The 57,671-nt window shown below is 48.7% G+C and carries 54 protein-coding genes, 1 riboswitch and 1 other annotated feature (1 of these 56 running past the window's edge); of the genes, 14 read left to right on the forward strand and 40 right to left on the reverse strand.

The genetic code is table 11. The annotated features are described in order from the left end of the window. The 5 genes from MH144_RS27695 to MH144_RS27715 form a co-directional block, all read left to right on the forward strand. On the forward strand, nucleotides 1–418 hold a 418-nt coding region (locus MH144_RS27695), incomplete at its 5' end, for a DMT family transporter (protein ID WP_239305453.1). 27 nt (nucleotides 419–445) lie between these two features. Continuing rightward, nucleotides 446–771, forward strand: a binding site (T-box leader). A 156-nt stretch (nucleotides 772–927) separates the two neighbouring features. Then, nucleotides 928–1,923: a tryptophan--tRNA ligase gene (gene trpS, locus MH144_RS27700; protein ID WP_239305454.1), complete on the forward strand. Its 996-nt coding sequence runs from the start codon at nucleotides 928–930 to the stop codon at nucleotides 1,921–1,923. A gap of 126 nt (nucleotides 1,924–2,049) precedes the next feature. Continuing rightward, nucleotides 2,050–3,156, forward strand: coding sequence for a GerAB/ArcD/ProY family transporter (locus tag MH144_RS27705; protein ID WP_239305455.1), 1,107 nt, complete (start codon nucleotides 2,050–2,052; stop codon nucleotides 3,154–3,156). Then, the gene (locus tag MH144_RS27710) at nucleotides 3,137–4,606 is read left to right on the forward strand and encodes a spore germination protein (RefSeq protein WP_239305456.1); all 1,470 of its coding nucleotides are present in this window, start codon (nucleotides 3,137–3,139) and stop codon (nucleotides 4,604–4,606) included. The genes MH144_RS27705 and MH144_RS27710 overlap by 20 nt, the downstream gene beginning before the upstream one ends. Then, complete coding sequence (locus MH144_RS27715) at nucleotides 4,603–5,760, forward strand: Ger(x)C family spore germination protein (protein ID WP_239305458.1); 1,158 nt, start codon at nucleotides 4,603–4,605, stop codon at nucleotides 5,758–5,760. The genes MH144_RS27710 and MH144_RS27715 overlap by 4 nt, the downstream gene beginning before the upstream one ends. 65 nt (nucleotides 5,761–5,825) lie before the next feature. Here the strand turns inward: MH144_RS27715 and MH144_RS27720 are convergent, their stop codons facing one another. The 14 genes from MH144_RS27720 to MH144_RS27785 all read right to left on the reverse strand — a co-directional run bounded on the left by MH144_RS27720 (nucleotide 5,826) and on the right by MH144_RS27785 (nucleotide 21,268). Then, nucleotides 5,826–6,242, reverse strand: a complete 417-nt coding sequence (locus tag MH144_RS27720; RefSeq protein ID WP_239305460.1) for a sensory rhodopsin transducer — start codon at nucleotides 6,240–6,242, stop codon at nucleotides 5,826–5,828. 39 nt (nucleotides 6,243–6,281) lie between these two features. Further along, the gene (locus tag MH144_RS27725; RefSeq protein ID WP_239305523.1) at nucleotides 6,282–7,475 is read right to left on the reverse strand and encodes a rhamnogalacturonan acetylesterase; all 1,194 of its coding nucleotides are present in this window, start codon (nucleotides 7,473–7,475) and stop codon (nucleotides 6,282–6,284) included. A gap of 92 nt (nucleotides 7,476–7,567) precedes the next feature. Beyond that, the gene (locus MH144_RS27730; RefSeq protein ID WP_095362134.1) at nucleotides 7,568–8,407 is read right to left on the reverse strand and encodes a carbohydrate ABC transporter permease; all 840 of its coding nucleotides are present in this window, start codon (nucleotides 8,405–8,407) and stop codon (nucleotides 7,568–7,570) included. 2 nt (nucleotides 8,408–8,409) lie between these two features. Continuing rightward, on the reverse strand, nucleotides 8,410–9,312 hold the full coding sequence (locus tag MH144_RS27735) for a carbohydrate ABC transporter permease (RefSeq protein WP_221192845.1): 903 nt from the start codon (nucleotides 9,310–9,312) through the stop codon (nucleotides 8,410–8,412). A 139-nt stretch (nucleotides 9,313–9,451) separates the two neighbouring features. Then, nucleotides 9,452–10,735 (reverse strand): ABC transporter substrate-binding protein, encoded by a 1,284-nt coding sequence (locus MH144_RS27740; RefSeq protein WP_239305461.1) that lies wholly within the window; start codon nucleotides 10,733–10,735, stop codon nucleotides 9,452–9,454. Nucleotides 10,736–10,957: 222 nt separating this feature from the next. Then, nucleotides 10,958–12,511, reverse strand: a complete 1,554-nt coding sequence (locus MH144_RS27745; protein ID WP_239305463.1) for a response regulator transcription factor — start codon at nucleotides 12,509–12,511, stop codon at nucleotides 10,958–10,960. Next, nucleotides 12,486–14,273: a sensor histidine kinase gene (locus MH144_RS27750; protein ID WP_239305464.1), complete on the reverse strand. Its 1,788-nt coding sequence runs from the start codon at nucleotides 14,271–14,273 to the stop codon at nucleotides 12,486–12,488. The genes MH144_RS27745 and MH144_RS27750 overlap by 26 nt, the downstream gene beginning before the upstream one ends. 211 nt (nucleotides 14,274–14,484) lie before the next feature. Continuing rightward, nucleotides 14,485–15,807 (reverse strand): SGNH/GDSL hydrolase family protein, encoded by a 1,323-nt coding sequence (locus tag MH144_RS27755; protein WP_239305466.1) that lies wholly within the window; start codon nucleotides 15,805–15,807, stop codon nucleotides 14,485–14,487. 220 nt (nucleotides 15,808–16,027) lie between these two features. Next, complete coding sequence (locus MH144_RS27760; RefSeq protein WP_239305468.1) at nucleotides 16,028–16,294, reverse strand: hypothetical protein; 267 nt, start codon at nucleotides 16,292–16,294, stop codon at nucleotides 16,028–16,030. A 229-nt stretch (nucleotides 16,295–16,523) separates the two neighbouring features. Further along, nucleotides 16,524–17,387 carry an inositol monophosphatase family protein gene (locus tag MH144_RS27765; protein ID WP_275440344.1) on the reverse strand — a complete coding sequence of 288 codons (864 nt, stop codon included), beginning with the start codon at nucleotides 17,385–17,387 and terminating at the stop codon, nucleotides 16,524–16,526. 107 nt (nucleotides 17,388–17,494) lie between these two features. Continuing rightward, nucleotides 17,495–18,496, reverse strand: coding sequence for a UV DNA damage repair endonuclease UvsE (gene uvsE, locus MH144_RS27770; RefSeq protein ID WP_239305470.1), 1,002 nt, complete (start codon nucleotides 18,494–18,496; stop codon nucleotides 17,495–17,497). Between the two features lie 156 nt (nucleotides 18,497–18,652). Then, nucleotides 18,653–18,976 carry a hypothetical protein gene (locus MH144_RS27775; protein ID WP_175395419.1) on the reverse strand — a complete coding sequence of 108 codons (324 nt, stop codon included), beginning with the start codon at nucleotides 18,974–18,976 and terminating at the stop codon, nucleotides 18,653–18,655. 60 nt (nucleotides 18,977–19,036) lie between these two features. Further along, nucleotides 19,037–20,137 carry a D-alanine--D-alanine ligase gene (locus MH144_RS27780; protein ID WP_154896862.1) on the reverse strand — a complete coding sequence of 367 codons (1,101 nt, stop codon included), beginning with the start codon at nucleotides 20,135–20,137 and terminating at the stop codon, nucleotides 19,037–19,039. A gap of 132 nt (nucleotides 20,138–20,269) precedes the next feature. Then, on the reverse strand, nucleotides 20,270–21,268 hold the full coding sequence (locus tag MH144_RS27785; protein ID WP_239305471.1) for an amidase domain-containing protein: 999 nt from the start codon (nucleotides 21,266–21,268) through the stop codon (nucleotides 20,270–20,272). 383 nt (nucleotides 21,269–21,651) lie between these two features. On the opposite strand from MH144_RS27785, the gene acnA reads away from it, so the two are divergent. Next, complete coding sequence (acnA, locus tag MH144_RS27790) at nucleotides 21,652–24,366, forward strand: aconitate hydratase AcnA (RefSeq protein WP_239305472.1); 2,715 nt, start codon at nucleotides 21,652–21,654, stop codon at nucleotides 24,364–24,366. A 102-nt stretch (nucleotides 24,367–24,468) separates the two neighbouring features. On the opposite strand, the gene MH144_RS27795 is transcribed toward acnA, so the two are convergent. The 7 genes from MH144_RS27795 to MH144_RS27825 all read right to left on the reverse strand — a co-directional run bounded on the left by MH144_RS27795 (nucleotide 24,469) and on the right by MH144_RS27825 (nucleotide 28,974). Continuing rightward, on the reverse strand, nucleotides 24,469–24,783 hold the full coding sequence (locus MH144_RS27795; protein ID WP_239305473.1) for a hypothetical protein: 315 nt from the start codon (nucleotides 24,781–24,783) through the stop codon (nucleotides 24,469–24,471). 25 nt (nucleotides 24,784–24,808) lie between these two features. Further along, nucleotides 24,809–25,246 (reverse strand): hypothetical protein, encoded by a 438-nt coding sequence (locus MH144_RS27800; RefSeq protein ID WP_239305474.1) that lies wholly within the window; start codon nucleotides 25,244–25,246, stop codon nucleotides 24,809–24,811. Between the two features lie 187 nt (nucleotides 25,247–25,433). Beyond that, complete coding sequence (locus MH144_RS27805; protein ID WP_239305475.1) at nucleotides 25,434–25,643, reverse strand: hypothetical protein; 210 nt, start codon at nucleotides 25,641–25,643, stop codon at nucleotides 25,434–25,436. 11 nt (nucleotides 25,644–25,654) lie between these two features. After that, nucleotides 25,655–26,206, reverse strand: a complete 552-nt coding sequence (locus tag MH144_RS27810; protein WP_239305476.1) for a VanZ family protein — start codon at nucleotides 26,204–26,206, stop codon at nucleotides 25,655–25,657. 28 nt (nucleotides 26,207–26,234) lie between these two features. Further along, the gene (locus MH144_RS27815; protein ID WP_239305477.1) at nucleotides 26,235–27,098 is read right to left on the reverse strand and encodes a M15 family metallopeptidase; all 864 of its coding nucleotides are present in this window, start codon (nucleotides 27,096–27,098) and stop codon (nucleotides 26,235–26,237) included. Nucleotides 27,099–27,197: 99 nt separating this feature from the next. Next, nucleotides 27,198–28,286, reverse strand: coding sequence for a HAMP domain-containing sensor histidine kinase (locus MH144_RS27820; protein ID WP_239305478.1), 1,089 nt, complete (start codon nucleotides 28,284–28,286; stop codon nucleotides 27,198–27,200). Then, nucleotides 28,279–28,974, reverse strand: a complete 696-nt coding sequence (locus tag MH144_RS27825) for a response regulator transcription factor (RefSeq protein ID WP_095293200.1) — start codon at nucleotides 28,972–28,974, stop codon at nucleotides 28,279–28,281. Before MH144_RS27825 ends, MH144_RS27820 begins: the two co-directional genes overlap by 8 nt. Nucleotides 28,975–29,058: 84 nt before the next feature. Here MH144_RS27825 and MH144_RS27830 point away from each other — a divergent pair, with 84 nt between their 5' ends. The 4 genes from MH144_RS27830 to MH144_RS27845 all read left to right on the forward strand — a co-directional run bounded on the left by MH144_RS27830 (nucleotide 29,059) and on the right by MH144_RS27845 (nucleotide 32,395). Continuing rightward, the gene (locus MH144_RS27830; protein WP_239305479.1) at nucleotides 29,059–30,009 is read left to right on the forward strand and encodes a helix-turn-helix transcriptional regulator; all 951 of its coding nucleotides are present in this window, start codon (nucleotides 29,059–29,061) and stop codon (nucleotides 30,007–30,009) included. Between the two features lie 73 nt (nucleotides 30,010–30,082). Then, complete coding sequence (locus MH144_RS27835; protein ID WP_239305480.1) at nucleotides 30,083–30,856, forward strand: zinc ribbon domain-containing protein; 774 nt, start codon at nucleotides 30,083–30,085, stop codon at nucleotides 30,854–30,856. Nucleotides 30,857–31,358: 502 nt separating this feature from the next. Then, the gene (locus MH144_RS27840; protein ID WP_176476234.1) at nucleotides 31,359–31,526 is read left to right on the forward strand and encodes a hypothetical protein; all 168 of its coding nucleotides are present in this window, start codon (nucleotides 31,359–31,361) and stop codon (nucleotides 31,524–31,526) included. 179 nt (nucleotides 31,527–31,705) lie between these two features. Then, nucleotides 31,706–32,395, forward strand: a complete 690-nt coding sequence (locus MH144_RS27845; protein WP_239305481.1) for a PH domain-containing protein — start codon at nucleotides 31,706–31,708, stop codon at nucleotides 32,393–32,395. Between the two features lie 83 nt (nucleotides 32,396–32,478). Here the strand turns inward: MH144_RS27845 and thiC are convergent, their stop codons facing one another. Continuing rightward, on the reverse strand, nucleotides 32,479–34,284 hold the full coding sequence (thiC, locus tag MH144_RS27850; protein ID WP_239305483.1) for a phosphomethylpyrimidine synthase ThiC: 1,806 nt from the start codon (nucleotides 34,282–34,284) through the stop codon (nucleotides 32,479–32,481). 352 nt (nucleotides 34,285–34,636) lie between these two features. After that, nucleotides 34,637–34,750, reverse strand: a riboswitch (TPP riboswitch). Between the two features lie 122 nt (nucleotides 34,751–34,872). Then, entirely contained in the window at nucleotides 34,873–35,616 is a 744-nt protein-coding gene (locus MH144_RS27855) for an IclR family transcriptional regulator (protein WP_110755407.1), read from the reverse strand. Between the two features lie 361 nt (nucleotides 35,617–35,977). Here MH144_RS27855 and MH144_RS27860 point away from each other — a divergent pair, with 361 nt between their 5' ends. Further along, nucleotides 35,978–37,003, forward strand: coding sequence for an alpha/beta hydrolase (locus MH144_RS27860; protein WP_095293205.1), 1,026 nt, complete (start codon nucleotides 35,978–35,980; stop codon nucleotides 37,001–37,003). Nucleotides 37,004–37,161: 158 nt separating this feature from the next. Beyond that, complete coding sequence (locus MH144_RS27865) at nucleotides 37,162–38,451, forward strand: Fe-Mn family superoxide dismutase (protein ID WP_239305485.1); 1,290 nt, start codon at nucleotides 37,162–37,164, stop codon at nucleotides 38,449–38,451. A 145-nt stretch (nucleotides 38,452–38,596) separates the two neighbouring features. Here MH144_RS27865 and MH144_RS27870 read toward each other — a convergent pair whose 3' ends face one another. From MH144_RS27870 to MH144_RS27905, 8 genes are all read right to left on the reverse strand, one after another. Then, nucleotides 38,597–38,821 (reverse strand): hypothetical protein, encoded by a 225-nt coding sequence (locus tag MH144_RS27870; protein WP_095293207.1) that lies wholly within the window; start codon nucleotides 38,819–38,821, stop codon nucleotides 38,597–38,599. Nucleotides 38,822–38,891: 70 nt separating this feature from the next. Further along, entirely contained in the window at nucleotides 38,892–39,755 is an 864-nt protein-coding gene (locus MH144_RS27875) for a lipoate--protein ligase family protein (protein ID WP_239305486.1), read from the reverse strand. 177 nt (nucleotides 39,756–39,932) lie between these two features. Continuing rightward, nucleotides 39,933–40,526, reverse strand: coding sequence for a GTP cyclohydrolase I FolE (gene folE / locus MH144_RS27880; protein WP_239305487.1), 594 nt, complete (start codon nucleotides 40,524–40,526; stop codon nucleotides 39,933–39,935). 93 nt (nucleotides 40,527–40,619) lie between these two features. Next, the gene (locus tag MH144_RS27885) at nucleotides 40,620–40,883 is read right to left on the reverse strand and encodes a YneF family protein (RefSeq protein WP_062326240.1); all 264 of its coding nucleotides are present in this window, start codon (nucleotides 40,881–40,883) and stop codon (nucleotides 40,620–40,622) included. Between the two features lie 225 nt (nucleotides 40,884–41,108). After that, a complete protein-coding gene (locus MH144_RS27890; protein ID WP_239305488.1) occupies nucleotides 41,109–42,140 on the reverse strand; it encodes an HD-GYP domain-containing protein in 1,032 nt (343 codons plus the stop codon). 15 nt (nucleotides 42,141–42,155) lie between these two features. Further along, on the reverse strand, nucleotides 42,156–43,991 hold the full coding sequence (queG, locus tag MH144_RS27895) for a tRNA epoxyqueuosine(34) reductase QueG (protein WP_239305489.1): 1,836 nt from the start codon (nucleotides 43,989–43,991) through the stop codon (nucleotides 42,156–42,158). A 171-nt stretch (nucleotides 43,992–44,162) separates the two neighbouring features. Then, nucleotides 44,163–44,768 (reverse strand): signal peptidase I, encoded by a 606-nt coding sequence (gene lepB, locus MH144_RS27900; RefSeq protein WP_239305490.1) that lies wholly within the window; start codon nucleotides 44,766–44,768, stop codon nucleotides 44,163–44,165. Nucleotides 44,769–44,997: 229 nt separating this feature from the next. Next, the gene (locus MH144_RS27905; protein WP_095293213.1) at nucleotides 44,998–45,423 is read right to left on the reverse strand and encodes a GNAT family N-acetyltransferase; all 426 of its coding nucleotides are present in this window, start codon (nucleotides 45,421–45,423) and stop codon (nucleotides 44,998–45,000) included. Between the two features lie 531 nt (nucleotides 45,424–45,954). Here MH144_RS27905 and MH144_RS27910 point away from each other — a divergent pair. After that, on the forward strand, nucleotides 45,955–46,566 hold the full coding sequence (locus tag MH144_RS27910) for a superoxide dismutase (RefSeq protein WP_239305491.1): 612 nt from the start codon (nucleotides 45,955–45,957) through the stop codon (nucleotides 46,564–46,566). Between the two features lie 71 nt (nucleotides 46,567–46,637). On the opposite strand, the gene mutY is transcribed toward MH144_RS27910, so the two are convergent. From mutY to MH144_RS27935, 5 genes are all read right to left on the reverse strand, one after another. Next, nucleotides 46,638–47,954: an A/G-specific adenine glycosylase gene (gene mutY / locus MH144_RS27915; protein WP_239305492.1), complete on the reverse strand. Its 1,317-nt coding sequence runs from the start codon at nucleotides 47,952–47,954 to the stop codon at nucleotides 46,638–46,640. A gap of 52 nt (nucleotides 47,955–48,006) precedes the next feature. Continuing rightward, nucleotides 48,007–48,405: a holo-ACP synthase gene (gene acpS / locus MH144_RS27920; RefSeq protein WP_239305493.1), complete on the reverse strand. Its 399-nt coding sequence runs from the start codon at nucleotides 48,403–48,405 to the stop codon at nucleotides 48,007–48,009. A 323-nt stretch (nucleotides 48,406–48,728) separates the two neighbouring features. Then, nucleotides 48,729–49,538, reverse strand: a complete 810-nt coding sequence (gene nadE, locus MH144_RS27925; RefSeq protein ID WP_239305494.1) for an ammonia-dependent NAD(+) synthetase — start codon at nucleotides 49,536–49,538, stop codon at nucleotides 48,729–48,731. Nucleotides 49,539–49,676: 138 nt separating this feature from the next. Continuing rightward, nucleotides 49,677–50,111, reverse strand: coding sequence for a BrxA/BrxB family bacilliredoxin (locus tag MH144_RS27930; protein WP_239305495.1), 435 nt, complete (start codon nucleotides 50,109–50,111; stop codon nucleotides 49,677–49,679). A 222-nt stretch (nucleotides 50,112–50,333) separates the two neighbouring features. Then, a complete protein-coding gene (locus MH144_RS27935; RefSeq protein WP_239305496.1) occupies nucleotides 50,334–52,031 on the reverse strand; it encodes a two-component system sensor histidine kinase NtrB in 1,698 nt (565 codons plus the stop codon). A 299-nt stretch (nucleotides 52,032–52,330) separates the two neighbouring features. On the opposite strand from MH144_RS27935, the gene MH144_RS27940 reads away from it, so the two are divergent. Beyond that, complete coding sequence (locus MH144_RS27940; RefSeq protein WP_239305497.1) at nucleotides 52,331–53,605, forward strand: BaiN/RdsA family NAD(P)/FAD-dependent oxidoreductase; 1,275 nt, start codon at nucleotides 52,331–52,333, stop codon at nucleotides 53,603–53,605. Between the two features lie 78 nt (nucleotides 53,606–53,683). Here MH144_RS27940 and MH144_RS27945 read toward each other — a convergent pair whose 3' ends face one another. The 4 genes from MH144_RS27945 to MH144_RS27960 all read right to left on the reverse strand — a co-directional run. Continuing rightward, on the reverse strand, nucleotides 53,684–54,067 hold the full coding sequence (locus MH144_RS27945) for a hypothetical protein (RefSeq protein WP_239305498.1): 384 nt from the start codon (nucleotides 54,065–54,067) through the stop codon (nucleotides 53,684–53,686). Between the two features lie 91 nt (nucleotides 54,068–54,158). Continuing rightward, nucleotides 54,159–55,409, reverse strand: a complete 1,251-nt coding sequence (locus MH144_RS27950; RefSeq protein ID WP_239305499.1) for an ABC transporter permease — start codon at nucleotides 55,407–55,409, stop codon at nucleotides 54,159–54,161. 19 nt (nucleotides 55,410–55,428) lie between these two features. Continuing rightward, nucleotides 55,429–56,160, reverse strand: a complete 732-nt coding sequence (locus MH144_RS27955; RefSeq protein WP_239305500.1) for an ABC transporter ATP-binding protein — start codon at nucleotides 56,158–56,160, stop codon at nucleotides 55,429–55,431. A gap of 193 nt (nucleotides 56,161–56,353) precedes the next feature. Then, nucleotides 56,354–57,671: the 3' portion of a hypothetical protein gene (locus tag MH144_RS27960; protein WP_239305501.1), read on the reverse strand. The gene runs 89 nt beyond the window's last position; 1,318 of the gene's 1,407 nt are visible here — the last part of the coding sequence; the start codon falls outside the window, past its right edge; its stop codon occupies nucleotides 56,354–56,356.

Consider the following 57,671-nt stretch of genomic DNA (forward strand, 5'->3'; position numbering starts at 1 on the left):
TGCCAGACCGCTCACCCAGAAGTATAAGCCGATGGAATTAACCTGGGTCACCCTGATGGTCGGTTGTATTGTTTTTAACGTATCCGCAGTCATCCGTCATTTACTCAGCGGTACGATAAGCGATTATGTAAAACCTCTCGGGGATGCATCTTATCTAGGGGCGCTGGCCTATCTGGCCATCCTCTCCACCATGATTTCGACTCTGCTGTCCAGCTACGCATTAACTCATCTGGAAGCTTCGAAGATGAGCGTGTTCAGCAACTTCTCCACCTTAATTTCCATCGCGGGTGGCGCCTGGATTTTGCATGAACCCGTCAGCGGTTACCATTTTGTCGGGGCGATTCTGATTATTGCAGGTGTACTCGGAACCAATATGAGTGGCAGAAAACAGAGGCTGGTCAGTGAAGTCAAAGCATGATACAATGTAAAAAATTGTAAACGGACGTTATCAACGATGATGAAGAGAAGTACATACGACAGCGTGCTCCAGAGAGCCGGCGGATGGTGGAAGCCGGTGCACAGATCGTATGGAAATGGGCTTCGGAGTTCCGAGCTGAACACAGTCTGAAGCCTGCAATCGGGGTACGGAAGGTAAGTAGGCAAGGCGGCATGTTCAGTCGTTACCCACGGACAGGATATCGATCAGGATATCGGCTGGTTCCCGTCTGGTTTCTCAGACAGTTGTCCATCCATCTTGATCCGTATCTCCAAGCGGGCCGCAACCAGCGGCCAATTAAGGTGGCACCGCGAAGTAAAAGCTTCGTCCTTCTATTCTGTTCCCTCACGGGAATCAGGAGGAAGGACGAGGCTTTTTTTGATACCTACATACTGTAACAGGCTGAAAGGGGGTGATGGTCGTGGAAGATGGCTGGTGGCGTCAGCAGATTAGAAGGTTCGAACCATTACAAAATCAAAGGAGAATGAACCATGAATATGAACAAGGATGTTATTTTGACTGGAGACCGGACCACAGGGCAGCTTCATCTCGGCCATTACGTGGGCAGCCTGCGCAGCCGGGTGCAATTGCAGAATGAATACAAAACGTATATTTTACTGGCAGATGTGCAGGCGCTGACCACCCACTATGATCAGCCAGGTTTGATTGCAGATAGTGTCCATCAAGTGACTCTCGATTATCTCGCTGTAGGTATCGATCCCAACCAAGCCACGTTGTTCATCCAATCCATGATTCCGGAGATTGCGGAATTAACGGTGATCTTCTCCATGTTTGTCACCGTGAACACGCTTCGGCACAACCCCACCATCAAATCCGAAGCGCGTGATCGCGGATATACGGATCTATACTACGGTTTCTTGGGTTATCCGGTCAGTCAGGCCGCTGATATTGCATTCTGCAAAGCAACGCTCGTTCCAGCAGGCGAAGACCAGATTCCACATGTAGAGACTGCACGCAAACTGGTCCGAAGATTTAATGAGCTCTACGCTCCGGTTCTGCCTGAACCACGCATTTTGACTGGAGAACGGCTTGGCGGGCTCGATGGGATCGGCAAAATGAGCAAGAGCATGGGTAACGCTATCTCCTTAAATGCGAGTCCTGATGATGTACACGCCAAACTGACCAAGGCCAAGACCGATCCTGCACGTGTTCATCGTACCGACCCAGGCCATCCTGACATCTGCCCGGTATTTGCATACCATCAGTTATTCCGGAAGGAGCATGCTGAAGAAATCCATGCCAGCTGCAGTCAGGGCACCATCGGCTGCAGAGATTGCAAAGGTTTTGCTGGCAGTGCGATTAACGATTTGATTGCGCCCTTTCGTGAACGGCGAAATGATTATGAGCAGCGGAAAAATGAAGTGAAAGAAATTCTTGTCGAGGGTACCCGCCAAGCACGCAAAGTCGCGCGTGAAACGATGCTGGAAGTACGAGAAGCAATGGGGATTCGTTATTTCGATCTTTAAGATTAAAGGAAAAGGCTGAATTCAGGATAGGATTCATCAACTTAACTACTCGCTTTTCTGTATGAAGACCACAAATCACGTTAACACTGCTGAGGATAGTCTATCGCGAAAAGGGGACCCCTCAGCATGAAACCTAGACAACCTTCTTTTTTGCAAGCCATGATGTTAATTATGTTATCTGTCGGCCTAATCAGCCACGTCCTGATCATTCCTGCCTTATTAAGTGCAGCCAAAAGGGACTCCTGGATTTCTGTCCTGTTATCGGCAGGACCCTATCTGGTATTTGCGCTCATGCTTGCCTATGTCTCTCGTTTTCTTCAGCATCAAACTTTACATGAATGGCTGACTTCCCATCTAGGCAAGCCCCTTGGCTTGCTCTTCCGGATCGGAAACAGCCTCTTTTTCTTGTCCGTCATCTATTTCACCCTGCATGATACGACTACCTGGGCTAAAACCAGTTACCTGACGGAGACGCCGATATTGGCAACAAGCATTGCCCTTATGTCTCTCTGTGCCTATGCGGCCTACAAAGGAATTCGTTCGCTCGCATTTACAGCTGGACTCGTTCTGCCTCTCGTTGTACTGCTTGGCTTCTATGTCGCGATCGTAAATACCCAATACAAGGATTACAGCCGCCTGCTTCCCGTTCTTGAACAGGGCTGGCATCCCGTTTTTCACGGCATGGTGTACAGTCTCGCAGGCATGTTTGAGCTGCTGTTTATCTGGTACATCCAGCCCCATTTGGCTAAACGAATCCGTATATGGCAGTATCTTATGCTCGCATTTATCATTCTTGGACTGACACTTGGCCCACTTATTGGTGCAATCGTAGAATTTAATCCTTTTGAAGCGGCCAAGATGCGTTATCCCGCTTTTGAGGAATGGCGAATTGCCTCCTTGGGCAAATATATCGCACAGACCGATTTCTTCTCGATCTATCAGTGGCTCGCCGGTTCATTTACCCGAATAAGCCTTGCCATGTATATTGTGGTAGAAATTTGGAATATTAAGAGCGCCTCCAGAAGGTTAATCAGCTTGGTTACGATAGCTGTTTTGTTTATTCTTTCCATGCTGTACCGACTGGACGATATGACATTCGAGAAAATGCTTGTTGACTATATCTTCCCATTCAATCTCATCTATCTAAGCGGATTAGCCATTATTGCAACCACCGTTGCATTCATCACTTCACGCCATCAGAGGAGGAAACATCATGGAGCACCAAGCGATTGACATCACGTCCCATGAAACGCTGCTTGCCTCTTTGAAAAAACAATTCGATCCCTGTGCGGATGTCGTTATTCAGACTTTCCCTGCCAAAGATGAGACCGATAAGTCGGTCATTATGCTATATTGTGACGGTTTGACCGATGGCAAGCAAATTAACCAGTTCATTATTCCCCGGCTGGAACAGCATTCTCTGCTTATCGAAGAAGCACATCCCAAAGAATTGGGATTAACACTGAATCCGATCGAAGATCTTACAGATGCAGAGAATATTAACCTTCTGATTTTCAGTGGACAATTGCTGCTCATCTTCGGAGACGGTGAACAATCCTGCAGTCTGAATATTGCGAGTATACCAGGCAGAAATCCTGAGGAATCAGCTATTGAGTCATCGGTCAAAGGGCCACGTGATGGATTCACCGAAGAATTAAGCGTAAATATTGCACTCATTCGTAAACGAATGAAAACCTCTTCCATGTGTTATGAGAAATATGTAAAAGGTGGCCGTACTCAGACCTCTATCGCCCTTCTGTATGTAAAGGACATTATTAATCCGGAGATTCTAGAAGAAGCTCGCAAGAACCTGGACGTGATTGAAATTGATGGCATTCTCGGTACATCTATTATGGAACGTTCAATTATGGGAGGCATCCGCAGTATCTTCCCTCTCACGGATAATACAGAAAGACCTGATTATGTCGTGAGTTCACTCTTAAATGGGCGTTTTGCTGTTTTAATCGAGGGCTCCCCCGTAGCCGTCATCGCACCAACTACGCTGTTCAATCAGTTGAAATCACCGGAAGATGAGAGTACGCCTTTTTTTATTGTGACATTTGAACGAATCTTGAGGATTTCAGGCTTGCTTATTGCCTGCTTTTTTCCAGCCTTTTATATCGGTCTGACCAGTTTTAACGTGGAGCAGATCCCTCTACCTCTTCTGGCAACCATTGCTGGAACACGTATGGGCCTTCCCTTGCCAGTAACACTCGAAGCATTTTTGATGATCTTTATGTTTGAATTATTCAATGAGGCTGGCCGCAGACTGCCGCGTGCACTGGGCCAGACTGTCAGTGTGGTCGGTGGACTCATCATCGGAGATGCGGCTATTCGTGCCGGAATTACTTCCCCCACCATCATTGTTTCCGTGGCCATCTCGGTCATTTCCAGCTACATTTTGGTGAATACGGTACTAAGCGGAGCTACAGCCCAAGTTCGAATCGGGATGCTTGTCATGTCTTCCCTCCTTGGACTGTTCGGTTTCATGCTTGGGCTATTCGCCCTACTGGTACACCTCGTTTCCTTGGAGTGTTATGGCGTATCCTATCTGTCCCCCGTATCTCCCTATATTCCCGGTGACTTCACCCAATCCGTATCCATGCGTCCCTCCTTGAAGAGGACCAAACGTCCGGCCGCACTCCATACTCAGGACTCTACCCGTCGGAGGAAACCTTCGTGAACAGATGGCTTTCCCTGGGCCTTATGCTTATGAGTTGTCTGATCTTACTGACGGGGTGCTGGGATTCCAAAGAAGTTCAGAGTATTAACTTTATTACGGGTATAGGGATCGATTATGAGGACGATAAATATATCGCTTACGCCCAACTGATCGATTTCTCCAGTATTGCCAAGCAGGACGGGCCAACTTCAAGGCAGGCAAGCGACATCTGGATTGGGCGAGGCGAAGGCACAACGCTTAGTATGGCGATTAACGACCTCTATCAGACTTCGCAGCAGCAAACCCTTTGGACACATGTTAAAGCAATCGTTTTATCCAAAAACGCCCTTAATGGTCGGCTCGATGATATTTTTAATACACTGCTCCATTCCGGTGAGCTGAGATATACACCTTGGATTTACGGTACGGAACAAAGCATACCCGATGTTCTTGCTCCGGCTGCCTTGTTAAACCAATCTACGCAAACCATTGAGCTATTCGAACCAATCAAACTATATAAGCAATTTTCCGCCTTTGAACCCATCCGCCTCCATCAACTTCTGGACGGTTTTCGCGAGCCTTCTTCGGTCATCCTGTTGCCATCAATTACTAACAGAAACCAAACCTGGTTCAACGGGGATAAAAATCCCCCTCTAGTTAAAACCGATGGATTTTTCGTCATTACAAACGGCAAAAACCAGGGGAAAGTGTCCGGCGAAGACGCAGATGGTACTCGATTCGTAAATTACGATCATGTCTACCAGTATCCGTTGTACGTATACAAGAGTGGGAGGAAATTGCCTGATCTGACTCTTAGGCTCCATGATCCGCATACCAAGGTTTCAGCAAGGATGGAAGGAAGCGGGGTCACCTTCGACCTATCTACTTCGGTAAAAGGCGTTATCATTGAGGAACACGTCTCTCACCAGTCTCCCCAAATGATGGAAGAAGCAGCTGGGAAACAGATCGAGTCCGAAATCCGTGATACGTTCGAAAAAACCAAATCACGCCAGATCGATTCCTATGGTCTAGTGGAACATCTGTATCGTCATGACCTCGCTCTGTGGAAAGAGTACGTCCAGAACCGGGCAGATCCAATTCAACGATTCAAACTTGGAAAAGTGAATGTTCATGTAAAAATCCTCAATGCCAGCACGTACAAGTACACGGAGTAATATGTACAAAAACGACCAGCCACCTGCAGTAGTTGCGAGGTGGCTGGTCGTTTTTGCATGAAGATTTAAGTCAGCGGAAAAGCCATGACACTCATCAGTGCCAGTTCGGGCTGTGTGGTATCCAAACGACTGTATTGAATGATGACTGGTACATTACTGGAAACGGTGATGGCATACGGCACACCTGAGGGAATAGACTGATCTCCGGAATGAAGTGAAGCCGTACGGATATGTTTGGTCCTTCTTCCTCGCACGCTCGCTTCTATATTCTCAATTGGTTCTCTGTCTTCAAAGAAGATGGTTATATCAAGTTCTGCCTGCTCCTGACCGGTATTGAGAACACAAATGCTCTCATGACTCTCCAGAGAGCCCTGACTATCTGGCGGTATGTAACCGTCTGGAATAACCCAATAAGTGTGACCTGTCGCCACGACTGCCTCACTATTTGCCAGGCGGCCTGCTTCAGTATGCTCTCTTGCCATTAGGACTCCTCCTCTATGAATGATGTTTATCCGTCCTATCTACCGTAGATACATTTGCAGCGGCTGCAGCCTAAGCTCACGGATCGCTTCCGCTACTTGTGCCGCGAGGCGCCGTCCGCCGCGTTCCTGAAAGTGCGTATTATCCTCCACGCCTGCCGGGAAGTTCAAATATTCACCCGGAAGCACCCACATGAAATCTTCCTTGGTTCCTTCAATCCCCGCCTGCTCAAACAAAATACGGCTCCGTTCAGCAAGGTCGATCAGTGGAACATCTTCCTCTTGCGCCAGCTCTCTTACGGCCACAATGTAATCACCATGTGTATCGGTTAGCGTACCATCGTCCGTAAAATAACGCCGGTGAACGGGCGTCACTAGCACCGGGCGAGCACCGGCCCCGCGGGCTGCATCGATATACTTCTTCAAATATTCCTTATATGTTGTGAATGGTTCCGTTCCCCGTTCCGGGTCCGGTTTCTCATCATTATGTCCGAATTGAATGAACAAAAAATCCTCAGGCTTAATACGCTTCATGATCGCATCCAATCGGCCTTCATTGATGAAACTGCGAGAGCTTCGTCCCGACTGTGCGTGATTATCAACGGCAACATCATGCTTGAATTGAGCCGGCAGCAGCTGTCCCCAGCCACAGTATGGGTACCCGCTCTCCGGCTGATCCGTTACCGTGGAATCTCCCGCCAGAAATACGGTCATCGTCTGATTGGCAAGTGTAATCTCCAAGGCGTTAATTCGCGGAGCTGGGCCGGAGAAGGACAGACGAAGCCTTCCGCTTCTTACCACAACTGAAAATCTAACCTCGGCACATTGTCCCGGCAGAGTACGAATCGTTGGCAGCATCAATCTGCCTTCACCAGCCTTGACTCTGGTGACCGTCTCAGCCAGCTCATCTCCAGCAATGAGAAGCACCTGATAAGTGCCGTCTGGCACATCAACGATAAACGATGCCTTGAGTGGAATGCAGAAGCTTGAACGCAATCGGGCAGACACATTGGCCTGCCCCGAATACTCCTGATTTTGCTGTACGATATCTGAATCTTCTGTCTCACCAGACCGCTGTTTCTCATAAACTCGGGAATCCGGCTCAAATCCGTAACCGATTGTATCCCTGTAGATACTATTGGCTGACACTTTCCGGTACCCTTCAATGTCCGCACCTGGACCGAAGTCAAATTTCCAGTGCGTAATCTTCTCTTCATTGCGGGCCTCTGCCTCGATGGCAACGGCTTGACTACCCAGAGCTTTATCCAATAGGAACAACCTCCCTGTTTAAGCTTTTGGATGAAGTGATAATCGACAGTGAATAAAGTTTATCCTTTCAGTCCGCTGGTGCTCATGCCCTGTACAATCTGTTTCTGGAAAATGAAGAATACGGCTACAACCGGAATCAGACTGACGATGGACATGGCGAACATCGCACCCCAGTTGGAGGCAGACTCGCTATCCAGGAACATTTTGAGCGCCATTGATACCGTATATTTATCCGGTGAGTTCAGATACAGTACCGGCCCCAGAAGATCCTCCCATCTCCAGTAGAAGGAGAAGATTGCGGCAGTTGCCAGCGAGGACTTAATCAATGGCATGATAATCTGAATGTACAATCTGAATTTGTTACATCCATCAATCGTTGCTGCTTCATCCAGCTCTTTTGGAATCGTACGAATGAACTGCACCATCAGGAAGATGAAGAACGGCATTCCGAAGAATGTAGGTACTACAATGGGGAGAATCGTATTCAACCAGCCCAGCTTCGTAAAGATAATGTATTGCGGAACCAATACCACGTCATGCGGCAGCATCAGAGTCAACATCATCAGGGAGAACCAGAAGCTGCGGCCTCTGAAGTTAAGTCTGGCGAAACCGAAGGCAATCAGCGACGAGGATAAGACTGCACCAATAGTGGAGATGACTACGATAACGAGTGAATTGGTGATGTAGTCCATAAACGGTCTTCCGCCCGCACCTTTCCAGCCATCCACATAGTTGCTCCAGATCCACTCTGCAGGGAAAAGGGACTCCGCGGTAACGAAGATGGTACGGCTCTCCTTGAATGAACTGAACAACATCCAAAGTACCGGATACAGCATCAGGAGGGCTAAAGCCGCAACGAACAGATGATAAATCGGCCACTTTACATTTCTCCAAACCATCGTTACTTCCCTCCTTCAGATTCATAGAATACCCAAAACTTGGATGTCAGGAACACGGCTACGGTGAGGATACCGATCATGATGAGCATGATCCAGGCCATTGCCGAAGCGTAACCCATATTGTTAAACATAAAGGCCTGACGGAACAAGTACAGTGAATACAGCATCGTACCATCCATTGGACCACCTTCTCCTTTGGAGATGATGTATGCAGGCACGAAGGTCATGAATGCACCGATGGTTTGCATAATCAGATTGAACAGGATGATTGGGCTAAGCAGTGGCAATGTGATGCTAAAGAATTTGCGTACCGGGTTAGCACCATCCACACCTGCCGCCTCATACATCTCGGGGGAGATATTTTTAAGGCCTGCCAGGAAGATCAACATGGAGGATCCGAACTGCCAGACCGATAGGGAGATCAGCATCACAAGGGATGCATTGGGATCACCGAACCAGCTGATAGGCCCGATTCCGATTGCGGTTAGCGCACTGTTAATTACACCTTCATTACTGAAAAGGTTACGCCACATGATCGACACCGCTACGCTACCACCAATAATGGATGGGAGATAATACAAGGTACGGTAAGTCCCGACCATACGGGAACCAGTATTCAGGATCATGGCGACGAAGAGTGCGAAAACCAGTCTCAGTGGAACACCAATGAATACATACAGGAAGGTTACCTTAACCGAGTTCCAATACTTGGGATCTTCAAAAAACATTTTGGTATAGTTGTCCATCCCAATCCACCGGGGGGAAGTGAATAGGTTATAACTCGTGAACGACATGTATAAGGACACAAACATCGGGATTAGCGTAAAGCCCAAAAATCCGATAATAAACGGACTAATAAATGCGTACCCGGTCAGGTTTCTGCGCAACGACGAATACTGCCTCAACGGAATGAACCTCCTTTATTGATCTGCCTGCTTCCGACAAACGGGGTATTAACAATTGGACGGGGAAAGGCCCCCGCGGTTAGCGAGCAGCCCCAGTCCCCGTCATCCCGGGTGGGATGAGCAAGCAATCATTCAACTGTTATTTATTGTTGGCCAGAACCGCTTCGGCGTTTTTACGGAATGTCTCCGCTGCCTGTTCCGGTGTAATTCTGCCAAAATTCAGTTCTTCAACAGCATCCGCCAGAGACGCAATGACTTCAGGGGAACCCACTGGCGGTGGTGGACTCATTGGGGAAGCTTTTGGCTCCATGGCCGCTACAAAGTCAAATACCTGCTTCGTTGGCTCACTCAGTTCAGGTGCAATGGCATCCTTGATTGCGCCAGAGATCGGCACACCGCGCTCACCCTTGATCAGTTTGTTGGCTTCCACGTCGTTCACCCAGAAATCGATGAATTTGGCCGCTTCTTCCTTCACTTTGGAGTTCGAAGTGACTGCCCAGTACATACTTGGTTGCATGTAGAGACCCTTCTCCATGTCCGGTCCAGGCATAGGAGCAAACTCCAGTGGACGGTCAGCAACTTGCTGTACGGCTACGAACTGGTTGGACCATTGCCAGATTCCGATTCCTTTGCCTTTGACCAGATCGGATTCCTCGATAATCCCCTTCGTTTGGTTAGCTATGTCCGGCGAAGGTGCCGCTCCTTGTTCGATCATGCGACGCATCAAACCGAAGAACTCGACAAACAGTTTATCATCGTCATACCCAAGTCCCGTACCTTCAGCATTGTATAGAGACAAACCTTTGGTCCGCAGGAAGTAGTGGAAGAAAATATCAGGGGCTACCCCGCCATCCAAATACAGTCCTTTTTCTGCGGTTTGTTTACCCAGCGCTTCGTATGACTCCCAAGTCAGATTTTCCGGGAATGTATCTACTCCTGCCTTTTTGAGCAGTGCCGGGTCATAGTGGAAGCCCAGTACGTTAACCCCGGCAGGTACACCATACTGCTTGCCGTTGATTACGCCAGTACTGATGACGTTTTCGGAAACATCATCCACCTTGATCTGATTACCAAGGTATGGCGCCAGATCTTCCAGCTGACCATTTTGTGCATATTGGCTGATGTAGGAAATATCCATCTGAACAATGTCTGGCAACTGATTCGCTGCAGCTTGTGGAGCGAGCTTCTTCCAGTAGTCATCAAACGAGGCATACTCGACATCAATTTTGACGTTCGGATTTTTCTCTTTGTACAAGTCAATGACCTTCTGTGTGTATTCATGACGTGCATCTGAGCCCCACCACGCGATACGCAGCGTCACCGAGCCATCTGCTGATGTTCCTCCCGACCCTCCATCTGAGCTGCACGCCGCCGTAAATACCAGCAGCATAGCCATCATCAGGAATATTGCCTTTTTCACCATGCCAATCTCCCCTTTTTGTGTGGATATGGTTATGTGAACGGGTTATCCTTGTCTTTCTGATAACGCTTTCACAAACTTGATAATGTCATTTTCGCAAATGTACGACCAGAGTTGAATACACAAATCCGTCTTGTTGGTTCAAAAAACAGAGGAGGACAACATTCACCCTTCACGGTGTTGTTTGTCCTCCTCATATAACGACCAAGGAGCGGCAGCTAATTGTTATATGCCGGATCTTCGGTATTCGGTTGGTGTCATGCCGGTCCACTTTTTGAACACCTGACTGAAATATTGCGAATTGCCCCCGAAGCCGAACAGTTCCGCAAGCTCGAATACTTTGACATCCCCGCCCCGGCGAATGTGCTCACATGCTCGCTCAATGCGCAGGCGATTCACGTAGTTGGAGAAATTTTCTCCTGTCACTTTTTTGAAAATTTTGCCCAGGTAATCCGGATTCATATACAGCATCTGATGGGCAACACCATTCAGTGAAAGATCAGCCTCACCGTAGTGTTTATCTACAATATCCATCATCTTCTCCACGGCGGAAGACTGACGGCTTATATGATTTTTATAATATCCGGAAGTCAGATTGGCTGTGCTGTTGGCGATAAAAGACTTCAGTCCGGACAAAGTATCCATGTGAGGAAGCTCTGCCATCCGCTGAGTAAACTCCGTTGCCTCTTCAGGCGGACAGACATGAATCATGGCCGAATAGAGCTGAACAACATAAGATCGGGTTAACTCAATATCAAGCTGCTGTCCGGATAAACGCTCAAACAGGCGATCAACTTCGACACTGGCTTCCTCGCTATTACCCGACTTAATCAGTTGGCACAATTGTTCGGCATCCTGCTCGGCATGAACGCCTTCACATTCCCCGGCAATGGCTACATCATTCTTCGTGATCAATTTGCCTTCTCCGATGAAAAAGCGATGGTTTAGACATTGCAGCGCCTCACGATACAGACGCCGTGACTGGACCATGTGGTCCGCTTCGCTAAGTGCAGCAGTCACTTGTAATTTATAGAGCCTGGTAAAAGCAGCTCTCACTTCCTCAATTCTCTCCCTTAAGTCAGTGGAATCAGCCGAATCTTCCAGCAGAATCAGCAGCTTGCCTTCAATGGTTGTGCTCAATAAAACATACGGCAGCAGATCGCTGGCAATGTTCTTGATGGCAAACAAATGACTGTAGTCATGTTCGTCCGAGATGTGGAACAATAACAAGCGAACTTGACTTGCTTCGAGTTTCAGATCAAACAGTTCCTGATAATACTCCAGATCGACCGGACCATATGTCCGATTGGTCATGAACTCGAGCAAAAATTGTTCTTTTACATGGGGAAGTACTCTTTGCAGCCGCTGCTTCATTTCCCCTGCCACATGCTCTTTTACCTGTGCATCCTGATGCTCTTGAAGCAGTTCCGACAGGGCATCATGAATCTGATTTTCATTGCAGGGCTTCAGCAAGTAATGCTTCACGCCATATTGCATGGCCCGGCGGGCATATTCGAACTCTTTGTAACCGGATAGCATGATAAACCGGAGTCCAGGATAGGCTTCAGAAGCCTTTTCTATAAGTCCCAGTCCATCCAAACCCGGCATGGATATATCGGTAATAATAATATCAGGTCTGGAAAGCCCGATTTTGTCCAATGCCTCAATCCCGTTCCTGGCGGTGTCCACCAATTCAGTACCGGCTGCTGCCCAATCCACCACTTGGGAGATCCCCTCCAAAATCACACGTTCGTCATCTACGAGCATCACTTTGTACATCGTCATCGTCCTCTCTGATCCAAGGTATTCTGATCGATACTACGGTCCCGGCACCGGGATTGCTGCTCATGACCATGCTGCCCTCCTCACCGAAGGTCAGCCTGATCCGTTCCTGGATGTTGGATAAACCTATGCCTTGCCCTCTCGTCTGAATGCGTCCTTCCTGCAATTGCTTCAAGAATTCCGGGGTCATGCCCGGTCCGTCATCCTCTACTTCAATGATAATCTTGTCATCTTCTGCTCGGGCTCGAATCCGAATTTTGCACGGATGTATACTTGGTTCAAGCGCATAGTGAATGGCGTTCTCCACCAGAGGCTGTAACGTTAGCTTCGGAAGACGTGCACTCCCCACCTCAGGAGCAATATCCATATCAAAATCAAGCCTTTCCTCAAATCGCGTGCGCTGAATGGTCACATAACTTCGGACGATATCCAGCTCTCTTTCCAGCGTGATCCACTTCTCGGACATATTCACTGAACTTCGCAGCAAGAAGCCGAGCGCCTCGACCATCTCGGAAATTTGCCGCTGCTTCTGCACTTTGGCCAGCCAGTTAATGGACTCCAGCGTGTTATAGAGGAAATGCGGATTGATCTGTGCCTGAAGCGCTTTCAACTCTGTTTCCCGAATGACCAGCTGCTTCGCATAATTCTCTTCAATCAGTTCCCTGATGCGCTGCAGCATCATTTTAAATGTACGATGGAGCAGCCCAACTTCATTTTGGGACGATACCGGAACATTGCCCAGAGCAGCCTCCTCCAGCTTATCCAGATCCCCTTTTTCAATATTGCGCATCTTCTTGATCAACTGAGCGATGGGCTGTGTAATACTGCGGGACAGCTTAGCTCCAAATACAAGTGCCACCAGCAAAATCATAAAGAAAATGACAGTAACCAACTGTTTGACAAACTGTATCTGCTTAAACATCTGGTCAAATGGCGTCATATAAAGGTACACCCAATCCGTATAGGATGAATGCGCACGGGCGACGAAATTCCTTCCCTGTTCAAACATGGAAATCCCGTAAGGTTGGGTGCGCTTCAATTCGGATTCCAACTCGGAATCGGTCACTGAGGATTGCGTGGGATAGATGACCTCTCGTCCATCCGTAATTAACAGCTGCGAGTCCTCAGCGGGGTGCTGCATCTGGTCCTGAACAATACGATCCAGTCGTACACGGATAATCAATGTTCCGAGCTTCTCCAAAGTGAAGGCTCCACCTGTGAAAGACTTGACCTGTCTTACGGATAAAAGTCTCGCCTGCTGATCTCCGCTCGTATACCATGCATTGGATCCTGAATATTGCTGTCCAAGCGCAACCAGTTCCGCCTGCATGGACTCCGATATTCCCTCCCGGTTCCCCGCAGCCATAACGTTATTGTCATTATCGATAAAAATCATGGAATAGACGTACTTCTCTGACCCTGCATATGCGACAAGCCTATTGGTTATTTTTTTGAGCAGGCCGTTTTTCTCATATCCCGATTCCGCCTTATCCAACTGTAAGAGGTACTGCTGGAGCGGCTCATCCGACATGACCTTGAAGGAGAGATTGGCAATTTCGCGCAGTTGATTCTCGATGCCCACGGAAGACATATTCAGTACCTGGGACGACTTTTCATAGATTTGGCGATCATAGATTCTGAATACGTATCCTAGGACAGACACATAAAACGTGAAGCTGATCAGCATCAAAAATCCGATGAGAAGAATGGTTTTGTGATGGATCGGCAGCGATGTGAAAGCGTTCTTAATTTTTCTCATCCAAAGCGCTCCTTTGGCCCCGCGAAGGGTGCAGGCAGGTGTGAGAGTCTCGTTCTACTGTAAGTTATTTTCATATTTACACATCCATGGGCAGATGACAAGTCATATTTATGCAACATATAGAGTCCTATTCAAAGGCACTTAGAAAAAGAAGCCGGATTGATCATCAGATCAACCCGACTTCTCGAATAGAATAACTTCACATTGCTGCTTACGGATTAACGAATACCGTCTTCAACTTCGCTACATATTGCACATCAAAGCCAAGACCTTCGGCTACCATGGCTAGTGGCACATACGTTTTGGACTCCTTGCCCACCTTGTTCAGGAACGCAGGTGTATCTACTGCAACAGATGCGCCGTTCACCTGAACCGCACTTGCACCAATCTTCACAGCTACCTTACGGTCTCCGTATGTAATGGTTGCTGTGGAGGTTTTATTGTCCCAAACCGTGGTAGCTCCTACAGCGTTTACGATATCCTGAATCGCCACAAAATTTTTCCCATTGCGAATGATGGGTTTATACGGCGTATTCAACGTTTTGCCGCTAACGATGATGTTCATCGGTTCACCTGCTGCAGGCGCGGTCAGTTTCGTATAATCACCCCAGATCGTTTCTGCAAACACCTTGGCGATCGCTTCGTAACCAAACTGGTTCGGGTGAAAATCACGATCCTTGATCATATGTGTCATGGTTCCCTCGCCGCCAACAAATTCTTTGGCTACGTGTGCCACTTTTACATCCATCCCCTGTGCGGTGAATTGGGAAGCAATGCCATCAATGGTTGCCGTAAAACCTTCGGATGCTTCCATGAGTTTGGCATATAATGCTTTTCCCGCCACTTCAGGCATAGGCTGGTACTGGTCAGCAATGACAATCTTGGCTTCGGGATTAATCGCATGAATCGTATTGATTACCTCGCCGACATTCGCGGTATATGCTGCCAGCAGTTCCTTAACCTTAGCTTCCAATTCCGAGTCACTTAGAGTATTGGCTGTACCCAGCAATTCGGATACATCATTGCCTCCAATGGTAATCGCAATGAGATCAGCTCCTGCTACGCTCGCGCGGATTGCAGCAATGTTGGCTCCCATCTGCCCGGCTCTTGGATCTGGCAAACTCGGCTGAATGGCTTCAGAGGTCAATGTTTTGCCTTCATTTATTGCAGAGGTAAAATTCTTCAATCCAATGCTCTTCAATCCGGCGATACCATAGTTATCCACCTGAGTGCGGCCATGGAGCAATCCTTGCTCCTGCAAGCGCTCTACATAACCATAAGGCAGGCCCTTAGCATTCGGCTCGTATCCTACCGTAATCGAATCTCCCAAAGTAACGATTCTGAACTCCTTCGTTACGGCTGCAGCATCCTTCTTCACATTGGCGGCTGCCGTTGTTGTACCGGCAGGTAATGTGCTGGTGCTTGTATCCGCTGCATGTGCCGGTAATGCCGTTGATGCAAACAGCATCATTCCAGCCAGCATGCCTGCTGACAATGCAGCCGACGTGTTATTCCATGTACGTGTACGCTTCATTCGTGGTAACACTCCTTTTTCTCACATTGATAAGATAATAACTTGAACTTGATTACACAGGTTCGACTCCGGTGACAGAAGTTCACATATTTCTATTCTAGCATTAAAAAGTAGAGATGTCGTACGGACATCAGCCTGCTCACAAAACAACAGACTCCCCTCTGCGGGAAGTCTGTTAAGCTTATAGTCCTAACTTGTGTTTACTTGTTACAACGGTGGTTTAATGATCTTTCTTTTCCGTTTCTGCGGAGTTATTTTTCTCGGCAGAACGTTCCAGATAACGATCATAACGATTATCCACTTCACGGGCCATATTCCGGTACATCAACGTTTCCTGAACAATCGGGTCCGTTTCCGTCTGTATGCGCACCTCATATTTGGGAGGAATCAGCTGACGTTCACGCTTGTCCGTGTCGCCGGACTCTTCCATCTCCCCTTCAGTCAGCATTTCACTCAAACGTCGTTCCAGTTCCTTGGATTCATCCATCGTTCATCGCTCCTTCAATTTAAGTCCATAAATTACAACCAAATACTATTGCACCTATACTCCGATGGCCAGAACAATCTTCCGATCGCTGTTATCCCCGAATTTTAGTGTTTTCTTTTCAAAGGAAAAAATTCGGGGATAAAGGCGAACGCTTCGCTTCTCCAGATTTTTTTCTGACCCTCGTTTATGTGCAATATACGTTTGTTGAATCATTTAAGAATTAATAAACTTACTCCAAACCGGTTGCTTTGGCTTCCTTGAGTACATCTGTCAGTGCATCATGAATTTTGCCGTTCGTGGCAACCACATGACTTACAGACAACTGATAAGGTGTGCCAATTGTATCGGTGACCTTGCCGCCCGATTCCTCAACAAGCAGGGCACCTGCCGCGATATCCCACGGTTTCAGTCCAACTTCGGTGTATGCACTGAGTCGACCTGCAGCAACATATGCCAAATGCAGAGCAGCCGATCCACCCGCACGCAGGCTTCGAACTTGCGGTGCAAGGGCCTGTACAGCCGCCATATTGACTGGCAGGGCATAGGTAGTATCTGCCGGGAAGCCCACTGCGACCAAGCTCTGGCCCAGGCCCTGTTCATTGGATACAGCCATTCGGTTCCCGTGGACGTATGCACCTTTGCCTTTTTCAGCTACAAACAGTTCGTCTCTGGAAGGATCGTAAATGACCCCTACAATGACTTCACCATGATGAGCCAATGCAATGGACACCGAATAAAACGGAAATCCATGGACAAAATTCGTTGTTCCGTCCACGGGGTCCACGATCCAAAGGAATTCTTCTTCCTGCGCCTCTTTCAGTGCTTTCGCAGAAGCCTCCGGTCCGGGCTCAACACCCTCTTCACCGAGAATGGCATGGCCCGGAAAGTGGGTTAAAATCAGGCGGCGGATCATCTGCTCCGCTCCTTTGTCCACTTCGGTCACAAGATCCTGCGGAGAATATTTGGTTCCAGGTTCGCCTATGGTACCGAGACGGCTCTTGATCCATTCACCCGCTTTGGAAGCTGCATTAATGGCAACAGCAGTATAGCTTTTGCTCGTCACGACATAAGGTGTTTTTTCCTTCTCATTCAAAGCGTTCACTCTACTTTCTATATCAATCTACGAAAAGTTAAAATACTTGTTAAAAGTATACGCCCCACAGGGTGTAAAGTTTCTTGCTGCCCAGGCCCCTTTTGGCTCTAGGGATGGATAATGACTGTAGATTCGTCCACCCATTCCACGCCTTCTTCGTGGTAGAAGGCCAGCTTCTGCATGAGCTGCACCAGTGCTTCATCCTTGCGCTTCGCCTCGATCATGACATCAAGTTCCGGCGTATCTGCGGCAATATGACGCAAAAAGGATAGTAGAGGCTCTACTTCAACGCCATCGGCATGTCCACGGATATCCTTCTCGCTCTTCGGACTGGATACGTGAATTTTCGGCGGCAATGGCCGATCTGCAGGGGAATCCGCCTGTGCCAGCGGCGACTGCCACGTCTTCCATATGTCAGGCCACAAATCCCATGGCTGTTCGCCTTCATTATTGACCCACTGATGATGAATATCCAGCACCATCGGCAGTCCCAAGTGCTGACATACCGCCAGCGTTTCGGGAACGTTGAATGTTTTGTCATCATTTTCGAGGGTCAACCGTTCCTGGATATCCCGATCAAGCTTCAGAAAATTCTCTTCAAAGCGCAGCGCTGCACTAGGCTTGTCCCCGTATGCACCACCAATATGTATATTATTCTTGGCAGTGGCATTCAGTCCCATGGCATCCAGCATCCGAACATGATGACGAAGGTCACGCATGGAGTTCCTGAGCACTTCCTCCCGCGGCGTACTTAGAACGGTAAAATGATCCGGATGGAAGGATACCCGCATTCCGTTTTCCTTCACAAAATCACCAATGGCAGTAAAATCGGACTGGAGTGCCGGGAATGGATCCCAATCCATCAGATCCTCATGTGTCGCCAGCGGAATTAATTTGGAAGAAAAACGATATACATGAATATGGCTGCCCTTGTTATGTCTAAGCAACCGTAACGTATTATGCAAATTCTCGGCTGCAATCCGTTCCAGCTTGCGAATGGCTGCATCCCTGTCATCGATTTTCTTGAAGCTGGCCATGGTCATCGTGCGGGAAGGAGACGCATTCTCTACCAGCACAGACATCGCCACATAACCAAAACGTACAAGCATGGTGTTCTTCCTCTCTGTTAGGGCGGAATTCCTGCCTGGCATCTGCTGCCGTCAGGATTTCCCGTCACTGTATATAACCAAGTTTTACCCTAAAAGAAAGTCCGTAATCGCTTGCCTCACAATTCCGTTCATTGGTCCCATACGATGAAATAAGGATTACCCCTGTGCCTGTTCTCCAAAGAACATTTCGTCCGCAAGTGCAGTCTGAACACGGGATTCTTCCTCATTCAGCTTGCGGATGAGCAGCATCTCCACTTCAGTTACTTCCTGCCCTTGGAAGTTGATCTCTGCAATGGAAGCAACGATCTTGACGATGGCTACAGCCACGTTGTCAGGTGTATAGGCAATAACCTTCTGTCCGGTCGGAAAGACCCGGAAGCCCTGTTTTACCATTTTCCCGCGGCCGTATTCCAGCAGTTCAAACAGCTCCTGCTCGCTCTTGAATTTGCATACGGAATTGAATTCAGTCTGAAATCCCATCCATACTCCTCCTTGTAAAGTCTTTTACGTGAATGTAAACAAGAGTTCCATTTTAGAAATTTAAGCCTGTACGCCGTTCTCGTAGTTCAGTGCTTGCTTGCGGTTGTACCGCTCCAATGCCAGCTCAATCATGCGATCCAGCAGTTCCGCATACGATACGCCCGTCTCGCGCCACAGCAACGGATACATGCTATACGGAGTAAAGCCAGGCATTGTGTTTACTTCATTAATAAGCAATGCCCCATCCGATTTGCGAATGAAGAAGTCAGCCCGGGAAATACCGTTGCCCTCAATCGCGCGGAATGCCTGCAAGGCTGCCTCACGGATACGATCAGCGGCTTCAGAATCCAGTGGAGCGGGAATCAGCATCTGTGATTGGCCATCAATATACTTGGCTGCATAGTCATAATATTCACCAGAGGATACGATTTCTCCTGGCACCGAGGCCATCGGCTCATCATTACCAAGTACACTTACTTCCACCTCGCGTGCCTCAACAAACTCCTCAATAACAACCTTCGTGTCGTATCGCAGCGCAAATTCAACGGCCGTCTTCAGTTCATCCCGGTTGCGTGCTTTTGAGATCCCTACGCTGGAGCCGAGGTTCGCCGGTTTGATGAAACATGGGTAGCCCAGCTGCTCCTCCACTTGGAGGATCATGTCGTGCTCGGTCTGCTTCCACTGGGTCGCATTAAAATAAGTAAAGGCACATTGGTCGATTCCAGCCTGCGCAAACAGCTTTTTCATGACCACTTTGTCCATACCGCCTGCTGAAGCCAGTACACCTGCACCCACATAAGGCATATCCGCCATCTCGAACATCCCTTGGATCGTACCATCCTCACCAAACGTGCCGTGCAGCAGCGGGAACATAACGTCCAGTGCATCTTCTCCGCCATACAAACGTGCAAACAAGGCGTTCAGCGCTTCCTGGGTTCCACCTGCCGCCTGCTCCAGCTTCAGATCCTCAATCTGTGCGAATGGCGCGTGCATTACAGATCCTTTTTTCCATGTCCCCTGCTTGGAGATATAAAAAGGAACCAGTTCATACTTCTCATAATCAAAAGCGTTCGTTACAGCAAACGCCGTTTGCAGCGATACTTCGTGTTCCCCTGATTTTCCGCCGTAAACGACGCCAACTGTTAATTTATCCATGCTCATGCGTAACCTCCGATTATCTGTGCATGATGCTGTCATACCTGTATGGTCAGCATCAATTTTATTCTTTCTTAGGGCTTATTTTACACGGAACTGAATGTCCACGTCATCCAATCCCTGTATATCTTTCTTCAATTAAAACTCATCTGCAATATGAAAAAGCCGGTACACCGTCCGCTCCGTCCAAGCGTAAGAATCCCGGTAATCCCAATAGCGGTGGCGACTGCTGACCGTATGTGCATTGACGAGCGGCATGCCTCCCGCATCGAAGGCAGTCACAACAGTACTATGCTGAAACCTGCCGTCTCCGTCCCAATCGTAGAGAATGACATCTCCGAGCATCAACTGTTCGGGGCGATCCACTTCGGTTGCTGTCAGACCCCAGCTGCTGCTCCCCAGATACCGCTCCAGACTGTTGGATACAGCCCAGCTGTAGCTCCACATTTCGGTGCTGTTCACATAGCCTTTGTACCACCAGCCCGCTTCTCTTCTACCAGTATAGTGGATGGGTGCTCCCCCTGCAAAGAGACATTGGGAGACGTAATTGGTGCAGTCTACCTCGAATTCCTCAAATGCCGGGTTTCCCGCATTCCACCACCGATCTGCATAAGCAACAGCCAGGTCTCGCCGGTATAATTGCTGCCTGGAACTTCTTCCCTGGCCAAGCACTTCCCTGTTCAGCAGCGGCCGATTAATCGCCTGTACAAAATCCGCTTGCTGAAAAGGTCTCCCTTCCCCTGCCGGACGCCGCTCCGGAACTTCTCTTTCGACCCGTCCAATCATCCAGGTGCCACCCTGCCTAAAAAAGGTCAACCGTTCCCGCTCAATCCGATCCTCCCGGTGGGTGATTCCACTCTTCTCGTAGAAAAGCCTGCTGTAAAGTTGTACATCCACCACCGATTCTTCCGGACCTTCCGTAACCGTACGCACAAGCTTGGCACTGGTCTCGCTGCGAAGAGGCACTGCACGCCGTTTGCGATACCAATCGTCCAGTCTGGCCATACGCTCTCCCCGCTCCAGCACAAATTCCGGATCCGTGACAATCCGCTCGCTCGTCTGTGGACGATAGTCGATTTCGCATCGGTTGTACTGGTTCACATAGGTGTATAAGGCACTCTTCCATTCCCTTTCCAAGCTTGTGTCCCCCTTTGGCACTTGAGTTCTCTCTGGAAAATACAGTTGTGCATACTACTTCTATTCATATGAGGCGTATACCGGTTGTATGTGTTCCACTCAAGGATCGAGTGCCGAAAATCGGAGACTTCGTCAGCAGGAAGTATCGTAACGAACCAATATTAACGAAAACGCCTTCATTGTTCGTAAAGCTTGTTTGGACAGGCAAAAAGCCCTTTACGTACGGAGGTGAAAACGGTATACTTAATACTAAAGTTGCAATTATGAAATTACGTTTCATCTGATGAAACCAACGAACAAGGACACGGAACGATGAAGGCCTGTTCTTCCACTTAAATGAACTTTATCTTCATCTCACCGACACATTTTAAGGAGGTACATGTATGTCAGCCAAGAACCATTTCTCCGCAGCCCGCAGTCTTGAGGTCGGAGGCAAGTCTTACCGCTACTACAGTCTCGATGCTCTTCAGGAAGGCGGCTACGGCGACCTTTCCAAGCTTCCCTTCTCCATTAAAGTGCTGCTCGAAGCAGCAGTTCGTCAGTTCGACGGACGCGCGATTACCGAAGAACATGTGAAACAACTTACCGGCTGGGCAGAAGGCCGTGACAATAACAAGGAAATTCCATTTATCCCTGCACGTATCGTCCTGCAGGACTTCACTGGCGTACCGGTTGTCGTGGATCTTGCCGCGATGCGTGATACGGTGAAAAAGGCAGGCGGCGATCCAAAACAGATTAACCCGCTCGTGCCGGTTGACCTCGTTATCGACCACTCCGTTATGGTTGATGCATTCGGAACCAACGACGCTCTCGACTACAACATTAAGGTTGAGTTCGAGCGTAACGAAGAGCGCTATCGCTTCCTGCGCTGGGCACAGACGGCGTTCAACAACTTCCGTGCTGTACCGCCATCCACAGGGATCGTTCACCAAGTTAACCTGGAGTACCTGGCTTCCGTCGCTGCAACCAAAACGGTTGACGGCGAAACCGTCGTGTTCCCGGATTCCCTCGTAGGTACGGACTCCCACACCACCATGATCAACGGACTCGGCGTTGTTGGTTGGGGTGTTGGCGGAATTGAGGCCGAAGCAGGAATGCTTGGTCAACCACTGTACTTTGTAACACCTGACGTTATCGGTTTCAAATTGACAGGCAGCCTGAGCGAAGGCGCAACAGCTACGGATCTGGCTCTCACTGTCACTCAAATGCTTCGTAAAAAAGGCGTAGTCGGCAAATTTGTCGAATTCTACGGTCCAGGCCTTGCCAACATCAGCCTCGCTGACCGTGCGACTGTTGCCAACATGGCACCGGAATACGGCGCTACGATTGGTTTCTTCCCTGTCGATAGCGAAACATTGAACTATATGCGCAGTACAGGACGTTCCGACGAGCAAGTGGATCTGGTTGAAGCTTATTACAAAGCACAAGGCATGTTCCGAACTTCCAGCACGGTTGATCCAGAATTCACCGACGTGATCGAGCTGGATCTCGCTTCCGTGGTACCAAGTCTCGCAGGTCCTAAGCGTCCACAGGATCGCATCGAACTGACGCAAATGAAAGAAAGCTTCAACAGCATCATTCGTACTCCGGTCGATAAAGGCGGATACGGACTGAGCGATGAGAAGATTGAAGAAACAGTGCCTGTGAAGCACCCTGACGGTTCCACTAGTGAACTGAAAGCAGGCGCGGTTGTGATTGCAGCCATCACAAGCTGCACCAACACATCCAACCCAAGCGTTATGCTTGGAGCGGGTCTACTGGCGAAAAAAGCAGTTGAGCGCGGTCTGACCAAACCAGGCTACGTAAAAAGCAGCTTGACTCCAGGTTCCCTTGTTGTTACCGAGTATCTCGAAAAGTCAGGCCTGAACGTATACCTCGACCAGCTCGGATTTAACGTTGCCGGTTACGGCTGTGCAACTTGTATCGGTAACTCCGGCCCGCTGCCAGACGAAGTAAGCGAAGCCATTGCCGAGAACGATATGACTGTAGCGGCTGTATTGTCCGGTAACCGTAACTTCGAAGGCCGTGTGCATGCTCAGGTAAAAGCCAACTATCTGGCTTCTCCACCACTCGTGGTAGCTTACGCTCTCGCGGGTACGGTCAATATTGATTTTGCTACCGATCCAATCGGTTATGATACGAATAACGAACCAGTCTTCCTGAAAGACCTCTGGCCTAGCTCCGAGGAAATCAAGGATGCGATTGCAAGCTCACTGAATGCTCAGATGTTCCGCAACAAATACGAGAATGTATTTACAGCCAATGAGCGCTGGAATAACATCCCTGTACCGGAAGGCGAGCTGTATGAGTGGGATCCAAACTCCACGTACATTCAGAACCCGCCGTTCTTCCAAAACCTTGGCGACAAGCTGACTGATATTGCAGACATCCGTTCTGCACGTGTTATGGCTTTGCTTGCTGACTCCGTAACAACGGATCACATCTCGCCAGCCGGTAACATTGCTCCATCCAGTCCAGCCGGACTGTATCTGAAAGAGCATGGCGTAGAACGCAAAGACTTCAACTCGTACGGCTCACGCCGTGGTAACCATGAAGTCATGATGCGCGGTACGTTTGCCAACATTCGTATTCGTAACCAGGTGGCTCCAGGTACAGAAGGTGGTATTACGAAGTACCTGCCAACAGATGAAGAGATGTCCATCTACGATGCTTCCATGAAGTATCAGGACGAAGGTCAGAACCTGATCGTTATTGCAGGTAAAGAGTATGGTACAGGCAGCTCCCGTGACTGGGCGGCAAAAGGTACATTCCTGCTCGGCGTAAAAGCCGTTATCGCAGAAAGCTTCGAGCGTATCCACCGCAGCAACCTGGTGGGCATGGGCGTTATGCCACTGCAATTCCAGGAAGGCCATGGCTGGTCCAGCCTCGGTCTGAACGGACGTGAGACGTATGACATCACAGGCCTCAGCAATGATGTGAAGCCTGGACAAGAGTTGACGGTTACGGTAACCCGTGAAGACGGAACCAAGTTCGACTTCCCTGTCATCGCTCGTCTCGACAGCATGGTTGACGTAGACTACTACCACAACGGTGGTATCCTGCAAACCGTATTGCGTCAAATGATGAAAAAAGCTTAATTACATTAACAATTAAGGTGATAAATTAATATAGAAAGCTCCCCGCTACGTGCGTTTGGCACGAGATGGGGAGCTTTTTTTGTATTTCTTATTAAACGGCTTCTAAAAATCTATTCTTATTGCAACTTCCGAATCATCAGGCGGCGAAGGGATGCGATATATCCCCCTGCAGTTTAATTTCTCCACGTTGATCCAGTCCATGAAGTCATCCCCTCCATAACTCCGAACAAAAACGGCGTATTCCAACTTGCCATCATGATCAATGGACTCTGTATATTCTGTAAATGGGTGCTTTCCCTCTATACTCTGCAAAAAATCGGAAAATTCACTTCTCCACTCTTCCATCTGCTCTGCATATTGATCGGGAACATAATAATAGAAACCATCTGGCGTATAGTACGAAATTTTCATTATCATTCTTATATCCTCCTACAGTTACAGATTAAAGTTTCAAGATCTCCATACCTTCTTTCAGTTGTTCTGACACAGCAGTGTAATATTCAATGCCACCTGATAATTCCTGTTTGGTTTTATGTACGAGATAATAGGAATATTTCTGCATTAGTTCAGGTCCGGATAACTCAATGGGCAAGTGAATGATCTCAACATCATCTCTGTCAAAATAATAACGATAGCCTCTCTCTGACCGCCCAACATTCATTACTGTCTTTATGACTAACAACTCATCACGAGTACAACTGTTAATCAAATCTGATCTTTTCTGTTCTAAAGCACGCACTACTTCTTCGCCAAGGTGACTCAGCTTAGCTTCAGCCATTTCACTTTCGATTTCCATGATTGCTCTCATTCTACCTGTCAAGCTTATAGCTAATGAATATAACAATAAATATCCTCCTTTGTTAATATATAGTTTAGCCATCTTTGGTCCTACTCTACCGCAATAGGGAGCCCATCCGCAAACCCCTTCTGGGAGACTAGAGTTATCAAACTCCTGACAGAAAGACATACAAAAAACAAAAAAGCTTTCCACCACAGTATTAGAACGTGATGAAAAGCTTAATATGAGGCATATAAGAATGCTCTATTTATTTAAGGTCAGCATCTACCTAGTGTCCAATATGATGTGACGCCTCATCCAGCAGCTGTATTGTACCCATGATCAGAAATAGACATGACATGGCGATCAGCGACCCTCCGACCCATCTTGACAGGATCACTCGTTCCACGATCTGCCGACTCGAGCCAACTGTTATACTTTGCGGGTACACAAGAAACATCAAACCTGTGCTCATCAATAGTACAGTGATTAGGATCATAATCTCCCTCCTTACACATGACTCTCCTTAGGATTATACTCCTTTTTCACCGATCTGGATTCTCCGCCAACCAATAACTGCTTCATGCCGAGAGCCATGGTAAACAGAATATAGCCAATCACCCCACCTAATGTATTTAGCATCAGATCGTCCACATCGAATATGCCCATGCCAGTAAGCAGCTGTGTTACTTCATAGACTAGACTTAGAAGCAGAGATGACAGAAATACGTTCGCCCCTGATAGCAGCTTGTTACCCATCAGCATCGGGATGAACATCCCCAGTGGAATGAAAGCCATCACATTGCCCACCAGATGGATTGCGGTGCCTGGACGATGCAGTGACAGGCTGTTCCAATCTCTTGAGATTTCCTGAAATGGCGTCAGGTTGACGGTTCGTGTATGAATCAGATCTGGTTGATGTAGGAAAGCCATAAGCTGGACCCTGACTACTTCAAAGTCAACCGGACCTCCTTTAAAGAGAATGAGCTTGGTTAGCAGATATAAATAGATGATTAACACGGCAATCCAAAGGATTTTATGTTTGCTTTTTCTCTGCCTCATGTTGAAGACCCTCCTTTGTGCAGCCCTGTTATTCCTTTACTGTGACAATGACTCCATCCATGTTGTCTCCCGATATGTCATAATGGCCATGCTCAGGTATGTAAACGGTCGTATCTCCGGCTGCCCGGTAATAGCGGATATGATACTTCTCACCTTCCACTTCAACCATAATGTTATCTTTCTCTTTTAGCAAATCCAGATACTCTTCCAGCACCAGGTTATTCTTATACATGACAGCACTATGAGGCAGTCCCACATATCGAAAGTGCCAAGGTTCATATTGAATTCCCGTGAGGCTCACCTTGTCCTTCGGATAACGTAGGATAAATCCATATTTCCAGGCGTTTTTCTCGAGCCAAGCACCTTCTGGTGCTTCATCCATGGTGGTCAGCGTGGAGCCGATATCCATGGATAATCCGAGATTATGTTCACTGTGTCCTGCAGGAAGCGCGTAGTCCGATCCCTTTTCCCGATAAAGTTCACCCTGCTTGGCGAAGTCCCGATATCCGCTGCTGATGAGAAAATAGCGTACTCCTTCTTCACCCGCCGCTTCAATCATCTTCTGAAAAGCCTGGGCTACCTCTCTTGAGAGCAATATGTTTTGATCCAACAATCCGTATCCACGGACCAGATCTTCCTGCTGCGCCACATTTACAATATCGGTTCTTATGCCTTCCGGATGAACCGGATAGGTTGAATTAACAAGCAGCAAGTCCCCCTTATGTACCTGATCCTGAATATTACCGGTGATGGATACTGTATACCCCGTACGGTTTTCATGCTTATCCTGAATTTCAATGATCATCTCATCCTTCTGCTGAAAGGATGCCGGTGATCTTGTCATCACATACCCGATCAAAATGATGCATAGCAAAAAGCCCCACTTCTTCATCCTTGCTCCTCCTTTGCCTCGTACAATCAAGGATAGAGAAAACTAGTTAAAGAAAAAGCAGGGCATTTTTAAAGTTTTTCTTAAATTTGATGGCAAACCTCATTCCATTGCTGGAAGGCGCACCTCAAATAAGGTTCGTACCACATCGCTCTGAGCCGAGATGGTCCCTTCATGCTGTTCCACAATATTTCGGGCAATAAACAGGCCTAGGCCTGTCCCACCCTCCTGAGGGGTCCGTGCACGATCTCCGGTGTAATACATATCGAAAATATGCGGCAAATCCTCTGGGTGAATGTGCCCTCCATAGTTAATAACCTGAATGACGACCTGATCTGCTTCCCGGTAACCCTTAAGGTCCACATAGATGCCATCCTTGCCATGGCGTGCAGCATTGATCAGCAGGTTCTCAAACACCCTGGCGAGCAATTCTCCGTCTCCGGAGATGGTCAGTTCCGATTCAATGATCAGCCGGGTGAGCAGACGATTTTTCTCAAATACAGGATATAATTCTTCATTCATCTGCTTCAGCAGTTCGCTAAGATCCAGCCGCGTTTTCTGTATCGGCAGCATGCCATAATTCATCCGTGTAATTTCAAACAAATCATCAATCAGCTTCTCCAGCCGCTGGGATTTGGTAAAGGCAATCGATGTAAAGTGCCTGACCTGTTCCTCTGTCAGCTGATCATCCTTCATGAGCAGATCCAAATACCCAAGCACAGAAGTCAGCGGTGTTCGGAGATCGTGTGCCAGATTAACGACGAGCTGGTCCTTGCTGTTTTCGGCAAAATCTCCCCGTTTTACCGCTTCCCTAAGCTTCTCACTCGCCAAATTCACATCCTCCGCGATTGTACCCAATTCATCCTTCGAAGAGATCTGGACTCGATGCTGGAAGTCTCCATTTGCCAAATGCCTGATCCCTGTGGAAATGTCCTTGAAATAGGTCACGTAGGGCTTGGTAAACCAGAAGAAGAATAGGATGGCGAGCGGGATGAATAAAATGAGGAAGAAATAAATATCTCCAATGCTTTTCATAAAATGGCGATATTCGGCAAGCTGATCTTCTGCTCTCACACCTGAATAATAAGCCTGCAAAAGCTTGTAAATCCCATAGGTGATCGCGCCAGAGGCAAGCATGCTCAGACCCAGCAGCATAATCATGGTTGTCCGAAAACTTCTTCGTTTAGTCATTAAACGTATACCCCACGCCCCAGATCGTTTTGATAAACTTGTTCTTGTCCAGATCTTCTCCGAGCTTTTTGCGCAGGGTTCGAATATGGACCATTACGGTATTGCCGCTCTCGTAATAAGCCTCTCCCCATACCTGTTCAAAAATGCTTTCCGCGCTGAACACCTGCTTGGGGTGGCTCGCGAGCAGATACAGAATGTCGAACTCCTTCGGTGTTAGTTCCACTGGTTTGCCGTAGAGTGTTACGCTATGCTGATCCGGCGCGATGACGAGTCCGCCCTTCTCCAGAATGGAGCGCTGGACAGGTACAGACTGGCTGAATTGCAAGGAACGACGAAGCTGGGAGTTCACCCGGGCTACGAGCTCCATGGGATTGAACGGCTTGGTCATATAATCATCAGCACCCATCACGAGCCCCGTAATTTTATCCATATCCGACGTTTTGGCACTCAGAAAAATGATCGGCATGTGGTGCTGTTCCCGGATTTTGCGGGTGACCTCGTAACCATCCATGCCTGGCATCATAATATCCAGGACTGCCAAATCAATTGCTTGCGTCTGAATGGCGTGCAAGGCCGACTTGCCATCGTATGCCGTGACAATGTGGTATCCTTCTTTTTGCAAATGTAAAGCAACCAGATCAGCGATCTCCACTTCATCGTCCGCAATCAGAATCGTAATTCGCTTCATTGCTTATCCCACTCCTATATGTGATGCTCAACAATATAACATATCTGAATCCAACATATAAATGATTGAGAGGAAACCTTTTTTATGAAATTGGACCGTTTATTAGCCATCGTTGTACTACTAATCAATCGCGGCCGTGTGCAGGCCAAGGATCTGGCAGACACGTTTGAAGTTTCTATCCGTACCATTTATCGTGACATCGATACCCTGGGTCAGGCAGGCATTCCTGTTGTGACTTACCAGGGCATGAGCGGTGGCATCGGTCTTGCGGAAGGTTACCGTCTGGATCGTAACGTATTGACTGACCGCGATCTGGCCTCTATTGTTACCGCACTGCGCAGCGTCTCCACATCTCATACCAATGTAGCACGAGAACTATTGATGGAGAAACTAAGCAGCATTGTGCCGGAATCCAAAAACGATGACTTTCAGGCCGATACGAATCGCTTCATTGTGGATTATTCGATGTGGACCCATCCGGAAGCGTTGCAAAACAAACTGCAAATCATTGAACAGGGACTGGATCAGCTGCGTCCAATCACCTTTACCTATTGCAGCGCCGAAGGAGCCCAAACTCACAGAACCGTCGATCCTCATACCCTTGTTCTAAAAAAACACTCCTGGTACCTCTATGCGTTCTGTCATGAGCGTAATGAGTTTCGCATGTTCAAACTGGTCCGTATGCAGGACGTGACACTTGCTCAGGGGAACTTTGAGCGCAAACCCATCAACCTGCAGGAAAGGCCCTGGCAGCAGGAGTGGGCGACTCCAGGGAACACGGTTGCCATGACAATCAGATTCCACGCTCGTGTCCGTCATATCGCGGAAGAGTGGTTCGGCATAGAGAATGTGATTCCCGACGGCCAGGGATATTATATAAGTCAGGTGTCATTTCCAGAAGATAACTGGCTGTATGGGTTCATTCTTGGCTTTGGCGCAGATGCCGAGATATTGGAGCCTCTTCATATACGTGACGAAATCCGCCAGATTGCAGAACAAATTGTGCAAAATTATGCTGCCCCTCCGCAAACCTGACAGACTGATGTCCAGTTCCTCTCGTTATACTTCATCTATATTCAAGCTGTACATAACGAGGAGGAATTGAATAATGAACGTCACTATATGCCAGAGCTGCGGAATGCCGCTGACCACCCCTACCCAATTCGGAACGGAAGCAGATGGAAGTGCAACCCGTGAATACTGCATCTATTGCTACAAAGAAGGCATGTTCCAACAGCCCAACATTACACTGGAAGGCATGACTGAGATGTGCACCGTGATCCTCAAGGAAGAAGGTATGGATGAGGAATCAGCGCGGGCAATGCTGCGCAATCAGCTTCCCTTTTTGAAACGATGGAGCCCCTCCAATCCTGAAGTGAACAACAATACGCACTCCGGTCAACCTGTTCGTTATGTTACGCTTACCGGCAAACGCCTGGCTGGCATATCCGCCAGAACGACCAACGCAATCGAGATGAGCGGCAATGGTTGCATTCAGGGACTGTGGGATCGTTACTTCACATCAGGGCAGCTCCCCGCTCCAGAAGCAGCGCGATATGGCTGCTACGCGGATTACACGAATGGTATACATGGGGAATACACCATACTCGTAGGTCATGAAGTCGCTTCGGATGAAACATTACCAGCTGGCATGAACTCGGTCGAATTGCCACCAGCAACATACGCCATATTCACCTCCCGCAAGGGTCCAATGGCAGAAGTCGTAGGTGAGGCATGGGGCGCTGTATGGGGCTGGAACCATCAGAATGAGCGAACGTTTACCGGTGATTTCGAGTTATATGATGAACGGAGTATGGATCCTGCAAATGTCCAGGTCGATATCTATATTGCGGTTAAACAAGCTAGGCCAACTACAGAATAATGATATTTATCATTTACATTTCTTGATTAACGTTACACAAGCCATCCAGCTCCCTGGGTGGCTTTTCTTGGTGCTGCTCCCCTGTCTCGCCTGTAAACACGTGTAAAACCACCCCCATCGCGCTCACGACAACCGACTATGGTACCAAGTTAGTTAGCTTCAATGATACCTACTCTCCCAGACAATTTGTCTTATTTTCGACACAATTGACATTCCTGAAACTGGGACTATTCACTTAACAACAGATTCGTTCCTCCCATATCAAACCTTTCATATCAGGTTCTTTACTCCTGAATTTCCCTAAAACCGTTTACATCTTCTCAATACGGGGTAAAATCACTACAATCCAATTGGAATTGCACCATAACTTCCCGATTTCATCTAACAAGTCACATATACCTATTTGTGCACGAGGAACGACTACCTATCAAAATACATAACCATATAAGATGAATTTAATATTTACACCCCAACTTATATCCAACCCAGAGGAGGAACCAAGATGATCCGCATGCCTATCCAGCAAATGATCCCGTACCACCATCAATATCCGCGCAACACGGCGACCACTGCTCCAAAAAAGGAGAATGAGAACACTCAAGGTCTATCCTTTCACGAGATTCTGCAGCAAAAAATGGCTCAAAAGAACGTATCTCCTTCCATGCGATAAAAGAAAACCTGACCATATTTGAGTCTGATTATAGAACCGTCCTTCTGCCGTTTGGCGGAGAGACGGTTATTGGTATTGGTTTAAACGCTGTACAGTTCCCTACCGCGTTTCTATAATGGATTAAATATCTGCAGCACTCACGACTCACAAAAAGAAGCATTGGCAAAGGGGATGTCATTATGATCACGATCGGCTGTTATCACGCTCACTACTCCAACATCGCACTCATTGAAGAAGTGCTCGCCCCCTATGAAGTGGAACTTGTGCATTATGTCGATCCTGGTCTGGATCGCCTTAAACAGGGTGCGAACTTCTCAGAGACTTTCATTCGAGAAAAGGTATCCCAGACATTACAGTGGATTGCCCAGTGTCATGCCGATGCCATTCTGGTCACCTGTACCCTGTTTGCCGCAGTACTGGCGCGCGAAGCACAGCATGTCTCCATCCCCGTTATTGGTATCGATGATCCATTATTGCAGAAGCTGCAGCAGGATTCGCAGGAATACATTCTTGCTTTTACCAATGCAGCAACGGTTGAAGGAACGATGGCGCGGGTGAAAGAAGCGCTACAGCAAGGTGAGACTAACGGGCAGGCAAACGTTGCCGCCGCTTCGAGAACGAAGGCCGCATTAATTCCCGGTACATTTGAGTTGATCATGCGTGGCGATAAGAAAGGATATATGAATGCCGTGACTACAGGTTTGCAGCAACTTGCTGCACAGTCACCAGAAAAAACAATTGTAGCCGCTCAGCTGTCCATGGCTCCCGCCGCTACCCTTGCTTCAGCAAATGCAGGTACGGAGATCCACAGCCCGCTTGCATCGCTTGCATTATATTTGGAGCAGCAATTGCATATTAGCCGGCGTTAGGGTTATAAAAAGCCGTTCTTCTCCCATTGCGGAGAGAACGGCTTTCATATATCTTAGGCTGCCCAAATTGCGCTGTAACGAGTTTAAGATCGGGTCCGGTATTCCTCAGCCTTCTCCTGCATCCCGGCTGCTACAGCCTCATTCTCGGACAAGCCCTTGTCTGCGGCAAAGGCACGAATATCCTGCGTAATGCGCATGCTGCAAAATTTAGGCCCACACATGGAGCAGAAATGGGCCTCCTTGGCCCCTTCAGCCGGGAGGGTCTCATCGTGATAGGACAGCGCCCGTTCCGGGTCCAGTGACAGGTTGAACTGGTCCCGCCAGCGGAATTCGAAGCGGGCCTTCGACAGCGCGTCATCCCGGCGCTGTGCACGCGGATGGCCTTTGGCCAGATCAGCAGCGTGTGCCGCAATCTTGTAGGCAATGACACCTTCCCGGACATCATCCTTGTTCGGCAATCCCAAATGTTCCTTTGGCGTCACATAGCAGAGCATCGACGTTCCGAACCACCCGATCATCGCCGCCCCAATGGCTGAGGTAATATGGTCATAGCCTGGTGCAATATCAGTTGTCAGCGGGCCAAGTGTATAGAACGGTGCTTCCTTGCAGATCTCCATCTGCAGATCGACATTCTCCTTAATCTTGTGCATCGGCACATGTCCGGGCCCCTCAATCATTACCTGCACATCATGCTTCCACGCAATCTGTGTCAGTTCACCGAGCGTAGCAAGTTCAGCCATCTGGGCTTCGTCATTGGCATCATAGATGCTGCCCGGGCGGAGTCCATCTCCGAGAGAGAAGGCTACATCATACCTTTTCATGATTTCACAGATTTCCTCAAAATGCGTGTACAAAAAGTTCTCTTGATGGTGTGCAAGGCACCATGCCGCCATAATGGAACCACCTCTTGAAACAATGCCCGTCATCCGTTTGGCCGTCATCGGTATGTAACGCAGCAGTACACCTGCATGGATCGTAAAGTAATCCACACCCTGCTCTGCCTGCTCAATGAGCGTATCCCGGTACAACTCCCAGGTGAGTGCCTCGGCTTCGCCATTCACCTTCTCCAGTGCCTGATACAGCGGTACTGTCCCGATCGGTACCGGGGAATTACGGATAATCCACTCCCTGGTGGTATGGATATCCTTGCCCGTGGAAAGATCCATTACTGTATCGGACCCCCAGCGTACCGCCCAAGTCATTTTCTCCACTTCTTCTTCAATTGAAGAGGATACGGCAGAGTTACCAATATTCGCGTTGATCTTCACGTGAAAGTGACGTCCGATCAGCATCGGTTCGCTCTCTGGATGATTGATATTGGATGGGAGAATGGCCCTGCCGCTCGCCAGCTCCTGCCGGACGAATTCCGGCTCCACTCCCTCACGGATAGCAGCAAACTCCATCTCAGGTGTAATGATGCCCTGCCTCGCATAATGCATCTGGGTGACACAGCGTCCGGATTGTGCACGGAGCGGCTTGCCGCGTAGGCCTGGATATTCTTCGGCTCCTGTCCTCTTCCCTCCAGAATTCAGCCCGTTATCCTCCGGTTTGACGGTACGCCCCTGGTATGCCTCTACATCATTTCGTTCTGTGATCCATCGTGTACGCAAAGCTGGCAGGCCTGCCCGGATATCGGCATGAAATCCGGGATCCGTCATAGGACCGCTCGTATCGTACACACGCAGCGGCTCGTTATGCTCCACTCCCTGGGGTGTATTCGTGTCATGAAGGGCAATTTCACGCTCCGGTACGGCAATGTCCGGCCGTGAGCCCTGAATGTAAACTTTGCAGCTGCCAGGAAACGGTTGGACCCGTCCAGCTGCTCCTGTTTCCTTTTCCAACCCCTGTCCTGAATGTTCCTGTGCTGTTGTTCTGTTGTTTGTATTCATCGCTACCTCTTCCTCCTCGTTGGTCGTCCCATGGATGGGCCAGTTTGATTGCTCGTGCACCCGTTCCATATCATCCACGCATAGGCAAGAAAAGAGCGGCCAACTTCCGAAGAAAGAACATTACAGCGGCATAGCGCAGACATAATCTGGCACTGCATAAGTGGGTTATACCCAGCTCCAGCTCCCCCGCAAAAGAAGTTAACTCCCCTCTGCTGCAGGTGATCGCATAACACTGTATATAAAAAAGCCGGTTCCCGAGGGAACCGGCTCATGTCCATCACCCGTAACAAGCCTACTGCCATGCTCCTAAAATGAAGACATGCCAAAGACTGTAATATACAGGTGTTCGTGGTTATATCGCCGATTACTTCCCTACGCTGGTATGATCCAGATCAGGTGCAAAGGGTCCGGGATCTCATGCGATCCCGTCTCAGTCCGGACAATTCGGACTCCCCCAGTAACGTTAACAATTGCGGTATGTGTACCGCAGTTCCATATTCAATTCAATCCAGCCCAGCCTGGGCTGTCCATTACAGACTAGCGCAAGCCAGTTAGAAATACAACCCTTTATCTTCCAGACACGCCGGATCAGGACAACATGAGGCCCATCTGCGCAGCTGCTTCTTTCAGTACAGGTGCATATTCGTGCAAAGTTTCCTGGGATAGGCGGCTAACGGGACCAGAAACGGATAGCGCAGCAGCAATATTCCCCTTCCGATCCATAATAGGCACGGATACTGCAGCCGCTCCAGGCTCACGTTCTTCATAGCTGGTCGCATATCCATTCTCCCGGATATCTCCCATCTGGGCCAGGTATACTTCGGGATCAATAAATACGGGCCATTCCGGGCCATTCATCAGTTCCTCCCGGTCTTCTTCCGTCGCAAATGCCATGAGTACCTTGCTGGATGCCCCTACGGATAGAGGAAGACGTACACCAACCGGAGCCACCCGCCGGATGGCCTGATCACTCTGAACAGCCTGAATACGGATACGCTCGCTGCCATCCCGCAGGTATAGACTAACCGTCTCTCCCAAATGATCTCTGAGCCGCTCCATCGCTGGAAGCAGCAAAATGGCAGGGTCATCACTGCGGGACATATGAGCAGACAGCTCCCAGATTCGAATGCCGAGTCTGTATTTCTCAGTGGCCGCATCGCGAATGACGAACCCCTTCTCCTCCAGCGTCGCCATCAGACGATGAACCGTACTTTTGTGCAAACCAATCTGGCTCGCAATCTCCGTGAGTCCCAGATCGCTCCGTGTGGTAAAACATAATAATATATCCAGCGCCCGTTCTACAGCCCGGACGGTTAATTTACGGTCTTCCATGGCATAATGCCCTCCTCATGTTTCATCACATGAAACTTGGTTACATAAATTATATGAGAAAGAATCTCATCTGTAAACCAAAATGAGCCAAATCATGACGATAAGAAGTGTAAATATTTTCTTTTTATAAGACTAAATCCCCTGCAATTTGCACCATCAGGAAATGTTACCCATATATCTTTCGGACTATATAACAATTGCGTAACAAATGCCTCCAATCAATTGACTTTGACTATATGGAAACATACGATAAAGATATAAAAACAAAGATTTTGCTGCACATGTAGCAAGGACACCAAGACATTTTATCCGATCTGAACTCGTTGTTATCTTCAATTGATCTTAATAAGGAGGGGCAATCATGTTTCCGACATCCCAGAGCGAAGCCCCGCTGCAAACGAAAGTGTCCGATCTGCCTTCTTCGTTATCACCGAGGCTGATCCGGTTCAAACATATTATCGTAGCGCTGCTGCTCTCCGTTGTATTTTTTCTGCTCTTTTGTTTCATTGCCTTACACGGCTATATTGCCTGGGTACTATCCAACCCGACTGTAGCTCCCGTGTTCTCTAATCCGATGCAGGCCAAGAACATGAAGTACGAGGATATCACGTTCCCGGCAGCGGATGGCAGCCGTACAATGCAGGGATGGTATATCCCCGCAGACACGGAAGTCAACAAAACCATCATCTTCAGTCATGGATATGGGGCCAATCGGGAGGAAACCTGGGTTCCCATGTATGACCTGGCTCACTATGCCCACCAGCTTGGGTTCAATGTAGTGATGTTTGACTATGGTTTCGCCTCACAGGTGAACAAGGCAGTCGCTACAGGAGGCAAAGCGGAGTCCCAGCAATTGCTTGGTGCCATTCAGTTCGCCAAGCAGCGCGGTGCTCAGGAGCTTGTCGTCTGGGGATTCTCCATGGGCGCAGGCACAGCATTACAGACTGGGCTGCTAACCGAGAACGTGGATGCCATGATTCTCGACAGCACCTTCCTGCTGGAGCCGGATACGCTGTATCACAACATTCATAACCAGATCGATCTGCCGCGACAACCAACTTTGCAGATCATGAATCTGTTATTCCCGGTTCTGAATGGCACCGGATTACAGCAGATTCCGTATCAGGAAGTCAAAAAGAAAGACTATCCGTTCCCGATCTTCTTCATTCACGGTACGGAGGATGAGAAGGCTCCATATCCGATCGCCGAGCTTCTCGCAGCCAACCAGACGAACACCTACTCAGAGGAATGGATCGTGCAGGACGCGCATCATGAACTGATCTTCCGGGAACATCCGAAGGAGTATCTCCGACGTGTCTCTACATTCCTGAGTCATGTGACGAAGACAAGCAGTGACGATGTGGAAAATACCAATACCGGAGAATAGAATCTTCCGCTGATTAAGAGCCCCTACGGGGCTCTTTTTTTATGCACATAGGACAACATGGCAGGAGAATATACTTTTGGGACGATTATAAATGGTTATCCAACGGTATCCCCTGAAGGGCCGATATTACATTTTAATTAAATGGAGGTTTGCCGCATATGAATTGGTCTGGCTATGGACCCTTGCTGCCTCTGCGCATCCTGGAGGAGATAAGGTTCTGGAAAGAGCAGGAGAAAGAGCATACGCTCGTTATTCGGGCACTGGTTCCCGATCTGGAGCCCACTTATGTGAAGCTGCTTGAAGAATGGGCAGTGACGTTTGAAAATACCGAGAAGGTAGCCAACCAGCTGCTGAAACAGGTGTTACCTGGCACCCATCCGCCTGCCCCTTACATCATCGGATGTGTGGAACAGCTCGTTGCCTCTGCACGTTCACAATCGCGGGAGTTCATCAGGCAGCTGTACGTCCTGCTTGAGCAAAGCGCCGCTGTGCAAGCTGTCCCGCTCGCCAAGGCAGTCATTCTGCACTTTATCCGCGAATCGGAGTACTTCCTCGGCGTACTCGATACGTTGATTCAGCCTGGAATCATGCGGGATTCGGTAAGTGATGCACCCTTTTCTTTGGATAAGTATGTTCAATTGTCGGGACACACCGAGCGTGAAGCAGTGGAAGAGCCGTCTTCCGTAGCAGGAAAGGCTAACCCTCCGGCACCTTCAACATCTTCATCACAGGTGCAATCTTCAGAGGTCTCCGGTCTATCGCCTTCTTCCGGTCCTACAGAGAGCATTACCTTACCTTCTACGCCTCCTGTGAAGGAGAGACCTGTTCCGATTGGAGGACACACCCTGCCTCCTCTGCCCTACGCATACAACGCACTCGAACCACGTATTGACGAGATGACGATGCGCATTCATCACGACAAGCACCATCAATCCTATGTGGACGGACTCAATACAGCCGAGAAAAAACTGGCAGAGTCGCGTAAAAAGAATAATTTTGAACTCGTCAAACATTGGGAACGAGAACTTGCCTTCAATGGTGCAGGCCATTATCTGCATACAATCTTCTGGACAATCATGAATCCCAGAGGCGGTGGCAAACCTTCCGGATTGCTAGCTGAACAAATCAAACGGGATTTCGGCAGCTATGAGGCATTCAAAAATCAATTCACTGAAGCGGCCAACAAAGTGGAAGGCAGCGGCTGGGCTCTGCTTGTCTGGAGTCCACGGGCTCACCGTTTGGAGATTTTACAGGCGGAGAAGCACCAGAACCTGTCCCAGTCCGACATCGTTCCCCTCCTACCACTGGATGTATGGGAGCATGCCTACTATCTGAAACATCAGAATGAGCGCAAGAAATATATCGAGGACTGGTGGAATGTCGTCTATTGGCCTGCGGTAGCTGAGCGTTATGAAACGGCACGCAAGCTGTTATGGCCACCCTACTAGTACCGAAAAGGAAACAAGAAAAAAAGAGATATCTTCAGCCGGTAGACTGCCAGATATCTCTTTTTAATTTGCAATAAAAAAGCAAGCCTCTTGATTCAAGAAGACTTGCTTGTATTTGGATAGGTCTCTAACGTGTCATGCTAGACTAGGAAGCACAGCCCTCGCACGCAACATAGTTGTCCCCAACCTGTTTGCTGATGGCAATCAGATCGCCCAGCTTGATATCTTCCTCACCCGTGAACTCGAGATCGGCAATACGTGCAACGATCAAAGCCGCAGCTTCTTCTTTGCTTGTTGCCATTTGGCTGAATTCAGACTTCTCGCCTGAAGAAACAACCTCATATTCAAATGTATATCTTAATGTTTCCATCTTGGCACTCTCCTTCCGAAATCACATCATATCATCTCTATTAACCAATTCCAAGTATTCTCGAACGATACTAATCGTAGCGCAGTTTCATCTGCTCTGCCGTCTGTCTGACTGCCTCCCGATCAACGGACAATACGCGGTCAGTCTCAGCCAAAGGGTATCGATTACGAAGTGTACGGACCAGGGAAGCGGTGTAAGCTGCTGCAGAAGGCACTCCTGCCAGCTCATGAAGACTCGCCATGGTGCCAGGACGAACATCAGGATACCCTTCCTGCAGGCCGCCTGCTGCATGCTGATAGAACTTGCGTACATCTGCCGCCAGCTTGTCTCCATGCCCTTCGACGATAATAAAAGCCGTAATAATATAAGCCTTCGCCTGTCTTCGCTGGGCGATACCGCAAAATTTCAATCCGCCGACACTGACATCATAATCACCCGGGCAGAATGCACCCTCGATCTCTCCGGTTTGCGCATGATTCGACCATGGTGTTAATGACTCGGCAATAAGAGCAGCCATTTCGCGGAAGTCATCGTGAATATTGATCGCACGGGCCGGGTTAGGCAAAATCAGTGAAATGTTAACCACGCCCGGATGAAGAGGCACAGCCGCACCACCCGAGGGACGAACACAGACAGCTGTTCCCTGCGTTCTCATGCCTTCCATTGCCTCTACAGCCTTGGGAAGCCGGCGATCCCGCAGTCCTGCAACAAAGGCGTCAGGGTGACGCCAAATATGGGCGACAGGCAGATGTCCTTCGCCCACACGACGGCACATCACTTCTTCCCATGCAAATGCCTCAAGCACACTGCTTCCATACCGAAGCAATGGTGTTTCCCAGATCTGTATACGATGCAGCCTGGAGGACGAGCTGGACGGAAGTGATTGCTCTGCTCCAGCTTGTCCGGTTATGTCTGAATTCAAAGGTACACTCATATTGGATAGCCTCCGACTAAACGAATCTGAATCAGGATAGAAAAGGACAGGGCTTTAAGCATTGCTGGATGTACACAAATGCTCATATACATAAATAAGCCGGTTCCCAGGGAACTCGGCTTATTAGGTGAACCGTTTAATGATTGGACACAGTTTTGGGCTTGTCCAGTTCAGGTCTTAGTCCTTAACCAGAGATAGAAACTCGGCACGCTGCGCCGTATTGTCCCGGAAGGAACCACGGACCGCAGATGTTACCGTCTTGCTGCCAGGTTTCTTCACGCCGCGGGAGCACATGCACAAGTGCTCACCTTCCACAACAACCATGACACCATGTGGCTCAACAGCCTCGTTCAGAATGTCGGCAATCTGTGAAGTAATACGTTCCTGGACCTGAAGACGACGGGTAACCGCCTCGACCAAACGGGCCATTTTGCTCAAACCGACAATTTTGCCGCTGGGTACATACCCAATATGCACTTTGCCGAAGAAGGGTGCCATATGATGTTCACACTGGCTGTAATAGACGATGTCCTTCACAATGACAAGCTCTTCATGATTCTCGTCAAACGTCACGCCGAGTACATCGCGCGGGTTCACTTCATACCCGCCAAAAATCTCTTCATACATCCGGGTTACGCGTGCAGGCGTCTCAAGCAGCCCTTCTCGCGTACTATCTTCTCCGATCAGTTTGAGGATCTGTTCCACATGGTACTCGATCTTCTCCCGATTGTCGGATACTTTTGAATTCAAATAATCTTTCACGCCAGCCACTGCCGAACGCCTCCTTTCGAACCACTTGGTGTAAGCATTCATTCACTTCAGCATGATGCATAATCGATTATGCAACTTGCTTGCTTACAACTATTATTTTCGGCGGCCCGAGTTTTTACGCGCAGGATGTTGCCCCGGCTGAGGCATCTTTGCGCCAGGCTGCTGGTTCTTCATCATCTGCTGGGCGCGCTGCATTTGCTTGCCGTTCAGGTTATAACCCATTTGCTTCGCCATTTTTTGAAGCATGTCGGGATCGCTTTGCATTTTCTCGAGTTGTTTACGCAAGTAATACACCCCGATGAAAAATCCCCCGACCAGACCTACAATCAATGTAATAATCGGTATAGCTATTTCCATCTCTTAGACACCTCTGTATGCAATCTAAAAAGCCTGATAATCCGTGTCAGCACCTGATGTTCACTTGTCTGGTTGTACACGTGTCACGGACCGGATTTCCTGAAAGTTATCATAGCATTTCCGCACGAATGGAGCAAACGGATTTTCCAGCTAATAGTTAAAAATCGGTGAACCCAAACTTCGCTTCAACCTGAAGGTAACCCTCTCATGAAGATCCATGTAAACCTAGGTCATAACCGCCTCAATGAAAACGGTCGTTTCCCTGGCCAGATCCACCTCGATCACATCCAGATCATATCGCGTGCTTCCGCGTGCAACCCGAATGACCGGTCTGCCTGGCAGCCCCCGATGCTGCCGGACAATGACGCCTGTCTCTCTGGTAGACAGCCTGACAGCTGTTCCATTCGGATATACGGATACACTTCGGTTGAATTCGATCAGAATATCCCGGTCCAGCTTCGTGCCGGACATGGCCATCATCTCTTCACATGCTTCATGTGGAAGCAGGCTTTGGCCGGACGAGCCATTGATCAGATTATCATAGATATTAGCGGCAGCGACTATTTTGGCAAACAGGTGAATATCCTTGCCCATGATGCCTCTTGGCAGCCCGGTGCCATCCACATGCTCATGGTGCTGAAGGGCCGTATGTGCCACGAGCAGACTGAACTCCCGCTTGGACTTGATGACTTCAAACCCCCGCCACGTATGGTGAAGGGAAGCATTAGCCGCAGAAGCGCTGCCGGGAGACTCTCCAACTTTGCCGATATCATGAAGCAGCGCACCCACCGCCAGATCCTTCAGCTGATTGTAGTTCAAACCCAGATTGAGTCCTATCACAGAAGAAAGCAAACATACATTCATAGCATGTACGTACTGGGCATTATCCTTGGTTCGAATATCCGTTAACTGGACAAGCAGTTCCCGCCCGTTTAACACGTCGTTCAGCAGCTTGTCTATGCTAAGAGCAACCTTTTTCGGGCTCCAGTCTTTCCCGGAGCGTACCGCTTCCAGCGTCACGCTCATTTCATTAATAATAGCCCGCTTCGTGGCTTCATCCAGAATATCTTCTGTCTCCACATCTTGATACGCTTCATCCTGGATGTACAGCATGGTTACGCCAATACGCTTCAGCGTATTAACCATAAATACGGTGAGCTGGACTCCTGCAGACAACAAAACTGTTCCGTTGCCTGAATATACGGTTTTGCCCAGACACTCGCCCGCTTCCACACTTTCCACGTTTACATACTTCATGAACGTCCCCCGCTCTTACGATTGCTGCTCCAATGCGAGCAATTGCTCCTTGGTTTGCAGACCGCCTACATAACCTACCAGGGTTCCGTCTTTGCCGCTGATGCGGTGACAGGGAATAATGATCGGAATCGGATTTTTGCTAATAGCATCCAAAACTGCGCGAACAGCCTTGGGTCTTCCGATCGTTTCTGCAACCTGCTGGTGTGATGAGGCCTCTCCATAAGATATATCGGACAGGACTTGCCATACTTGAAGCTGGAACGGTGTTCCGAGCAGATCCAGTTCCAAGTCGAAGGATTTTCGCTCCCCGGCAAAATACTGCTGTAGCTGTTTCGCAGCTTCGCTCAGCTTCTCTTCGTTCTTCTCGTACCGGTACTCGCCAATCCAAGTTCGGGCCCATTGCTGCAGGTGAGCCTCCCGTACATGGAATGCGCCAAAATCAATATGACAGAGTCCCTTTTCCGTAGCACACAGCGTAAGTGTACCAATTGGCGTAAGCACTTCATCATAATACACCGGCGTACCATGAAGCCCTGTTACAGCCGAGGGTTTCCACGCAGCCGCTTCCTGCTTCACCGGTTGTCCAGATGCATTCGAATCCGTGCCCGTTGATTCATTCTTCTGTTCTTCTTGCTGCTTGTCACTCATTAGCCCAACCTGCGGCTTATCGGGTAAGGACCCGGACGAACTGAGTCGCTCCTTGGCCTTCTGCAGCATGCTTAGCACGTTTCCATCTTGTTCGTTAGCGGCAGCTTCCCCAATTGCTCTCATTGCGTCTTCTCCTCCAATTCTGCTTAACGCCCAGGCTGCGGTTCCCCGCAGCTCCGGACGCGGATCACGCTTCAGTACCTCCGTCAGCTTCGGTACAGCGCTTTTGTCTTTGAAATTACCAAGTGCTATGACTGCGTTACGCTGAATCGGCTTCTTGCCCCGCCAGGCGGCAGAGCTCTGTCCGAAGCGTTCCTTGAACTCGCGGTTGCCGATATCCAGCAGCGGTAATAGCAGAGGCTTCACAATCTCCGGATCGGGCTGCAGATCGGGATGGTGGTCCCAGTTTTTGCCCCGATTCTTCGGACAGACAATCTGACAAGTATCACAACCGTACAGACGGTTGCCTATTTTCAACATAAACTCTTCGTCCACGAACCCTTTGGTCTGGGTTACAAAAGAAATACACCGCTGTGCATTCAATTGTCCCGGACCCACCAGTGCTCCTGTCGGACAGGCATCAATACATTTTGTACATTCCCCGCAATCTTCCGTCACCGGCGTATCCGGCTGGAAGGGAATGTTGGTCACCAGTTCACCAAGATAGATCCAAGATCCAAACTTAGGCGAGATGATGGAACAGTTTTTGGCGCTGAAGCCAATACCTGCTCGCTGGGATACTGCTCGGTCAACAAGTGCCCCTGTGTCTACCATACTCTCAATCATGGCTTCCGGCACCCGTTCCCGTATAAACTGAACCAGCTTGTCCATTGCTTCGCGCAGCACATGGTGATAATCCCTGCCCCAAGCCGAACGGGCCAAAATACCGCGATATGCACCAGGTTCCGACTTCGGCGGATTCACCATCTTCGATGGATATGCCACAGCGATGGCAATGAGCGAAGCAGGCTCGCCTTCCTTCAAAGCAGGACGCACCCTTTTCTCGATGTCCGGTTCTTCGAAACCGGATGCATAACCGTTGTCCCGATGCTGCTCCAGCAGTGATTTTAACGAAACAAAGGGCTCTGCCGAAGCAAAACCGACATCATCAATGCCCAGCCCGGGGGCAGCTGCCTTGATCTCCTGTTTTAACTGTTCCCACACAGAACCAGCCTGAGCCGCCCCGGTCTGTACGCTCGTCATGTTCTCTTCCCTCTCTTCTTCTCCACTCATATTCACTAAACAGTGAACGCCCGCCTCGCTTGGGAGGACAGGCGCCTATATCGATACACTTCGGTGTGTACCGCATTTAAATTTTGATAAGGGTCTATCTATTTGACGCAAAATGCAGTCCAAAGTTTCCGAACCAACATTTTACAGTTTCTTCATCTCGGAAAACGGCCAGAAAATAAACTCGGCTTTGCCTACAATTTCGCTGGATGTAATACTGCCAAACACGCGACTGTCCTTGCTTTTACCTTCATGACGATTATCGCCCATCACAAAATAATGATCATCCTCAAGCGTGATCGGGCCAAAATCAGGATCCTGCACCTCGGTATCCGTATACGTCTCTGCCTGCTGTTCTCCATTCACAAACAAATGGTGGCCACGTACTTCAACCGTATCGCCCGGTAGTCCAACAATGCGTTTAACCAGGAACTCCTTTTTCTCCACACCTTCACTCGGGTCCCGCAGTACAATGACGTCAAACCGGGATGGCTTTCCAATATCATAGACAATCTTGTTAACGAACAAACGATCATGCTCGACAAGTGTCGGCTGCATCGACTGACCTTTAACCATCGACAGATTAAACACAAACAGGTTCAGCAGCATCATGATCACAAAAGCAATAACGATTGTCTTCACCCAGTCCCATAGTTCTGCAGCCCAGGACTTACCCGGCTGTCCAGACCCTGTCTGGTTGCTTCGATCTTCGGAATTCATACGCTCTGTAGAAGGTATATTGGAGTTCAAAGGGACACCTCGTTTATCAATTTTGTTCCAATTAAGGCGTTCATACTCCCTCTAAGTCTATCTTATTTGCGGAAGTGAAACAATTGGTTATGAACACCAGCAGCCCGAGGCATAATCCGAAGCATCTTATCATACAAATAGAAAGGCATATCCCCACGTGGTTACGTTGGAGGATATGCCTAATATAAAATGAAAATCTGTTTTATTTCTTTTCTTTAATCATTCAAACCTAAGCTTTGGACAAAATACTAAGTTTCTGAAAGGCACTTAATATCTTGTTGGCACCGTAACCCATAGCTTCGTATAGAGGCATGGCTGCTTTGTTGTGCTCATCACCCGCGACCCATATTTGGCTGACTTTTCGTTGCTGAAAACGTTGCTCCATGGCCTCGACAAGTGTTTTGCCGACTCCACGGCGACGATAGTCTGGATGGACCGCAATACGGTAGATGCATCCCTGGTTGTGATCAATCGTACCGATTAAGGCGCCGACGAGGTCTCCCTCTTCTTCCGCAACCATAATCAGATCAGAATCCCATGACAATTGACGGGCAAACGGGCCCATCGTGTTCTCATAACACTCTTCCGATAGTGCAACCTGGAGAAGCTCCGTCATCTGGCTTGCATCACTCAACTGAAAGGAACGAACGTGCATGTCTTAAATCTCCCTTTTCGTTAGCTTGATGAGGTTTTACAAAAAAGGGATCCCCTTTTTACCAAAAACCCAATGTTCGAATAATGACAAAAAACGAGAAAATACCGCTTCTCCGTCAATTAAACCATACTTTCCGCCATAAAACACGCATTTTCTTTTGAAAGCGCTTAATTGTAACCGTTTACATCCGAGTATTAATTTTTTCGTCTATTAAATCGACTAATATCACATAAATATATTCATAATGGGTAAAATATGTTTGTTAACCCGAGTCATGCAAATGATCAACTTCCCAGGGGACTTAATAAACAAAAATGTTGCTTAATTAGCCCGGATGCGGTTTAATATTAGTGGCAAGGGTATTATTACATATGTACCTGAGCAGTTTGCATGAATTCAATGATCAACTCTCCTTCACCAAGGTTGAGATCGAAATGATTCTATTCGTCTGAATCTTGTACCGGAGATTGATTCAATCGATGATGCAAAATGCTGATTAAAAAATTCAAAATCTCAGGAGGTATTTTCACTATGGCTTTTCAATTACCGGCACTTCCTTACGCTAACGACGCTCTGGAACCACATATCGATGCACAAACGATGGAAATCCACCACGATCGCCATCACAATACTTACGTAACTAACCTTAACGCAGCTCTGGAAAGCGCTCCTGAACTGCAAGAAAAAAGCTTGGAAGATCTGATCGCTAACCTGGACAGCGTACCAGAAGGCATCCGCACAGCGGTTCGCAACAATGGTGGTGGACATGCTAACCACAGCCTGTTCTGGGAAATCATCGGACCTAACGGCGGCGGCGCTCCTACAGGCGACATCGCAGCTGCAATCGACAGCGAACTGGGCGGCTTTGACAAATTCAAAGAAGACTTTGCAAAAGCAGCTACAACTCGTTTCGGTTCCGGTTGGGCTTGGCTCGTTGTAGGCAAAGATGGCAAATTGTCCATCACTAGCACGCCTAACCAAGACAGCCCACTCTTCGAAGGTCTGACTCCAGTTCTGGGTCTGGACGTATGGGAGCACGCTTACTACCTGAAATATCAAAACAAACGTCCTGATTACATCGGCGCTTTCTGGAATGTAATCAACTGGGATGAAGTTAACAAACGTTACGCAGCAGCGAAATAATACTGCTTAGCTATAAGAAGAGCCTGATTCGGTCTTAATTGACTGAATCAGGCTTTTTTTGTTTTCAGAAACTATTCCTTTACCTCATCATACGCCCCAGCGAAGTAGCTGCTCAGCAGCTTCAAGAAGACATTAGGGAATGCCAGCTTGTCCATATCCTTGGGCCCGATCCATCGATAAATGAGCCCGTCTCCCTTGCCTGTCTGTGACAGGGCTGAGTTGTGGGATGTATCCGCAGCTTCCACAATGTTCTCTCCGTCCAGATCGGATGCTGATGGAGTAACATCCAGCATGGAAGCAGCCGTCTCCTTGGCGGCCGCCTGTGCATCTGTATCATAGGCGGCTCTTGCTTCCGCAGCGATCAGCGGAAGCTCATCACTGCCTTGGTCCTGCTCGGTGCACTTGTACACCTGCAGGTTCCATACAATATGGCTGAACACATGCTCCGCATGAGTAGCCAGCCCCTCCGGGCGGGCAGCGAAGCCCTCCGCCCACAGACTGCCAGCCAGCAATGCCATGGCTGGCTCATCGGCCAGCGGCCCCGCCGCCTTGCCGGCTGCGGCGGGCGCCGCCAGCACATGCGGCAGCTCCCACATGCGGGCCAGCAGGCCCGTCGCTGGGCGCTGGCGCACAAGCACTTGGCCGCGATGCTCGCCGCGGCCCTCGACCAGGGCGACCAGCCGCTGCTCAGGGCGCGGCGGCTTCGCCTTGGTCTTGACCGGCAGCGTGAGCTCCCGTCCGGCGATGCGGCCGGAACATTGCTCCATGACCGGGCAAGTCAGGCAGTGCGGCGCTTTTGGTGTACATACCAGCGCGCCAAGTTCCATCAGCGCCTGGTTGAAATCACGCGCCCGCCCTTCCGGAATGAGCTCTCCTGCAAGCTCTTCCATCAGCACCCGGGTGCTGCCCTTCATAATGTCCTCATCAATGAGGAAGTATCTGGACAGAACCCGCATGACATTGCCGTCCACCGCAGGCTGCGGCTGGTTGAAGGCAATACTGAGAATGGCCCCGGCTGTATACGGGCCTACCCCTTTTAACGCAAATACGGCCTGTTTATCCTGCGGCATCTCCCCTCCGTGCAGCTCCATCACCTGCTGGGCAGCCGCCTGAAGGTTGCGGGCACGGGAATAGTAGCCAAGTCCCTCCCAGTTCTTCAGTACATCCTCTTCTGCCGCTTCGGCCAGTGCCTGAACGGTCGGGAAATTGGCGATAAACCGGTTGAAATACGGGATGACCGTATCCACGCGAGTCTGTTGAAGCATGATTTCCGATACCCACGTAAAATAGGGATTGTTATGACGACGCCACGGCAAGTCACGTCTGTTAATCATGTACCAATCCAGCAAATTCACACTAAAGTGTTGCTTTTGTTCCATTAAACCCATATTTCCGTCCTCTCCTGTTACCTTGCTATTCCTAATGTTCTATTCTTACCGGCTATTTGTCCGTCTTCTCCACAATGGCAAAGGCTGCTGCAAGCTCCGTCTGATGCGTAATGCTGAGATGTATGTCGTACTGCTGGTCATATGGCAATTGAAGCCGTTCCCAGGCCTGGCTCGACAACGTGGCGACCGGGCGTCCCTTTTCGTCAGGAAGCACCTCGATGTCTGTAAAACTCATCACGCTGCCGATGCCGCAGCCAAATGCCTTGGACACAGCTTCCTTGGCTGCAAACCGGCCAGATACAAATTCAGTCATTCTCTTCCCTCGTTCAGCTGCCAATTTCCGCTCAGCCGGAGTCAAAATTCGATTCATAAATGCTTCGGCATGACGACCAGACAGCAGCTTGTGCATCCGTCCGATCTCCAACACATCGTTTCCAATTCCATATATCATTAACGATTCACCCGCTTAATCTTTTATGCTGTGTAGAATCTTGAATGGTTTCTATCTTTTGCTGCTAATCCGAACACGTATTCTATTGTAGCAGGAGGTAGAGCGAGAAGCGAGTACCTCGCTGACATTCCCATGTATGTTAAAATTGGAATCAGGGGAGATGTAGACTTGGACATACAGCTTCCTCAGATTGAAACCCGAAATTGACCATAATGGGTATCAACCATTTTCAACTACAGCAAAAAAGAGTCGCTGCCCGATGCAGTGACTCTTTTTCATTAACAAGCTTAACTATTCACCCTGTACAACTTCACACCAACACTTTAGATGCCTGGGATGGCATTGCGTTTATGGTGAGTGCGAGTATAGAATGCCTCAAGACGCTCCTGTGCAGCAGGATCAATCTGTTTGCCTTCCAGGTAGTCGCTGTTATCCTCATAGGAAATGCCCAGTTCCTGTTCATCGGTCTGACCTTCCCAAAGCCCTGCTGAAGGAGCCTTGTCCAGAATTTCGCTCGGCACACCAAGATATGCAGCTAGCTGACGAACCTGGCGTTTGTTCAGGCTGCTCAGCGGTGTGATGTCAACCGCCCCATCGCCCCACTTCGTATAGAAACCAGTGATAGCTTCGGAAGCATGATCCGTACCTACCACCAGCAGGTTTTCTTCAAATGAAAGTGCATATTGCATGACCATGCGGGTTCTTGCCTTCACATTCCCTTTGCCCTGTGGAGTCATATGACGCGGGCTGCCCATGGATTTGAAGCCTTGCTCCACTTCAAGCGCAATCTCATTGACCGCATCTTCAATATTGGTTTCCACCACATGTTTCAGGTCAAATGCCTTCGCAACCGCATAGCTGTGATCAATATCGGATTGCTCACCGTATGGCTGGAACACTCCCAGTGTTTTGTACTCCTGGTTGTTCTCGGCTGAGAGCTCATCTGTCGCCTTTTTGCACAGCGCTGCAGCGACTGCACTATCAATTCCGCCACTGATGGCAATAAGCAATCCCTTCGTACCGGAATTTTTCACATAGGATTTCAGAAAGTCAACGCGTTTGCGGACTTCCTCTTCTTCATTAATGCTTGGCTTAACCTTCAACTCAGCGATGATCTGTTGTTGCAAACTCATCGTTCAACACACCCCGTTTCTACATAAATGAAATTTGATGTCCAACTTGAAAGGTCCGAATGGTTCAATAACCTTATTTGCTCAAAATGAAACGCCCCGGCATCGGTCATCCGAAGGGCGGGGCGCTCCTAGAGCTAATTAACGGCAGTAACGGTCAAATGCATTCGTGAGATCAGCCGCAATTTCCTCCGCAGAACGGTCTTCCACTTGGTGACGCTCGATAAAGTGAACAAGTTCACCGTCTTTCATCAGAGCGATGGAAGGTGAAGATGGAGGATACGGTGCAAAGTACTCACGCGCTTTTGCTGTAGCTTCTTTGTCCTGTCCGGCAAATACCGTATACAGGTGATCTGGTGTAATATCGTGCTGAAGGGCTTGAGATACACCCGGACGACACTGGCCTGCGGCACATCCGCACACCGAGTTAATCACGACAAGTGCTGTACCTTTGGAATCTGGCAGACTAGCTTCAACTTCCTCAGGGGTACGCAATTCCTGAATACCCAGGCGAGTCAGCTCATCCCGCATCGGTTGAACCATATCTTTCATGTATTGATCAAATGACATCGACATTCGTTTCACTCCTTATAAATGGTTGTTCTATTATTTCGGGGAACATGTAATTGCCTCGGAATTCCACAATCATCTATGCTCCACCATACAAAACATGGATTTTAATGATGTGCTATCCCTATTATACATCCCCAAGCAATGAAAGCAAGGATCAGACTCCGCCTGCGGTAAGGCTTCTTTCATAGTATTATGTCTTATTCTCTGCCAAAATATGCTGGGCTTTTATCGTTGAAACGAAACCTTGAAGGTTGTGCCCTCGCCTTCCTGCGACTGCACCGTAATCGTTCCGTTATGTCGTTCCACAATGCTTCGGCACATGGATAAACCAAGTCCGGTCCCTTTGGCTTTGGTCGTATAAAAAGGTTCAAACAGCTTCTCTTGCTTCGGTTGTGCTATGCCTGCACCTGTATCATGTACACATAGCTCAACCTTGTCATCTACCATCCGCGTTTCGAGCGTCAGAACCCCTTTCTCTGTCATGGCTTCCATACCGTTGCGAGCCAGATTGAGCACTACCTGCTTGATTTCTTTCGTATTCAGGTGCAGCTTCGGCACATTATGGTCAAGCATGAGTTCGATACTCTGTCCACGCAGATTGGCATCTGCCCATAACAACGGGCTCAATTCATGAATAATGTCATGCAGCTGGGACTCTTCCTTTTCTGAGATTCGGTTCTGGGCTAGGGAGAGAAAGTCATTGATGATGCTGTTTGCCCGGTCCAGCTCCTCCAGTACAATCTGATAGTAATGATCCAGCGATTCGGGACTCTTCTCTTGCATTAATTGAAGGAAACCGCGTACAACCGCCATCGGATTCCGCACTTCATGAGTTATGCTGGCAGCCATCTGCCCCACCAGACTGAGACGATCCACATTGTCCAGCTCGCTTCGCAGCATTTCCAGCTCAGTAATGTCCTGAATAATGAGCATGGCTCCCGTGACCTCTCTTGACCTTTCAGGTGAAAGGGAATAGATCGGCACGGTCCGCGATTGGAACACATAGGAGCCGTAACGCACGGTCATGCCGTTGATTTCCCCATGCACAACCGCCTTGCGTATACTGTTCTCCAATCTGTCAGCCTGCCCCTGTTCGACAAATTGGCTGGCCGGGAGACCAATCAAATTGGAAGTGGTCGTACAGGGCAGTTGATTTCTTGCTGTTTGTTCCATGGTATCATTGACGAACTGTACCGTTCCATCCGGGTCCACGGTAGCGATGGATAATGGAACTGCGTTCAGTATTTGGTGAAGTTTTTCCGTTTCGGATATGTATTGATGATGAACCTCGGACAGATGTTGTTCAAGCCCCTGATGATGATGCATATGCTCAATCCAGAGCATACTAAAGCTGCCTGCAAGAACAGCACCAATGATGTACCCCAGCATGATGCCCATGCCTTGAGCTAGGGAGAACGTAGAATTGCCATCCATCAAAGGAATGCTCAGCAGGGTGGATACGATCAATCCCGCTGCGATCAACGAGCTGACCATCGTCATTTTGCGTAAACGCGTATAGTGCTTGAATCGTCTGGCCGTCAACCATACAATAGGATAGAGAAGAATACCTGTTTGAAGGAGAAACTCGTACAAGTTATAGGGATGTCCAATAAGAAAATAAACGATTACATGGAGAAGGGTAAGCGTGAGGCCTATCGCAGGCCGGCAGTATAATATGCTGATGGTAAGAGGTACCACACCCAATGAAATGGGGAGGGCCGCGGGACTCGCATAATGGGCAAATAGCAAACAGAGCAGCATGCTGGCCGCACTTGTCACTGCCAGGCTGTTCAACATCATTCCACTACGATCTGTCTTGGCCTGAACTTGTTTGGGAAGTCCCAGATAAAAAAAGGGAATCAGGAATACTGCAGAACCTGCAAGCAGCACCTGTAAAAGAATGTCCTTTAACGCAACCACCATGCCATCTCCCTCCTCGCCCGCACATTCCCTCATGTATTTCTGATTAAAACATAGGCGACAGTATATTACAATATATCCCTTGAGACCGCATAATAGAACAGTTGCTTTCATCATAAATGGTCAAAAATGTGTACCATTTGTCCTATAATCCTTCACAATTCGATTTTTAACGTCCAAGTGTACCATATATAGAAAACGGCAATCTCTGGAATCTATATATGGTTTATTCAATTTCTTACCAGTGTTCAATAAATATTAATAAAGTAGATAAAATCCATGGAAAAAGAGGGAAATAAATTATGTACGATGTCATTGTAATTGGTGGCGGTTCCGCAGGCTTAATGGCCTGTGTTGCTGCTGCCGAGCATGGAGCGTCTGTGCTTCTGCTGGATAAGGGAGATCAACTGGGCCGCAAGCTCGGAATCTCCGGAGGCGGTCGCTGCAATGTGACCAATGCCAAAGAGACAGATGAACTGATCAGGCATATTCCCGGTAACGGGCGTTTCTTATATAGTTCATTTCAAAATCTGGACAATCAGGGGATTATGCGTTTCTTTGAAAACCTGGGTATTGCCCTGAAGGAAGAAGACAATGGAAGAATGTTTCCTGTTACAGACAAGGCCAAAACGGTGGTCGATGCTCTGGTGGGCAAGGTGGTTTCCCTGGGTGTGGAGATTCGTACCAAAGAGCCTGTCAAGCAGCTGTTTCATGATGGGCAGCACGTTCAGGGCGTCAAACTTGCCTCGGGGAAAACTGTTAAAGCTCATGCAGTCATTGTAGCAACCGGAGGCAAATCCGTACCTCAAACCGGTTCAACCGGGGATGGTTATCCTTGGGCTGAATCAGCCGGACATACAATTACGGAACTTTACCCGACAGAGGTACCCATTGTTTCCGGTGAGAGCTGGATCCAATCCAGAGAACTTCAGGGGTTGTCTTTGCGGGATGTAGGGTTATCTGTGCTGGATGCCAAAGATAAGACTGTGATTTCGCATCGCGGTGACATGATCTTCACGCATTTTGGTGTATCTGGTCCGATCGCCCTCCGCTGCAGTCAGTTCATTCGGAAGGTACAAATGAAATCCGGCAACCCTCAGGTCGTGATGAGCATTGATTTGTTCCCTGATCTGACTCCAGCGGCGCTGGAAAGACAGGTTCAGCAGGTCCTGGAGCAAGAGTCACGCAAGGCGGTTAAGAATATTCTGAAAACTTGGGTACCTGAACGCATGATTCCATTACTGATGAAACGTGCCGAGATTAGTGAAGACCTGACGTTCCACCACTTCCCGAAAGGCATGCTCAGCACATTATGCGGGCTAATGAAATCTTTTACCTTCCGCGTGGATGGCACACGTTCTCTTAAGGAAGCCTTCGTCACTGGTGGAGGTGTGCACTTAAAGGAAATATACCCAAAAACAATGGAATCCAAGCTATTGCCAGGTCTATTCTTTTGCGGTGAAGTCTTGGACATTCACGGCTACACTGGAGGGTATAATATTACCGCTGCATTCTCTACCGGATACACGGCTGGTATGCATGCCGCAGAGTACAAAAACGCCAGTAGTATAGGATAAATAAATATTCCAAAAACAGGAAAACCTCGAAGTTCCCACATGCTGTGGGACCCGAGGTTTTTTTGACTATTCATCTGATTATGCTTTTACACTGCCGGAGAATCCATCCACTGAATCGTCAAAGGTTGGATCATCGTCCCGGTTATGCAATCCTTGTTGAAGCCCACCGTCCTGATTTCCATTTGCATAACCTTCTTGCCAATCCTCATTCACGATATGAGCCGGAATGGATATATTCTGAAATTGATCAAACCCGTCTGTTTCAGACAGGAATGTGGTGCTTCCTCCGTGTGACTGCACAATCTCCACCGCGGACTGTATATCCTGGCGATCGGTAGGAATGTACAATTCCAGCGGCCCCGATTGATAAGGCTTATATCCAAGCTCCTTCAGCGTGGCCTCTGCCGCAAGCAATGCTGAATTGTCAGAGAAATGTACCTGAAGTTCACTATCGTCCATCATTCGTTCTTTTCCTCCTCGCTACAGTTGAACTCTCCTATAGCATGGTCACTAATGGAAGGCGATATGCGACTTCTACTCGGAAGGAAATACTTTAGCTTGAACGGGTCAATCGAATCCATCCCCCTACGGAAAGGCAAAAGAGTCCGAAGACGACGACACCTGCCGCAACAATGACACTTAACAGCCAGCCAAGCCAGGTTATTCCCAAAGCCAGACCCATGATAAGGCCCAGCGGGATAAAAAGCATCCGAACCATCGTCAATCCTGCACGGTGCAGAGCAGCCGGGTCATAGGATAGGAGCTGCACATAGTCTGAAGTCGCGAAGACATCCCACGAGCGATAAAACAGCAGGGTCAGCATAATGACAAGCAAACAGCACACGATGACATTAACGGGAAAAGGTGGAAGCATGACTGCTGCTGTTGAGAGAGTACCCAGCTGCAAATACAGTTTCATCGTGGACGAGTCTCGAAAAAAAGCTTTGAAAGCCGTTTCGGCTGTCCGGTTGGACATGGAACGATTGCGCAGAATCCTGCGCCTTTTGCGAAAAATGACTGTTTTTGTACGTGGAACCTTCGGCTTGGACACAGACTGACTTAACATAAGCGCTGTTAGTTTCAATCGACCTCGTAAATCTTCCCGTACATCCCCCTCGAATGTCCCCTTCATCAACAGCCTCATTTGCACCAAAGTAATAACAAAAAGGATTCCGACAAAGATTCCAACAAGCTGTCTCCAGATCTCTCCATCCATCCATGACGTTGTACGGATCGTAAAGAATCCCATGGCAATCGCGGCAGAGATGAGCTGTGTCCAGCGTCTCCATCCGGTATATCGCACCTTAATGATGTGCAGAGCAATCGTCTGAATGGAGGCAACTATTCCAAACCAGAGTGCAAGGAGCGCGATAGATGTAAATGACATGCCATAAACACGAGACCATAAGGGTGCGGTCAAGGCTGTAACCACAATCATTTTGCCCAAATGCAGCAAGCAGGCCCGCAAAAGCCCTTGCCTCATTAAGGTCCGCATCCATAATGGTCTCGATTTGAGAAACAGCATGTCAGCTTCTTCCACAAAGATCAGTACACCGCCTGAAAGCATAACGATATCAATCAGCCCTGTCAGGACAGGCACAGATAGTTCAGTCGCCCATGTTGGTAGCGGTTTGGTCCATAGGCTTGAATACCACCCGATCAGATAGAGCAGCCCTGGCACCAGCAGATACAACCATACCGTCCAGTCCACTACCAATTTCAGATTTTTTAACTGTCCATTGAAATGCTCTCGACGTCTGCGTTTATATAAACGAATTGGTGTATATCGCTCGGAGTTTCCCATCCCTCTTTCACCTCCCTGACTAGGATGTCAATATATCAAAGCAGTCGAATAAGGATAATTCTGGCTGCCCGGCAATAGCGCGAATCTCATCCAGCGTGCCTTCAGCTGCCGATCTGCCTGCTGCTATCAGTACAAACCGGTCACAGATCCGTTCCGCTGTATCAAGGACATGCGTGGACATTAACACCCCTGCCCCGCGGCGGCGTTCCTCATCAAGCAATTGCAGGAAATCCTTCGTTGCGCGTGGATCCAGTCCAATAAAAGGCTCATCTACAATATATACATCAGGTGAGGCCAGGAAGCCGATCATCAGCATCATTTTCTGACGCATGCCTTTGGAAAAACTGCCGGGAAGATCATCGCGTACATGATCCATGCCGAAACGAACCAGTAATTCCTCCGCTCTCGCAACAAATTCCCTTTCCTCCATTTCGTATGCAGCTGCCGCAAGGTCAAGATGCTCCCAGAGAGTCATATATTCATAAAAGACAGGCTGCTCCGGAATGTAGGCATATCTGCCCTTTCCTCCAATTGCAATCTCAAACTCGGCGTACTCCAGCAAGCCAAGCATCGTTTTGATGGTCGTGCTTTTGCCTGCACCATTGGGGCCAATGATGCCCACCAGTTCACCTGGATACACCTGGATTTGGATGTTTTGTATCGTCGACTTGCCTGCTTCATATCCTGCCTCTGCTATATGTACGTCCAGTATGGACTGCTTCAATGCTGCCTCCCCAATTTCGACCTTCATGCCCTTCACTCCCCGTTTAATTACTTGTCTAGTGTGTTTTACATTATTGTAATGAAGTTATTAGCAATGTTTTTGATCATTTTGAGCATCTTTAATGAATTAGAGGTGAAAATGTAAAAACCTTTAAACACACAAAAAAAGCAGGGGTTCCGGAGCCCCTGCTTTTTCATGATTATCCAGTGGAAATCTCATATTACCGTTTACAACCCACCACCGATGTGGTTTCACTTGTGGATACACTCTGGTTATGATCGTTGTCATTCTCGTTGTCGTTGCTTTCGGTTTGAGTCGATGTAGTGCTCTCTCCTGCTGCAGCCGTGTTCAAAACCAAGTCCAATGCTCCACCTTTATCGCTTGTGTAGTTACTTTCATAACGGTCACATACATTTTCGTTAGAATTTGTTTCAGATTGAGCCACAGTTGTACTCTCACCTGCAGCATTAGTGTTCAAACCCAGATCCAGCATTCCAGCACTTTCGCTTGTGGAGATGTTGTCCTCATTAAGATCACAGTCCTTTTCACTAGTGCTGCTTTCGGTTTGAGTCACTGCTGTGCTCTCTCCTGTAACATTGGTGTCCAGACCAAGACCCAGATCCAGCGCTCCACCTTTTTCACTCGTGTAGCTGCTGTTCTCGTTTACGTCTTCGTCTTTCACACTAGTGTTGCTTTCAGATTGAGTCACTGTTGTGCTCTCTCCTGCAACATTGGTGTCCGGACCAAGACCCAGATCCAGCGCTCCACCTTTTTCGCTCGTGTAGCTGCTGTTCTCGTTACGGTCTTCGTCTTTCACACTAGTGTTGCTTTCAGATTGAGTCGCTGTTGTACTCTCTCCTGTAACATTGGCGTCCAGACCAAGACCCAGATCCAGCGCTCCACCTTTTTCACTCGTGTAGCTGCTGTTCTCGTTTACGTCTTCGTCTTTCACACTAGTGTTGCTTTCAGATTGAGTCGCTTTTGTGCTCTCTCCTGCAACATTGGCGTCCAGACCAAGACCCAGATCCAGCGCTCCACCTTTTTCACTCGTGTAGCTGCTGTCCTCATTAAGATCACAGTCCTCTTCGCTGCTGTTACTTCCAGTTTGAGTTGTTCTGAAGCGCTCACCAGCACCATTGGCATCCAGACCGAGACCGAGATCGAGATCAAGCGCTCCACCGCTTTCGCTTGTGTGGCTGCTACTGTTCTGATCGTTACCGCTTCGTGAATAATCGCTCATCGTTGTACCTTCTCCCGACACATTGGCATTAAGTCCAAGGTCCAGGTTGCCTGAACTGCTACGTTCGGCAGTTTTATCGGAAGAATCATCATTGTAACGGTTTGTATTTTCTGAAGATAAGCCGGCATTTAAACCCAGATCCAGGTTCAGCGCACCCGATGCATTGGAAGACCCTTCTTTACGGCTGTCGTTTCCGTAACTCACGTCACGTTCTCCTGACAGAAGGGATCCGAGCTCCAGATGCAAACCTGCATTTAAGTCCAAATTTTTACTGCCGTCATTACTGTTATAACTATCC

Origin of the sequence: Paenibacillus sp. ACRRY (assembly GCF_022346995.1) — a bacterium.
In the GTDB taxonomy this organism is placed as follows: domain Bacteria; phylum Bacillota; class Bacilli; order Paenibacillales; family Paenibacillaceae; genus Paenibacillus.

What these genes read in the sequence shown, in the direction of transcription:
- trpS (WP_239305454.1), top strand. Translation starts at nt 928, where the DNA reads ATGAATATGAACAAGGATGTTATTTTGACTGGAGACCGGACCACAGGG.
- MH144_RS27705 (WP_239305455.1), top strand. Translation starts at nt 2,050, where the DNA reads ATGAAACCTAGACAACCTTCTTTTTTGCAAGCCATGATGTTAATTATG.
- MH144_RS27710 (WP_239305456.1), top strand. Translation starts at nt 3,137, where the DNA reads ATGGAGCACCAAGCGATTGACATCACGTCCCATGAAACGCTGCTTGCC.
- MH144_RS27720 (WP_239305460.1), bottom strand. Translation starts at nt 6,242, where the DNA reads ATGGCAAGAGAGCATACTGAAGCAGGCCGCCTGGCAAATAGTGAGGCA.
- MH144_RS27730 (WP_095362134.1), bottom strand. Translation starts at nt 8,407, where the DNA reads ATGGTTTGGAGAAATGTAAAGTGGCCGATTTATCATCTGTTCGTTGCG.
- MH144_RS27740 (WP_239305461.1), bottom strand. Translation starts at nt 10,735, where the DNA reads ATGGTGAAAAAGGCAATATTCCTGATGATGGCTATGCTGCTGGTATTT.
- MH144_RS27745 (WP_239305463.1), bottom strand. Translation starts at nt 12,511, where the DNA reads ATGTACAAAGTGATGCTCGTAGATGACGAACGTGTGATTTTGGAGGGG.
- MH144_RS27750 (WP_239305464.1), bottom strand. Translation starts at nt 14,273, where the DNA reads ATGAGAAAAATTAAGAACGCTTTCACATCGCTGCCGATCCATCACAAA.
- MH144_RS27755 (WP_239305466.1), bottom strand. Translation starts at nt 15,807, where the DNA reads ATGAAGCGTACACGTACATGGAATAACACGTCGGCTGCATTGTCAGCA.
- MH144_RS27760 (WP_239305468.1), bottom strand. Translation starts at nt 16,294, where the DNA reads ATGGATGAATCCAAGGAACTGGAACGACGTTTGAGTGAAATGCTGACT.
- uvsE (WP_239305470.1), bottom strand. Translation starts at nt 18,496, where the DNA reads ATGCTTGTACGTTTTGGTTATGTGGCGATGTCTGTGCTGGTAGAGAAT.
- MH144_RS27775 (WP_175395419.1), bottom strand. Translation starts at nt 18,976, where the DNA reads ATGGGATTTCAGACTGAATTCAATTCCGTATGCAAATTCAAGAGCGAG.
- MH144_RS27780 (WP_154896862.1), bottom strand. Translation starts at nt 20,137, where the DNA reads ATGAGCATGGATAAATTAACAGTTGGCGTCGTTTACGGCGGAAAATCA.
- acnA (WP_239305472.1), top strand. Translation starts at nt 21,652, where the DNA reads ATGTCAGCCAAGAACCATTTCTCCGCAGCCCGCAGTCTTGAGGTCGGA.
- MH144_RS27795 (WP_239305473.1), bottom strand. Translation starts at nt 24,783, where the DNA reads ATGATAATGAAAATTTCGTACTATACGCCAGATGGTTTCTATTATTAT.
- MH144_RS27800 (WP_239305474.1), bottom strand. Translation starts at nt 25,246, where the DNA reads ATGGCTAAACTATATATTAACAAAGGAGGATATTTATTGTTATATTCA.
- MH144_RS27805 (WP_239305475.1), bottom strand. Translation starts at nt 25,643, where the DNA reads ATGATCCTAATCACTGTACTATTGATGAGCACAGGTTTGATGTTTCTT.
- MH144_RS27810 (WP_239305476.1), bottom strand. Translation starts at nt 26,206, where the DNA reads ATGAGGCAGAGAAAAAGCAAACATAAAATCCTTTGGATTGCCGTGTTA.
- MH144_RS27815 (WP_239305477.1), bottom strand. Translation starts at nt 27,098, where the DNA reads ATGAAGAAGTGGGGCTTTTTGCTATGCATCATTTTGATCGGGTATGTG.
- MH144_RS27820 (WP_239305478.1), bottom strand. Translation starts at nt 28,286, where the DNA reads ATGACTAAACGAAGAAGTTTTCGGACAACCATGATTATGCTGCTGGGT.
- MH144_RS27825 (WP_095293200.1), bottom strand. Translation starts at nt 28,974, where the DNA reads ATGAAGCGAATTACGATTCTGATTGCGGACGATGAAGTGGAGATCGCT.
- MH144_RS27830 (WP_239305479.1), top strand. Translation starts at nt 29,059, where the DNA reads ATGAAATTGGACCGTTTATTAGCCATCGTTGTACTACTAATCAATCGC.
- MH144_RS27835 (WP_239305480.1), top strand. Translation starts at nt 30,083, where the DNA reads ATGAACGTCACTATATGCCAGAGCTGCGGAATGCCGCTGACCACCCCT.
- MH144_RS27840 (WP_176476234.1), top strand. Translation starts at nt 31,359, where the DNA reads ATGATCCGCATGCCTATCCAGCAAATGATCCCGTACCACCATCAATAT.
- MH144_RS27845 (WP_239305481.1), top strand. Translation starts at nt 31,706, where the DNA reads ATGATCACGATCGGCTGTTATCACGCTCACTACTCCAACATCGCACTC.
- thiC (WP_239305483.1), bottom strand. Translation starts at nt 34,284, where the DNA reads ATGAATACAAACAACAGAACAACAGCACAGGAACATTCAGGACAGGGG.
- MH144_RS27855 (WP_110755407.1), bottom strand. Translation starts at nt 35,616, where the DNA reads ATGGAAGACCGTAAATTAACCGTCCGGGCTGTAGAACGGGCGCTGGAT.
- MH144_RS27860 (WP_095293205.1), top strand. Translation starts at nt 35,978, where the DNA reads ATGTTTCCGACATCCCAGAGCGAAGCCCCGCTGCAAACGAAAGTGTCC.
- MH144_RS27865 (WP_239305485.1), top strand. Translation starts at nt 37,162, where the DNA reads ATGAATTGGTCTGGCTATGGACCCTTGCTGCCTCTGCGCATCCTGGAG.
- MH144_RS27870 (WP_095293207.1), bottom strand. Translation starts at nt 38,821, where the DNA reads ATGGAAACATTAAGATATACATTTGAATATGAGGTTGTTTCTTCAGGC.
- MH144_RS27875 (WP_239305486.1), bottom strand. Translation starts at nt 39,755, where the DNA reads ATGAGTGTACCTTTGAATTCAGACATAACCGGACAAGCTGGAGCAGAG.
- MH144_RS27885 (WP_062326240.1), bottom strand. Translation starts at nt 40,883, where the DNA reads ATGGAAATAGCTATACCGATTATTACATTGATTGTAGGTCTGGTCGGG.
- MH144_RS27890 (WP_239305488.1), bottom strand. Translation starts at nt 42,140, where the DNA reads ATGAAGTATGTAAACGTGGAAAGTGTGGAAGCGGGCGAGTGTCTGGGC.
- queG (WP_239305489.1), bottom strand. Translation starts at nt 43,991, where the DNA reads ATGACGAGCGTACAGACCGGGGCGGCTCAGGCTGGTTCTGTGTGGGAA.
- MH144_RS27905 (WP_095293213.1), bottom strand. Translation starts at nt 45,423, where the DNA reads ATGCACGTTCGTTCCTTTCAGTTGAGTGATGCAAGCCAGATGACGGAG.
- MH144_RS27910 (WP_239305491.1), top strand. Translation starts at nt 45,955, where the DNA reads ATGGCTTTTCAATTACCGGCACTTCCTTACGCTAACGACGCTCTGGAA.
- mutY (WP_239305492.1), bottom strand. Translation starts at nt 47,954, where the DNA reads ATGGGTTTAATGGAACAAAAGCAACACTTTAGTGTGAATTTGCTGGAT.
- acpS (WP_239305493.1), bottom strand. Translation starts at nt 48,405, where the DNA reads ATGATATATGGAATTGGAAACGATGTGTTGGAGATCGGACGGATGCAC.
- nadE (WP_239305494.1), bottom strand. Translation starts at nt 49,538, where the DNA reads ATGAGTTTGCAACAACAGATCATCGCTGAGTTGAAGGTTAAGCCAAGC.
- MH144_RS27930 (WP_239305495.1), bottom strand. Translation starts at nt 50,111, where the DNA reads ATGTCGATGTCATTTGATCAATACATGAAAGATATGGTTCAACCGATG.
- MH144_RS27935 (WP_239305496.1), bottom strand. Translation starts at nt 52,031, where the DNA reads ATGGTGGTTGCGTTAAAGGACATTCTTTTACAGGTGCTGCTTGCAGGT.
- MH144_RS27940 (WP_239305497.1), top strand. Translation starts at nt 52,331, where the DNA reads ATGTACGATGTCATTGTAATTGGTGGCGGTTCCGCAGGCTTAATGGCC.
- MH144_RS27945 (WP_239305498.1), bottom strand. Translation starts at nt 54,067, where the DNA reads ATGATGGACGATAGTGAACTTCAGGTACATTTCTCTGACAATTCAGCA.
- MH144_RS27950 (WP_239305499.1), bottom strand. Translation starts at nt 55,409, where the DNA reads ATGGGAAACTCCGAGCGATATACACCAATTCGTTTATATAAACGCAGA.
- MH144_RS27955 (WP_239305500.1), bottom strand. Translation starts at nt 56,160, where the DNA reads ATGAAGGTCGAAATTGGGGAGGCAGCATTGAAGCAGTCCATACTGGAC.